The following is a 44,089-nucleotide window of genomic DNA, read 5'->3' on the forward strand; positions in this document are numbered from 1 at the left end:
AGCGCGAGCAGGGCCGCGATGCGAAGTACGAGGAACGGGGCGTGGGGCGTGCTGTTGAGATCACCGACCCGAGCAAACGCACGCCGGCCAGCGGTGGCGAAGGCAGTCTGAAAGAGGCGCGCGCCAAGACTGATGGCAAGCCGGGCGATGCCGCCGGAAGCAAGGCTTCCGCCGAAGGGCCGGCCGTCACGCCCGTAAGCCCGGATCGCGGAGCGGCAACGAAAGAGGCTCCCGGACGCAGCACGGGCGAGGGTGGTGCAGGCGATGCGCCCACGACCGCGGACCGCCTGCAACGGCTGAACGAGGGCATGGAGCGCGTGCGCGAAATGCACAAGCGCCTGGTCGACGACTCGACCAGCAGGGCCGATCCGTCCAACCCGTCCAGCGAACCGCGAAAGGAGCAGGACGCCCCGGTGGAGAAACCGGTGGACGATGACAAGACCAGCACCGACTGATCCCCGCTTCACCACCGCATCGAAGGCCCGGGCAACCGGGCCTTTGTTTTGGCTGGACCGGCTCGCCAGCAAGCAGGCGTCAGCGGTGTCCCGATGCCTTCGTTTTTTCGCGCACGCCAGCGGTATGCGAGCACCAACATCGAACCGTAAGTCGTGACCCGATAAAAACCCAGAAACGCCCTGAAAACAGGGCGTTTTTTTGTCGTACACGCTTGACAGCGGCATCGCCTGGAGCAACAACTAAAGCGTTGGTGCCAACGCTCACGCCGCAGCCCACTCGCTCTTTAACAACTTGCCCGAGGCCCCTCATGAACGACTTCCACCGTCGCACCGCCGACATGTCCGAAGCAGACCTTCAGCGCGCTTACCGCGCTTCATCGTTCACCGCATACATCGCCGGTTTTGCGTTCCTGTTAAACCTCACCTTTGCGGTCCTGTCTGCTGCCCACGGACATGCAAGCCTCGCGCTGGTGCTGGCTCGTATCGGTGCAGCAGCGTACACCGGCGCCACGTGGTTCAGCGGCGCGTTCCGCGCGTTCTTGCTTCGTCACCGCACGTTTGACGCGCGCGCGCTCGACCTGTTCCGTTCACCCCTGGAGTGGTTCCCGTCGCCGCTGGCGAACATCGCCACGATCAACGGTTCAGGCAATGACGTGCAACTGCTGCCGGCCGACGACCGGTCCGGCAAGTGAACGGGAGCCCACACCATGTACTCCCTCGCACTCAACATCGAGCACGCAGCCGACTCGGCTCAAGAACTCCCGGTCACGCTGCCGTGGCTGTCCGCAAAGATCATTCGTCGCGCAACAAAAACGGAAGCACAGCAAGCCCGTGCCCTCGTCCTGAAACGCGCCCGCGCACGCGCACGCGCTGAACGTCGCACGGCACGTATCGCGCAGCAGGCGCAGGCCGCGGCCAGTGCGGCGGCTTTGCGTCAAATGCTCGCCGCATGGGACGCATTCCAGGCAGAGGCAACGGCCCAGTTCGAAGAGCGGGCACGCGCGCGACGCTTGGCCCGCCTGCTGCCCGACGTGCAAATCCCCACGTCGCTCGCGTGGCAATCGGCCATCGACGGCATCACGTCCACACCTACCGCCGCGGTGAACGCATGAAAATCCCGAACCTGTTCAACGCTCTTCGCTACGTCCGTCCGGTGCTTTTCGTTGCGCTGGTGACCGTCAGCGCCTGGCAAGCCCTTGCGCTCGTGCGCGAGCCGGCCGACGCCGCACCGGCCCACGGCGTTTTTGCAACCGTGTCGCTGGTGATCGCCGTCCGCTTGTACGTCGCAAAACGTTCAGGCCTCAACCGCGTGCTGGGCACGCTCAACGAGCGGAGCAAATCATGAAAAAAGCCCTCCCCATCGCCGCCATGCTGCTGGCCCTGGCGTCGAACGTCCGCGCCGAAAGCGAGGACGCAAAAAAGGCCGAGACGGCCGAGGTCGTGGCCCTGTCGCTGCTCTTGCAGCAGGCCCAAGCCGCGTTGGCCCCGGCCATCGCGCTGGACGCGTTGCGCAAAGACACGGCCGTCTCGATCGCCGCCATTGAAGCGTTGATGAAGCACAGCCCCGCCATCGCGGACCCCACGCTGTACTGGCCTGTCGTGCAGAACCTCGACCGGCCCGGCCTGCTTGCGATTGCCCACGCTTACCAGGCCGCCACCGTCGCAGCGGCCACCGGGACACTGGGCACCGATGTATGGCTCACGGCGGCGATGTGGGGCGCCAACGGCCTCGTTTCACGGCTCGGAGGGTGAGGCCATGAACAACATCGCCAAACACGGCCTGCTGCTTGCCGTTCTCCTCGTGTTCACGGGCCTGCTGTTCACCGTGCTCAACCACGCGCAATCGAACTCCAACGCTTTCAACCTGGGTTGCATCGTGGCCGCGGCGGCTCTTACGTTCTGCGTTCACATGCTTCTGAAAGACGAACCCAGCCGGGGCGAGGGGAAGTGATCATGCGGACACTCGCCATCGCCATGCTGCTCGCTGTCCCCGCGTTCTGCACCGCGGCCCCGTTGCCGACGGCGGACGAACTGCGGTCGTTGTTCGTGGTGGAGAACCCACCGCTCGACAGCCATCTGTTCGGTGCGCTGCTGATCCGCAACCAACTCGACGTTCGACCGTCGCTCGCGTGCGATCTGCGCAAGGCCCATCCGACCGTGTTGATCCTGAGCGACCAGGAGGGCGGCGTTGTGCGAAACCTGAAAAATCAGGAGGCACCGCCGCCCGCCTGGGACGCCGCAGCGATGACGCCCGCCGCGTTCGGCGCGCAAGTCGAACGGGCCGGCAAGGTGCTGGTCAACGCGTGCATCGACGTTGACAACGCCCCGGTGGCCGAAGTGTTCGACAAAGACCGCAGTTATTCGAACGACCCGCGACAGGCCGCAGCGATCGCGGCCCGCTTTGCCAACGCGATGCAGTCCGCGGGCGTCGCCCCGGTGTTGAAGCATTACCCGGGGAAAACGGCCGTCTGCCGGCCCGTCACTTCGTTGCCGGGTTTCGAGTTGCGAAAGGGCAGCCATGAAGTCGAGCGATGCGATGGTTCAGCCGCCGCCGTGTGGGCCATGGCCGACGCCTTCCCGCTGAACGCGGCCCCGATCGTCATGCTGTCGAACCGCGTCTACCCGAGCGTGTCGCTGCTGCCCGCCGTGCTCGACCCGGTGTACGTCCAGCACTTGCGCGCTGCGGGCTTTCGCGGCCTGGTGATGTCCGACGCGCTGTGGGAGGTGTCGAACCGGCCCGAGGCGGTCGTGCAAGCGCTCAAAAGCGTCGACGTGGTGGTCGTCTCGACTCCGCGCCGTGTCGACGAGGCCATCCCGCTCATCATCGGCGCGTTGCAGAACGGCGCGCTGGACCCCAACGACATGCGCGCCAGGATCGACCGTGTGGCCGCGTTCAAGACCGCGGCGATCGCCCGGCGCAAGACCTCGCCCATCGACTTTTCCTCGTCGTTGGGTCTCATTCACCCCGACCGACACTGACCTGGAGACCACCATGCGCAACCTCATCACCACCATCTCCGCCGCGCTGATCGCGCTCACGGCCCTGCTCACCGCCCCAGCGCACGCGCAAGTCATCAGCTCGCAGGGCTACTACCAGACGGCCACGTCCGGCGGTTGCACCGCGGTGTTTTTCTCGCTCACGACGTACGACGCGCGCATTGCGTCGGCGTCTGGCAGTTTCACGGACTGGACGAAGATCACCGACACGTGCGGGCTGGCCCCCAGCAGCCAGGCCGACTTTGCGGGCATGGGCTACTGCACCGCCGGTCCGGTGTCGGACTCCGCGTGGTGCTCTGTGAGCGGCGCCGTCATCCGGTCGTGGACCGTTTTCCCGAACTGCTCGCGTCAACTCGTCAGCGTGACCGACGGCGCGGTGTACAGCGGCAACCCGGCCGCCGCGTGCGTTGGTGCTGTGAACACCAACTGACTAGGAGACCGTCATGAGCACCACGCATTTGCACACGCAAAACGCCTCGGTCGGCAGCGGCGACGAGCGCGACGATGCCACCCGTGAGGCGGTGGCGAAGGCCGAGGAACGTGCAAGGCAATACAGCGATCGAGGCATCACGTACCGGTTGATTGCCGTTCTTTCGTATGTCCTGGCGGCCATTGCCTTCCTTTGCCTGTTCATCTGCCTCCGCAACCACCCGTGGGCCGCGGGGGTGATCGGCTTTGGCATTATCGGCGCTACCGCCGTGGCCGTCCGGGTCGCGACCAGCAGATGGAAGGCTTGCCGCGCGGTGGTTGAAGAGGAGCGTGACGAAGCGGCCCGGCTGGTGGGCGACATTGTGCTGGGCGGCGATGAGGCCGCGGACGACGACCGGCCCACGAACCAGCACGACGACGACGATGAGGACGACGACGATGAGGACGACGACGAGGACCACGCAATCGACTCGGACATCGCGCTCGACCGTTTCACCGACCGGGCGATGCGCCACGGCCGCCGCGCGGCGACGTGGCTGCTGATCGGCGCGCTGGCCGAGGTCGGGGTGCTCACCGGGGACTGCTACGCCATAGCGCCGGTGCACTCGTTCTGGTTGATTGTGCTCACCACGATGATGACGAGCGCCGCCATGTTCACGATCGCCGGGCTGATCAAAATCCGCTGGGACCGGCATCGCGAGCGCATGGAGAGCGTGCTGCAGGACGCGATGGTGTGGCGCAGTGACGTGCAACAGAAAGAACGGGACAAGGCCGACGCGCTGGCGCAGCATTACCGCGATCGCGCGGACGAAGATCAACGCGAAGCGCTGGCCGCCGAACTGACCTGGAACGTCGGCCCGGCACCGGTGTACATCGACGCCGAGGGCCAACGCCACCCGACGGCCGAGCAGATCGCACTCGAGAAGCACGCGCGGCGCGAGTTCGGCGACCTCTTCGACTCGCTGGACGGGCCGGACGAGCAGCACGACGACGTGGAGTCGGACGACGTCCCCGTGGTGCCTGCGGTGCGTGCCTGGATGCAGCACTGGGCCGACATGAAGCCGGTTCGGCAACCGCGACCAGCACGGCTCGTGAAACGGCACAGCGACGCCGAGGGTCGGCGGCTTGAACGCGAACTGTGCCGGGCCATCAATAAGCACTGGACGGGCGCGTTTCACAAGTTGCTCGACGAGGGCGCGGACCCCAACGGATTCAACGGCAGCGGCAAGCCGTTGCGCATCGCTCTGCTGCGCGGACGGACGGAGTACATCAGTTGGCTTCTGGCGTTGGGCGCGGACCCCAACGGGCAGTGCTACGGCCGCACCATGCTCACGATCTTGACGAGGCAAATCGAAGATTATATCGACGAGGGCGCTGGTGAAGGCGACGACTTTGAATGGCCGGAGCGCATTGAAATGCTCTCGCGATGGGGCGCGAACCCGCACGTCGAAAACCAGTGGTACGACGAGGACGACGAAAGCGAAGGACCGACCGCCTGGCCGTTCATCCTGAAGCGCCCGGTGATTTATGAGGCGTACATGAAAGGTCGCAACGCCTGGCTGCAGGCCGACCGCGACGCGTTGACGTTGCTCGACGAAGCACGGGAGCGCGCGGAACTCGAGGCGTTCGCCGACGAAGCCGCTGCCCTGCTGAACCAGGCGCGCGGCATGGGACCGGCCTGACGCCGTGGCGATCGGCGCGTAAGCGAGTGAACAGGGCGGCGCAAGCCGCCCATTTTTTTGCCCGTTCGACCAGGCCAGCCCCCGATTTTCAGGGGTTTTTGGCCGCACACCGTTGACATCGAGGCCGGCTGGAGCGACAACTAAAGCGTTGGTGCAAACGCTCCAGTGCCCGCAGGCAATGCGGGTTCGTGCGTACCAGACCGCCGGTCTGCTCTACGCTCGGAGCCTTTGCATGCAACGCATCAACCCCTCGTTCAACCTTCGCCGTTCCGCCGTCAGCCTGGCCGTCCTCACGGCCGTCGCGCTCACCGTCCCGGCCCACGCGCAAGTTTCCGTCACCGCTTCGCAGCCGACGCTTGACCTCAACGGCGGAAACGGCGTCACGATCGGACCCGACAGCACCACGGTCATCGGCACCGTGACCAATAGCGGCATCGACGACGGCGGCAGTGACGCCGACGGTGTGGACACCAGCGCGGCCATCCGCACGTTCGACAACCCAACCGGCTCGACGATCAAGGGCAACCTGTACGGCGTGAACAACACTGGCCCGATCACGACGATGACAAACGAAGGCACGGTAGAAGCGATCCCGACGCAGCCCGGCGTGTTCAACGGAGCCACCGGTTCCATCAACACGCTCACGAACGGCGCGACCGGCACGATCGTCCAGTTCGAAAACCAGGGCAGCATCGACGCGATGAACAACGACGGCCTGGTCACCGCACCCGGCCCCTACGCCGCGGTGCAGAACGACGCGGGCGCAACCACCACGGCGTTCACGAACGGCCCGACGGGCGAAGTGACCAGCACGAACGCGGACGCCTTGGCGAACGACGGCACCATGCCGATCGTGACGAACAACGGCAAAATCCTGTCGACCCACGGCGACGGTGTGAACTCAAGCCAGCCCACCAGTTTCGTCGACACGCTCACGAACAACAACCTGATTTCCGGTTCCACCGGCGTCGACGCGGGCGGCACGTTCAACAACTTGAACAACACCGCCACCGGCGCGATCAACGGCACGGGCACAGCCGCCGTCGTGATCGAACCCGGCACCAGCACAAACGTGAACGACGCGGGCGTCATCGCGGGCACCGACGGCAGCGCCGACGGCCTTGATGTCAACGGTTCCGGGAACGTCAGCGTCACCGGCAGCGGGTCCATCGCGTCGACCGGGGGCGTGGGCATGAGCATCGGCGCGGGCGCGAACGCACGCCTGGCGATGCAAGACACTTCCAGCGTTTCCGGTTCGAGCGCTGGCGTGCAGGACAGCGGCGACCTGTTTCTCACCATGAGCGATACGAGCACGTTGTCGAGCACCAACGGCTCGGCGCTGAACGTGCTGGCCGGCGCGAGCGCGACCGTGAGCACCGACCGCGGCACGACCATCACCGCCGCAGGCGTGGCCCCGACGATCGACGTGGCCGGCAACGCGGCGCTGACGCTGCGCGGCACGTTGAGCAACACCGGCACCGGCGCAGCGCTGCAACTCGAGTCGACGGCCCAAGCCGCGATCGAGTTGGACGGCCAGGTGCAAGGTGCGATCAACAACCTGTCGCCGAACGCGCTCGTGTTGACCGGCTCGTCGGACTACACGAACGGCAACACGGCAGGCGGTGAGCAAGGCCTGCTCACCGGCGTCAACGGCGAGCAGTCGGTCATCAACAGCGTCGGGCAAGACCTGATGCTGAACCGCAACGTCGTGCTCGACGACACGGTGAACCTGGGTTCGAACACCCTGAGCGTCGGCGCGGGCGGCAACCTGGTGGCGTTCCGCCAGGTGGACGTGAACGGAAACGTCGACGTTCAGGCCGGGGCCACGTTCACGTCGCAGGTACAGAGCGCCGACGCGTATGGCCGCCTGATGGTCAGCGGCAACGCAACCACCGAAGCCGGTTCCACCGTCGCGCTCAAACCGCTCACGGCGTACAACCCGACCGCGGGCCAGCGGTTCGACCTCATCAGCGCCGCGGGCACCGGCTCGTACAACACCGGTGCGATCACGGCCAGCGTGGATGGCTTCAACGGCACCGTCACGCCGTCGACCGTCACGCACGACGGCCGCACGGACCTCGTGGTCACGTTGAGCAACACGTCGACGATCAGCACCGGAACCGGCACGTCGACCACCACCACGCCCAGCAACACGACGACCACCGAACCGTCGGCGCCGGACTCCACCACGACCACGACCAGCCCGACCACGACCACGGGCACCACGACCACCACCACGCCAGCCGTGGCCGATGTGGCGACCTCGCCCGTCGCACGGGCCGCGCTCAACGGTGTGCTCGCTTACACCGGCTGGACGCCGGGCCTGCTGAACACGTACAACGCGGCCGTTGCAGCAGCGGCGACGAGCCCGGCGCAAGCAAACGCGGCCGGCGCACAACTCGCGCCGACCTCGCGCGCCGTGGGCGCTGGCCTCGTGCGCAGCATGGCCGACGGCCTGGCGTCGACCATCGGCGCTCGTGCCGACTCGACCCGGAACGACGTGAGCCAGCAGTGGACCGTGTGGGGCCAAGGCGTGGGCGGGGCAGCGCAACAGAACGGCAGCGCGGGCGTCGACGGTTACACCATGGGCTACGGCGGCATCGTCGTCGGTGCCGACCGCGCCGTGGGCGATCGGGCGCGTGTCGGTGCGATGCTCTCGTACGTGAACGGATCGGCGAACGCCACGGGCGACGCCGGTCAGCACGTCGGTGTGAACGCGCTGGGCCTGACCGCCTACGGTTCGTACGGCAAGACGTGGTACGTGAACGGCAGCGTGGGCGTGTCCGAAAACGAGTTCAGCGAAAGCCGCAGCGTCGCATTTCCGGGCGTGAACGCAGGGGCGTCGGCGCACTTTCACGGTGAGGCCGTGACCGCCAACCTGGAGACCGGCCTGCCGATCGCGCTGGCGCACGGCGTGACCGTCACGCCCTACGCCGGCCTCTCGGCGATGTACGTCAACCAGCACGCGTACACCGAGGGCGACGGCGGTGCCGGCGTGGCCCTGAACGTCAGCGGTGCGAGCACGACCGACGTGCGCAGCACGCTGGGCGTAAAGGTCGAGCAGGCGTTCGACACGAAAGCCGGCACGATCGAGCCCGAACTGCGCCTCGCCTACGTGCATGACTTCAACGGTTCGACGCCCAGCACGACGGCCAACTTCGTGGGCGCGGGCGAAACCTCGTTCACGACCGTGGGCCTGTCCCAGCCGGCCAACCTCGCCGACCTCGGCCTGGGCGTGACCGTCTACCGTGCGCGCGGCTTGTCGTTGAGCGCACGGGCCGACGTGCAGATCGGGGCCGGCTACAAAGCGGAGAGCGTCATGGTTCAGGCGCGCAAGGCGTTCTAACCCAGCGAAGCGAAACGCTCCGGTGCCAGCCCGAAAGGGCTGGTTTTCCGGTACCGGGCCACCGGCCCGCTCACCGGAGCGTTTCCATGCCTCGCACCACCACCACATTCGCGCGGCTGTTCCTGGCCGCCGCTCTTGCCGTCGGCACGCAGGCCGCCATGGCCCAGTCCACCGGTTCCATCGCCACGGCGTTCAGCAACGCGTCCACGTCCTGGGTTGCGCTCATCAACCTGACGGTTGGGGCGTCGTTCCTGGCCGGCATCGTCATCTCGTGCATCGGCCTCATCAAACTCAAGGACGTGGGCGATGGGCGCATGGCACTCAAAACGCCGCTCTGGATGGCCGTCATCGGCGCGGCGCTGATCGCCATGCCGGCGTGGATCGACACGATGACGCAGACCATGAGTCTGGGCACGAACACCGGCACACAACTGCTGTCGCAAGCCGGCTCGTCCAGCATCCCCGGCGTGGGCGACGCGATGAACGGCATCCTGCTGTTCGTGAAACTGCTGGGCCACCTGGCGTTCTTCCGCGGCCTGCTGATCCTGAAGGATTACGGCAGCGACAAGCAGGGCGCCGGCTTGGGCCGTGGGTTGACGCACCTGTTCGGCGGTGCGGCGGCGATCAACATCAATGCCACCGCGTCCATGTTGGCGTCCACCTTTTTCACCGGCATCACCCTGCCGGGTGGGCTGGGCAGTTTCTAAACGAGGGAAGCCCGGGAAGCCGGGCCTTTTGCACCATGACCATCGCGTGGCTCACGACCTTCAACAACCTGCGCGACACCGCGTTGCGACGCCTGGACACCATCCGGCGCCTTCGGAAACTGTGCGAACGGCAGGCCAGCAGCGAGAACGAGCACGCCGCGTTTGCGACCGTCGTGCGTCTCGCGCAGGAGGACCACCACGACGCCGTGCGTGCGCTCGCGCAGCACGCGATGGCCGCACCGACGGACGACCTGCAAAGCCTGCCCGACGAGCCACGCCGACGCCTGGCCGGACGCGTGGCCGAAGTGGGCGCGGACGAGGCGGAGGCCACCCTGATCACCGCCGGCCTGGCGTTGGGTGCATCGCCGTACCCATTGCTCGCGCTCCCGTCCGTTGTCGCACGCGACGACCTGCTCGACCTCGTGCTCGCCGGTTGCACCGCGGCCGGCTTGAACGATGAGTCGAATGACCCGGCGATGTGCCGCACGTGGGAAACCGTGGTGTTCCCGTACCGGGGAAGCGTGCAAGACGACGAGGCCGCATGGGTCGAACGTCTGGCGACCTGCGTGCTGCCTCGCCTGGCACGGGCCGGCGCCGACCTCGACCGCCCGACACTGGGCGCGCCGACGACGCGGCCCGAGCGCACCACGTTGAGCGCGCGGGAACAGCGGGCTCACGTGCTCGCGACCGCGCTGGTGCGTTACCAGAGCGAGGTGTTGCACCAGGCGCTGCCTGGGAACGGAAAAGGAGAGCAGCAACGCAGGAGGTTGTGAGAAAAGGCCCTGAAACAGGGCCTTTTCTCTGTACGTCGGTTCGCTACGGATCGGGCCGCAGGCTGGACCAGGCGCGCCAGCGCACCGGGTTGTTCGCGTGAGCGCACGCGCAAAAAACCGGGGCCGGAGGCCCGCCGAGGCTGACGCCCATGGCTGGCGACGAGGCCGACCTGCACACACCTCGAAACCCGTGACTCGCTCACAGGACCGCCTTTTCTTCGACGCGTAGCACCGCCCGGCACCCGGCAAGGGTTCGCTGCGCCACGCCGTCGGCGTGCCCTGGCCTGGCGTCCGTTGATGCGGTGCTGACTCGCGTCAAGGCGGCTCCGTCGAGCGGCCACGAACGAGGAAACGCCATGTGCACGACGACCCGCAGACCCGCACCCGCTGAAGGCGACCGCCGCACCGTGGTGCTCAACGGCTGCCACATTTTCATGCTCTTCACCGGCGGCCGGTGGCTCAACGTCCACGTCGCTTGAACCAACGTCAAAAACAATGGGGCGCTTGCGCGCCTGGTCCCAGCCTGCGGCCCGTTGCCTGCGGCCCCGCTTCGCAGCGCATGATATTTGTATGTAGTCCGTAGCAAAAAGAAACACTTTTTTTCGCGAGTAAAACAAAATACCCGCTTACCGGCGTTGATTTTTTGCGGTGGTACGAGACACTACAGAGACAGGCAGCGCGCGACGCAAAGCCCCTCAAACCCAAGGAGACCATCATGCAAGCAACCATCGCAACCCGCACCGAATACCGTTTCACCGGCCACAACGATGTTGTGTACGGCCACGGCGAAACCCCCATCGAAGCACTCGACGACGCCCGCGCAACGCTGGGCGAGCCCATGATGACGCAGGCCGACATCGACGAAAACGGCTACCTCGTCGAGATCGAGCAGCAACGCGACGCCGACACGGGCGAATGGACCGACGTGAAGTAAGCCGGCCAGCGCAACGCTCCACCAGTGCCAGCCTGACGGCTGGTTTGGCGGTACACAAGGACCATCCCGGTCCTGGACCAAAGGAGCCGACCATGCACAACCTCACCACCGCACACCGCGCCCTGTCGATCGCACAAGGCATTGCCCACGACATCGCCGCGATCCAGCAAACCCCCGTCAAACTCACGAAGCATCAACGCGCCTGGGTCAAAGTTCCGGCCGACCGCCAGGCCGCTGCGCTCAAAGCGCTGGCGGACCACGAAAGCGGTGCGAAGCCCGCCGGTTCGTACGACAACGCCAGCCGCTGGTGGCCCGACGAAGAGTTCGAATGCTGCGCGATGATCCGCAGCCCGTCCCGTGCCTGGCCGTTCTCGAAACTCAAACACTGCTTGTCCCTGGCGCACAAAGAAGCCCTGCACGGCGCGGACCACGACGACGTGCTGGCCCTGCGCCGTGTGCTGAACGAGCGGGCCGAGGCCACGGACGCCGGCCTGCCGCTCGTGAAACGCGAGTCCCAGGCGTGGCTCAACACCCTCGAAGCGGGCCTGCTGCGCGAGGCGGCAGTGGAGAGCGCTGGCGCATCGCTCCCGGCCCGTGAGCACGCACGGCTCTGACGCCTGAAACGTCGACGCTCCCCTTGTGCCCGCCTCACGTGCGGGTCAGGGCGGTACAGACCAACCCGGTCTGTTCACCGAAAAGGAGCCAGTCATGCACATTCTCCGCGCCGCCTCCCGCTTGCTGATCGCAACGTTGGCCCTCGCATCCCTGGCGGCCTGTATGGACAGCACGGTCATGCAGAACAATGATCCCAAGACCGTCCAGTTGTACAGCGGTGGCAAGGTCGTTGGGCAATGGACGACGCAAGGCACGATCGAAATGACGCACAACGGGCAGGGCGCTTACTACTTCCGCGACGCGGCCACCGGGCACTTGATCCAGGTGACCGGCACGGTCGTCATCACCGCCTGGTAAGCATCGCAACATCATGGAGACCGTTATGACCACAGCGGCCGAACACGCCCCGCACAGCAGCGGCCTGACCCTGCGTCAGTTTGCCGAACGCTTCAAGGTTTCGCTTGCCACCGCCCGCAAATGGCTGGACGGCGACGCGCGACTCGACCAGGCGTGGGTCGAGTCGTTCGTGCCGCCACCGGGGCGCCACCGCTCGGTCATCGAGGCCATGGGGCTTCTGGCCTGTTCACAGGCCGCTGCGTTCGTCGGTCGCAGCGTGCCCACGTTGAGCCTCGCCGCACGGACCGGCGAACTGCCGTTTGTGCTGGTCAACGGGGTTCGTGCGTTCGACCGCGCGGACCTGACGGCATGGCTGACGGCGAAGAACACACCGCCCGCTGGCCCGCTGCTGTCGAACGCGGACGCCTGGCGCCTGTTGGGCTACGCAAACCGGGCGAGCATCACGAACCTGATCAAGGCCGGGGCGTTGCCGGTGGTGCTCGACGAGCACGGCAACAAGCGCGTGAACCGCGCCGACGTGCTGGCCCTGGCCAAAAAGCGCGAAGCGAGGAAGGCGAAGCGGGAAGCACGGGCCTGACCGACGGAGCACCATGCGAAAAGGCCCTGAAAACAGAGCCTTTTCTGCGTTCATGATGCTCACTGACTTGCCCACCGCCTCGCGCCCAAGGGCGCGACGTGTGCACAACCGGACTCTTGCGTGCGGCGTGGCCGCGGTCCGGTTGCACACACGCGAGGGCCGTGGACAAGGTGCTTCAACGTCAACGTCAACGTCACAGCGCCAAAACCAACCCAAACCTGGCGCGCGTCGCGCCTGATCCCAGCCTGCGGCCCGTTGCCTGCGGTCCCCGCTTCGCAGCGCATGATATTTGTATGTAGTCCGTAGCAAAAAGAAACACTTTTTTTCGCGAGTAAAACAAAATACCCGCTTACCGGCGTTGATTTTTCGCGATGGTGCGAGACACTGACTGTAGGCAGCGCGCAACGCAAAGCCCCTCAAACAGTGCCCGCCTGACGTGCGGGTCAGGGCGGTACCAGACCAACCCGGTCTGTTCACCGAAAAGGAGCCTTCCATGACCGCCGCCACCCTGAAGACCATCGAAACCGCGATCCGGCACAGCGTCCATTGCGTTGCGTTGACCCTGGGCAAGACAACAAGCGAAACCATGCGAATGACGTTCGACGCCACCGCGTTCGTCAGCGTGACCGTCGGCGGCGTGGGCCACGTGGTCCGGGTGAACCGTCAGGCGATGAACGGTTGCACCGCGATCGAAGAGTACGAGAAAAGCGGTTACGAGACGTTGTACCGCGCGCTCGACAAGGCGCTGGGCAGCGAGGTCAGATTTTACGAGATCGAACGCACAATCCTCAAAGCGGCGGAAAACGCTTTCGAGGACGATGACGCCGCACGGGTCGCGAAAGTGACGAACCTCATGACCGTGGTACGGGCCGCCGACGCCTCTGGCGATGCGGCGCTGCGCAGCATGGTGACCGAACTGCTGGTGCGCGCTCTGCTCGAACGGTACCCGGACGTGCTCCATGCCACGCGCGTCGCCCGCGTCGTCGCACACCTGTTCGACATCGGCCACACGCCGGTCGACGCCCTCAACGAGATGCGGGACGACTTCGCAGACGCTTATAAGCGCATCGAGGCCTCCACCGGCGTGAAACTCGAAGCACTCCGCAAAGCCGCGATGGCGCCCGTCGCCGAGGTCGGCGACACCATCGACGGACTGTTCACCGACGTGGTGTTTCCGAAGGTCGCTTAACAATGCAAAAAGGCCCTGTTTCCAGGGCCTTTTATGCGTTCATGATGCTCACTGACTTGCCCACCGCCTCGCGCTGCGCGCGACCCGTGGAAAAACGGACTCTTGCGTGCGGCAAGGCCGCGGTCCGTTTTCCCACCGGCACGGGCCGTGGACAAGTCTGTGTTTCAGATGTCCCAGGCGACGAGCCGCCACACTAGAATGCCCGCGTTGAGCACGCCCAGCACCACCGCGAACACGGCGACGCCGTGCTCCTGCAGCCACGGCGAGAGATTCAGGAGCGCGGCCATCGCGAGCCAGGCGCAGCCGGCGACACCGATCAACGCAAGGGTGCCGATGCCGTTGCCGAGGTTTCTCGCGGCTTGGCCCGCGTACGCACGGGCACCGCTGCTTTTCGGCCATCGCAACCGGTTCGTTAAACGGAACGCGCCGACGTTGCAAGCGCCGATGATGAGGGCGAGTAGGAGGAGTGCTATCGCGGACACGATGGTTTGCATGGTGATCCTTTTTCTTATTGGTGGTTTTTTTGTGTCGTGAAAAACGGCCCCCGAAGGGGCCGTTGGCAACATCACCGGCAGGTCATTGCAGGAAACTGTTCAGGCGTTGGTAGAGCGTTTGTTCCAGGCTGTTCCCGCTCGGATCGTCGGCGGTGTGCAGGTAGAGCGGTGACCCGTTCGAGTCTTTGAAGGTCGCGCTGAACGCCTGGTCGAACGCCGTCTCCAGGCGCGTGTCGATGGTGCCCGGAGCCTGCGACGCGCACACGTTGTACTTACCGGCGGGCAGCATTCCAGCGGTCTGCGAAGCCGGCGGGATCAGGCCCGCCGGGATCGGCTGGACGCAGAGCGCGGTGGCGGCGGCCTTGTACGTCGCGAGGAACGTTTTCAGGCCGGTGAGCCCGAAGCCCAAGCCGCCCGGCGCGGTGCTGGTCAGGTATTGAACCGTCGCTTCGTAACCGCCGTACGCATTCAGGTCCGCGTTCGAGTTGTTGGCGGTCAACAGGTCCGACGCCTGCACGGTCGCGAGCACGCTGGCCTTCGTCCCGATGCTCTGCCCAGCGACCGTCGTGGCGGTGCCCTCCTGGAACCAGACTTCGGTTCCACCGAACGGTTCGGTCATGGAGTACAGCGCGGCGTGCGTGGACTCGTGGATGAACAACGGTGCCATGGCGTCGAGCGACGTGGCACCCGCGAAGCGTGCATCAAAGTTCGGGCTATCGGCCGACATGACTTGCATGACCGGGCCGGGTGCGCCAAGGCCGGTTTGGCCTGTCACGGCCGTGCCGGTTTCGCCGAGGCTCGTGCCGAGCGCCGTGTCGACGCACAACTGAACCTTGTTCGTGCCGTCGAACGCCACGCCCGTGGCCGGCAGGCCCAGCGCCGCGCGAACCGTGGGGACCGCCTTGTTCTCAAACAGGTCAGCGGCCAGTTCCTGGGCCTTGACGCTGGCGCCGTTCGCAGCAAACACCACCACGTCCGGCGCGTCGACCACCGTGGTGCTCACGAGCGCAGCGCTCGAACAGGACGAGACGATGCCGCTGCTGCCGACGTTGTACGCCGGGCCGGTGTAGTTCGTCACCACGTCCCCGGCGATGTCGGCGGGCGGGTTGTAAGCGGCGAGAAGCGCAGCCCCGTTCGTGCTGGTCGTCGTGCCGGTGCCGGTTCCAGTGCTACCGCCCGACGAACCACCGCCACCACCACCGCCACCGCAAGCGGCGAGGGCCAAGGACACGGCCGCAGCCGCGGCCAACGTTTTGAGACTGTTTTGCAGCGTGTTCATAAAACCCCCGAAGGTGATGGTGATGGTGCTGATGGTTGGTACGTGTTGACGCGGTCGCATCGTAACTCCAGTAGGCCAAAATGGCCTAAAGTTTTCGTGCGTCAGGGCGGTCGTGCGTTTAACATGTCGTTATGCCCTCATTTGAAAAAATCCGAACCCAGCGTGTACTCGCGACGGCGACACACTTGCGATCGCTTCGCGAGGACGCTGGGCTGAACCAGACCGACCTCGCTCTGGCGCTGGGCATCGACCAATCGACGGTCTCAAAGTTCGAAAAAGGAGCCCGGTCGTGCGACCTGCTGTTCTACCTCGACTGGTGCCGGGCCTGCGGCGTGCAGCCGGTGAAGGCCCTTGCGGCGCTCGCGAAGGCCGGAGCGTAAAAGGGTCAACGGTCCCGGCCCTCCACCAGCCGCTGCTCGGCGGCCAGCCGTCGCGCCAGGCCGTACTCGAGGATCGCCAGGCGGTCCTCGCGCGAGTAGACGTTGTTGCCGTCATCGTCCACGCCGACCGGCTCGCAAGGGCGACGCCGCGGCGACGCCTCCCGTTTTGCGCTGGGCCGTGACCACCGGCGCAGCGCTTCGACGACGTGACGCCACACCCTCATGTTTTTTCGCGTGCTCATGATCGCCTCCACAAATCAGCGTAAGCCTGGCGCGCTTCCACGCGCTGCTCGCCCCTGTACGACAGGCCCAGCCACCGGTCGAAATGCTCGTCGTCGGCCCGGTCCAGCCCGGCGGTCAGCATCGCCACGGCGCCCAACAGGAGCGGGAAGGCGGCCAGCGCGAACGGCGGCGGCAGCAGGCCGCGCAGCGTGAACAGCAGCACCACCACGCCCGCAGCGGCCACAGCGCCCGACGTGAGCACGGCTACAGCGACGCCCGGCACCGACACGCCGCGCGCACGCGCCGGGCTTTCCACCGGCACGGCCACGGGCTCTACGTCGTCGGCGGTGTTGAACCAGGGGTCATGTTCGTTCAGTTCGTTCATGGCGCGCTCCAGAAGTCTTTGTCGAAAAATACGAGGTGCGCGAACATCGCCAGTTCGAGCAGGACGGCCGTGCTCCACGTCGTCAGCACCACAGGCCGTGGCGCGTCGAGGGCAATCATGGTGATGCCGACCGCGATCAGCAGAAACGCCAGGCAACCCGGCAGGACGTAGTTGTAAAACATCGAGGTTTGTGTCGTCATACGACCTCCTTTATGGACGCGCGCAACTCGTAAAGCCGCAACCAGGCGCGCGCATAGCCCCGGTTCGCTTGTTCAAGTTTTTCGACAGCACAGCCCGTACGTTGACGCAGCACGACGGCAGCGACGACGGAAGCCGCGACGATCGCAAGACCGCACACGCCGACGGTCCAGAAGCCAACGGCTTGCCGCGCGGGCGTGCTCGGCTTGAGCGGCGTGAACGGCAACACCACGTCGAGCAGCACGGCCAGGCCAGCGAACGCGGCGTACCCCGCCATCCGTTGCGCGTCGCGCAGGCGACGAAGCGTCCGACGGGCCGCACTGCGCTCGTACTTGTACTTGTAGCGACGTGCGACGTAGCGCCGCTCGCGGTCGGACATGCTCATGACGTTGACCCAACGTTTTTCAAGGGGGTGCCGTGCAGAGCGGCGTAACGGTCGATGAACGCCCGGCGTTCGGCCGGTGTGAGGCTTTCCATCGCGAGCAGGGCGGCGCCGATGTAGTTGGTTCGGGTCACCGACTGGCGTTCACGGTCGACGTTTGCCCCGACACTGCGCACGAGCGCGAGGGACGCACGCCAGCGGTCGGCCGCGTGCTGTTCTTTCCAGCGATACCACCGCGTTGTCGATTTTGCTGATGCCATTCGAAACTCCAGGAAAAGCGTTGGTGCCAACACCTCTAGTACTACCAGGTACGTTCGGAGAGTCCAGCGCCAACGAGCGCTTTTGCTGGGAACGGACGAAAAAAATGGAGGCCGGAGGCCTCCTCGATCCGCTCACGCGGCCGATCGCCTGCGGCGGTCGATCGGGTAACATCGACGGCACAACAAGACCGAGGCTGGGGCGATGAAGAAGCACGAACCGATCTACAACGTGTACGCCTTTTTTGAGGCCGACGAACTTCGAACGGTGGGGATCAAGCAGTATTACCGGCAGGGAAATGACGCGAAGAAGATGGATTTTTTGCGGTCACGTGCAGAGGTCGATTTCGCGACGGTCGATCGGTTCCGGGTCGTCAACACGATGACGGCGATACAGTTCCAGGTGCGGCAACGGCTCGGGCAAGTGACCGAACTGTTTGAGCCGTTGTTCGCGGCCATCGGGGCCGGACCCATGCCGCTGTTTTGCATGACGTCGATCGTCGACGGCGTGCCGAAAACTGATGTCAGCGTGCCATTGGCGCCTCTCGACATGTCGAAACTGCCGGACGGTGTGGGGGAGCCAGGACGAATGGACGACTACCTGTTCAAGTATCGCAACGAAGAGCAGGGCACGTTCGACATGACTGGTCTGATCCATGACGACTATTTCAAGGCGATCCGGCTGCTGTACAACAACGGCCACTACATCTCGTGCTTGAAACTGCTGATGTCGTTTCTCGACACGGTGGCTTACGTCGAGTTCGGCGAGCGCGGCCGCGGTGAAACGTCCGTCTTCATCGACTGGCTGCGCACGTTCGCCGACCCGACCCCGGCCGGAGCTACGCCCGATGAGTTGTGGGAGTTGCGAAACAGCCTGCTCCACATGTCGAACCTGGAGTCTCGCAAGGTCGCCGCCGGGAAGGTCGCACGGCTCACCCCGTACGTCGGCGCCCAGCAATACCCGCCGAGCGACAACCCCATGATGAAGTACGTCAATACGTTCGGCCTGATCGAGGCGGTGGCCGCGGCGATCGCGCGGTGGATCACCTCGTACAATGATCACCCGGAGAAGATGCGCACGTTCGTTGAACGGTATGACCGGGTGGTGTCGGACGATCGCCAGGCATGCATCCCCATCCCACCGGCAGCCGGCGGCGCAGCGACCGCGGGCTGAACGCGTTTGTCGCTACAATCAGCAACAGACCCGCCAACACACAGACCACAAATGGCAACTCTGTCGTCGATCGAAAAACGAAAACTGGAACGCCTCCTCGGAATGGGCAGCGGTTACGTGCTCAACTTTTCCGATCGCACGTTTTCCATGTTCTTCGAAGAACACACGGGCCTCGACATCGACGATGCGAAGTACAGGATCAACCTGAGTTCCGGATCGAAGGCGAACCGGATGCGAGGTTTCTGGACCGTCGAGCCTGACCACCTCGTCGCCAAGGTGCTCGTCGCATTGATCGAGCACGCGAACGAATACGAGTGCCTTCCGGCGGATGCGGATACCGCGTTGCTCGACGACGTGGACAAGATCATCGGCCGGCTTCACCAAAACCCGTCGAGCCCGGTTCCCGAGATCGACGCGTTCACCGCCAGCGTCAACGACCTTGATTTCGAAGCCGCGGCGAAGCACATCCGCACCGCGATCGAGCAGAACGAGCCGGCGACGGCGCTGGATCGGCTGCATGTGTTCGCCATGAAGTTTTTGCGGACGCACTGCGAACACCGCGGCATCGAGGTCAACCGGGACAAACCGTTGCACAGCCTAATGGGCGAGTATGTCAAAGCAATACGAGCCGCTGGCCTGATCGAGTCGGACATGACCGACCGCATCCTGCGCAGCAGCATCAGCGTCCTGGAAGCGTTCAACGACGTGCGCAACAACAAGAGTCTTGCGCACGACAACCCCATCCTGAATCATTCGGAGGCGTTGCTCATCTTCAGCCACATCGGCGCTTCGATCCGGTTCATCCGTGCGCTCGAAGGACGGGCAAAAGCCCATTCACCTTGATCAGGTGGCAAAGCGCGAGCGTGGCTGGGGCAAGGACCGTTACAATGTCGCAAACGTCGCAGGCGACGCCGCCCGGTTACGGGCAAGACGCCGGAAAGGGGATCGGGGTCGGTGGACATCGGAAAACAAAAAGAGCAGTTCAACAAGGCGTACGTGCGAGCAATCGCCGCACAAGCGGGCTTCAATCCGTCGGAACTCGACGTGGACGACGACAGTGTTGACCTGGAACTTACGGGGCGGGGCTTTAAAGGCCCGGTTCGCAACCCCAAGGTCCAGTTCCAACTCAAATGCACGTCACGTGACCTCGTGACCGGCGAGGTGATCCGCTTTCCGTTGTCGCGCAAGAACTACGACGACTTGCGCGGCAACGATGTCATCTGTCCACGTTACCTGGCCGTACTGCTTGTGTCCGACGAGCCAGCGCACTGGGTCCAACATCATCAAGACCACATAAGCATGCATAACGCATGCTTCTACGTGTCACTGCGCGATCTGCCGGACACTGCAAACAGCACGACGGTGACGATTGACGTTCCGTTGAACCAACGCCTGACCACCGAGGCATTGACGCACCTGATGACCCTGGCGAGCAATCGAGGGAGCGCGCTATGAGCCGCGACGACTTGCTCAAACGTCTGGCCGACATCACGCCCGATCAACTGGCCGCTTACCTCGATCTGCGTGGCTGGCGAAAAGACGCGGACCTCGGGGCGATGGCGTCGGTGTGGCACCGACCGGAACCCCAACAGGAAGACGCCGAAGTTTTGCTGCCGTCGCTGCAACAGCGGGCGAAGGATTTTGGTCGGCGGCTGGTCGACGCCGTAACGGCGATCGCCGACTTCGAGGGGCGGCCGGTCCTCGACATCGTTCGCGACGTTGCTGGATATTTTTCGGATCGCATCCGCGTTCGGGTGTTCCACTTCGACGTTGAAGGCGGCACGATCCCGCTCGACGATGGCGTGTTGCTGAACCAGCGGGCGCGCGACCTCATGGAAGCCGCCGCACTTGCGTCCACGTCGAAACGGCGTCAGTTCACGGGGCGCAAGTCCGACGAGATGAACGAATACCTACGTTCGCTGCGCTTGGGTCAGACGGAAATCGGTAGTTACGTCGTCAACATCATCGCGCCGGTACCGGTCCAGCAAACGTCGCAACTGGGTTTGCCATCCGTGCCGACGACGCACCTGGTGACCGCCACCCTATCATCGGGGCTGCGTGCGCTCGACAATGCGATCGGTACGATCGCGAGCGGCGGAAACACCATCGTGCTCGACGAAGCCGTAAACAATGGAGCAAGCGCAAACCTGTGCGATGCACTCGTGGGTTTGAGCGGCGCAGACCAGAAACGCGGCTTCGAGGTGACGATCACACCAGCCAGCAGCGGCCTGGAGCCGAGTTCGCCGATCAACTTCGTGTTCGACAGGGACAAGGTGGAACGCGTCGCGGAGGCCGCGGCCTACTACAAACGCGAAGACTATACGTTGTACGACCGGACAATCACCGGTTCCGTCGAAAAACTGGACAGGCCGCTGGCCGATGAGAGCGGAACGATCACGATCGCGGTGACGTTGAACGGTCAGCCGAAAAACGTTTCTGTTGAACTCGACAAAGACGAGTACCAACAAGCCGTCTTCGCGCACGGCGAAAAAACGTTGGTCCAATGCCATGGCGATGTCCGCGTCATGTCGCGGGGAGCGCGTCTGGTCAACCCGCGCAACTTCAAGGTCATCAAAAACGGCGACCTTCTGTAAGGGCGGACGCTCCGACCGCCCCAGGTGCGTTGGCCGTGACTACGCCTCTGCTTTCTCCTTCCGCGTGCGCTTCGGCTTTGCTGATGGAAGCAGGCTTGTCAACTTACCGTAAAGAACAAACAGAAACGCAACACGACCTGCATCGGATTTGTCGCCTTTGAATCCGTATGCGGCATCGACCGCCCGGTCATTGGCAACATGCGCTTTCCGAAGTTCCGGCGGCATGGTCCGCGGATCATAGAGATCGGCCAGTGACGAACCGGGGAAAAGCGAACGCGCGTCGAGAATAGCTTGGGCGGTGGACTCCAGCGCTTTTCGTTGCGCTTCCGTCGGTTCCGGCCACGGATAGTTGTTGAATACGATCTTAATGGAATATTGAAAGTCGCTCTTCAGTCGTCCCGTTACGGTGCGCACCCAAGCCATATGCATGGTCGAATGCAACACTGCAAAATGATAGGGCGTCGCGTCGGGCATCAGCCGCACCTTGTTGCTCGCCAACGTCGGCGGTTGCAAGTACCCCAGCGGAATGAAATCGCGGCGATACGACGAGACTTCAGGGATCACCAAAAACGGCTTTTCGGGCATGAACTCGACGTGAAAGCGGGTCGGCGTCTCGGCTAACTTCTGCGTCGGAGCGCTATCGCTCGCGAGGCGGCTCTTGCGCACGGCCTCGACGCGCTTCATACATTCCGGCAGCGCGCGCAGTTCGTTTGGCTTTAGATTGCCCAGCCACAGGCACCAACGGCTCAGATCGTTGATGAACTCGACCGAACCATACCACCGGCGAAACAGAGGAGCAGCACTCGGTTCAAGTTGGATGAACGCAGCCTTTTCGTCGTCGGTGAACAGGTAATGCCCACCGTCGATTGGCTTGTTCCCGATGCCGATTTCTGGCACAGGGCAGATCGGCGTGCGCCGATTGGGCAACAAGTAGTCGGGCGCGTCGACCAGGTAAGGGTTGATGCGTTTGGCAGCAATGACGTGCGCGTTCTCAGCCTTGATGTCGCCGGTGTAGTCGTAAATCGTGCAGTGGTCCGGGACCCTGAGACCAAAGCCGATGATGACGCAATGGACCGCGGCGATCCCCTTACCTTCGTTGCTCCATTGAAACGTTCGGTGCGCGAAGCGGATCTGGACACCGCCTTGCAGCAACGGCCCCCACAGCACCGACACTTGCTCGCCCTGCGTGATCGAGTTGGTCGACACGAACGCCACGTCGATCGACGGGTTTTGCTGGATGTATGCCAATGCCTTCACGTACCAGGCGGCCACGTAGTCAAGCAAACCGCCGTTCTTGATCTTTGCAAAAACCACACGGGCATCTTCCCGTTGAGCATCGTTGAGGTATTTCGCGCCGATGAACGGGGGGTTGCCCATCACGTAAGAGCATTGCGCAGGCGGTAGGATCGACGCCCAATCGAAGCGGAGGGCGTTTTCCTGGTGGACGTGCGGTGTGTCAACCAAAGGAACCGTTGGACGCGTGTTGCCAAAGCGTTCCGCTGATTCTAGGTTCATTTGGTGGTCGGTGATCCACAACGCGACGCGAGCGATGTGTGCCGCTGCATCGTCGATTTCCAAACCGTAGAACTGACTGACGCGCACCCGGCAGAGCGTGGACACGTCCAGCAAACCGGGGCCTTGCCCAAAATCAACGAACAACGCCGCGATGACATCGTTTTCCAAGCGTCGCAGTTCCCGGTACGCGATTACCAGGAAGTTGCCACAGCCGCATGCTGGATCGAAGAAGGTGAGGCTCGACAACTTGTCGTACAGCGCTTGCAATCGCGGCTTGCTCTTTCGTGCCTTCTCGAACTCGGCACGTAGATCGTCCATGAACAACGGGTTGATGACCCGCAAGATATTACGTTCCGAGGTGTAGTGGGCGCCAAGTTCCCTGCGACTGGCCTGGCGCGTCTCGTCCGGTGTGTGCACCTCGAGTACACCTTGAAACATTGCTCCAAAGATCGCCGGGCTGATCCCACTCCAGTCCAGTTCCGCGCACTTCACCAGCAGGGTTCGCATGTCCGCATCAAACGAAGGGATGCGTGTGCGCTCGGAAAACAACGACCCGTTGATGTAGGCGAACGCGGCCAGACGTTCGTCCAGGTTCGACGACCGATCGCTGTCCGACGTGTCGAGTACGTCGAACAGGCTTGCCAGGCTTTGCCCGGTGTCACGTCCGTCGGGCCTAGTGGTTTCGACGTACCGTCGAAAGAGCCCGTCTAGTCCGAAGATCCCGGTGTCGTCTGCGAAGAGGCAGAATAGGAGTCGCGTGAGAAACACTTCCAGATCGCGCCCGCGGAAGTTCGCCTGCAACAGCGCCTCGTGCAACTTCGAGACGGCGTACGCCGCCTTCCGGTTGATCGGCGACTCCTCCAGGATCTCCGGCGACGCATCCTTCTCGACCAGGAACCGGAACCAGCCGGCGTGTTTTGGAAGGTCCGCGAGTTTGCATTCGACTTGGGTGTCAGTTTTCAGGTCGTACAACCTGAACCGGGCAAAATCCGACACGATGATGTATCGCGGGCGTTCGCCTTCCGACAGGGCCGTGAAATAGTCGGACGCCTGGGTGAACGCCGAGTTTAGATCCTTGCCTTTGCTCTTGTGCTCGACGATCAACAACCCGGGGATGAACGAGTCGATGAAGCCCCGCGTGCCATCGAGTTTGTCCACCGCCTTTTCGTAGATCGTCGCCGACTCCGGGCGGATGCCGAAGCACTCGTAAAACCGTGCCCAAAACAACTTTGCGTCGGCGTTCTCGCGTTCCGCCTGTTTCCATTGCTTTGCGAAGGCCTGCAAATGGGCACGGATTTCCGGGAACGAGATGGTTGTCATGGCGCTGGCATCGTATGAAGGAACGGGGCGATTGTATCCGGGAAGGCCATCCGAAGGCTCGATCAGGGTGGTTGCCCCGATCGATTGCCCGCAAACGGTTAATGGCATCGCCCTGCGCCAAGCCGGCGTCGACCGTCATGTCCGCGCTCGACGCCGGGTTCGATCACACCGAGTCGAACAGATCGCCGAAATCGGGTTCGCCGTAACGTAGCGCCGGGTCGCTATGCTTTGGCGACGGCACATGACGCAGCACAGTCCAGCGCCGCACGCGGTGCGGTTGAACCGGCCCGTGCTCGAACGCGAAGAACCGGCGACGATACACCGGCTCGCGGGCGTTGTTGGGCAGCACGACGTGGACGTGCGGATGCTCCGGCTCCGGCGTGCGCGGCACCAACGAGGCCAACGGTGCGTTCCACATCGCGTCGATTTCAGCCCGGAAGTCATCGACGGCCTGCTCGACGCTCGGCGCAACGGTCGTTGCGGCCGTTGCGTTCGCGTGCAGCGTTTCGTCGACGATCGAACGGATGGAGTCCGGCAGGAGGGCCTTGATGGCGTCATCGCCCGCATCGCGGGCCACGTTGAACAGCACGCGGCAATCGAACGCGATCCGACTTGCCAGGGCACGTGCCTGCGTCCGTTTCTTCGTTCGCAGCGAACGCAAGACGGCCGCAGGCATTCCCGGCTCCCGGAGGTCGGCCGGGATGGCGATGTTGAACGCGAAAACGCCGGAGGCGGTTGTGGTGAGGTAGGTGGGTCGTTTGGTGCGGATGACGATCACGATGAGGCTCCAAAAAAAGTCCGTGGGGTCACGGGCTCGAACGTTGAACAACAGGAAGAGTCAGGCAGGGGCGCGCGCTGCGCGCATGTACGTCTTCAGGAACACCAGGCGTTCACGGTCGGGCAGATCGAGCCAGGCCAGCAACGCAGCGCCCAGGTGGTCGCTCACGAGCGCCGTGGCCGTCGCGCGCTCGGGGCCGGTGAGGCCCGCGCTTTGCGCGACCCATGCGGCGTGCGCCGGCACCAGAGCCTGCACGTTTTCATACACCGCGCGCACCAGCGACGTACCGACCAGCCGTCGGGTGGCCTGCCGGCGAGCGCGCGATGCGCGCGAGCGGACGGTGCTCGGGTTCGTCATGGCGTGACCTCATCGACGTTCGACAACTCGGACAAACTGTTGAAGTCGAAATCAGGTGCGCCGGCCGCGTCGACGCCAGGCGACGCGGGCGGCAACGTGAAGCCGTCCGGTACCGTTGCGGCGTTGGTCGACGCTGCAGCACGTCGCGCGTTTTCCGCGTTCATGTAAGCCTCGACATGGGCCGCCTGTTCGTCGGCATCGCGTTCACCGAACGCGATGATCGACGCGGCCACCCAGTCGGTGAACGTCGAGCGACCAACGGGCGCATCACCGAACCGCTTGCGATGGTCTTGCCACGCCGATTTGGCGCGGTCGTACATGCCGACTTCAAAACTGAACCCCGTGAAGCGCCGGGTCTCGCGCCACTTCGCCCGGTTTGTCCGGCGTCGCGCGGTGTCAGCGCTGGGGTTTTTGTGGGCAGGTCGGACCATAACGTTGTTTCTCCAAAAAACAAAAGCCCGTCGAACAGCACGGGCTTGAACGTGGAGGCGCATGCGACGACCGGCGCCTGGGTGTACGTACGATTAACTCCAGCGTCGGACAAACACAAGGGGAGGCCACCGTTTTTCTTCGACCGTGCGTTGACGGCAAAACACTGCACGGTTCACCGGCCCCCGTTGGGGTCCGGTCTACCGTTTGCGTTTTGCCTCTTGTCGACGCATCGGCCGTCGTGGGAACCGCTTGGCTCTTCCCATCGGCGAAACGGCTGACGGTTTTGCGGCGGACCATGCAGCGGTGCGACGAATCCAGGCCATTCTCCCCATCGTCCCGCCAAGGTCTCGCCCGTTCGCCCCACCATCGACCGATTTGCTGCTTGCAACGGGACAGCAGTTTGTCCGCGATGCATGGTCGAAAACAGCCCCAACATCGACGGACCTGGGGCACGACGAAGGCAGGACAAACAGCGGGGAAAAAGCAGGGTTTGGCAATGGACAAACAGCGGGGCAATGCGAAGGACAAACAGCGGACAAACAGCGGGGCTCAACGTCGGACAAACAGCAGGGCACGAAGCAGGACAAACAGCAATACGAGAAGCAGGACAAACAGCACACCATCGACCACCAACAACCCAGCAGCACAACGAGACAAACAGTGAAGCGGTGAGGCAGGACAAACAGTAAAAGCAACACCAACACCCACGTCAACAGCAAGACAAACACCAACGTCAACAGCAGCACCCTCAACGTCAACAGCAAGACAAACAGCAACGTCAAAAGCGGGACAAACAGCGTGGTGGGCGTTTTTCAAACGGTATCTGTGTGGGTTGCGTTCCCCTCTCTTCTCTCGGGGGACGACCACAACACACGCATTGCATCTTCGATGCGTCCTCCCCTGGCCGCTTCGCGGCCCTTTCGCCTTGCTGCGCAAGGCTCTTACCGTAGCCGCTACGCGGCCACCGTTGGGAAGGCCGCAGCCTTGCCCAGTAAGCGTTGGACCGTAGCCGCGCTTTGACGGAAAAACGGTCGCCGCGCGCACCGCTGGACAAACGCCAGGTACCTGGTAGTACTTAAGGAGCCCGTCATCGCCCACCATCGCAGGAGTTCCACCATGGCAATGCCTTCGCTTCACGTTCGACTGAAACCCACGACCGACCGCCGCTTGAAAGACGCTGCCGAGGCGCAAAACACGACCCAGGGTGAACTCGCCCGGCGCGCGATCGACGCTTACCTGAACGGCGCGGACATCGCCGCCCTGATCGCCGAGCAACGACTGGCGACGGACGCGCAGATCGACGCGATGGAAGCCCGTCTGGTCGAGCGGTTCGAGGACCATCTGAAGGCGCTCGCGAACGCGTTCACGGCCATCCACCTGACCGTCGACCAGGCCGGTAACCCGATCGCCGGGCACATCGACGACCTGCCGCCGGACGCGGCATTGCAGGCCGCGTAAAACGGCCAAAAACGGCGACAGCAAAAACCGACGACTCCGCGCGAGTCGTGCCCGACGCCGAGACGACTATCCGGGCGTTGAGTTTTCCAGCAGCAGCGGCCACACCAGCAGCACCGCCCCGTTCCATCGAGCCGCCCGCAGCAATGCGGGCTTCCGGGTACAAGGAGCCACGGTGGCTCCGACTTCATCGGAGGCCGTCATGGCTCAACGCGACGACGACGGTAACAACACGCTCCGGCTGTTCATGCAGAAGCAGCCGGCCAACACCAGCGCATCGCAAAAAGTTTCCTACGTCGGCCGAGGCATCGCCGAAGGAACGGCGGTGTTCATCATCTCGTTCATCCTGCTGTTCACGTTCGTCCTGCTGTTCGCGCCCATCGGTGCCGAGCGCGTGGGTAACGTTGATTTCTGGAGCAGCGCGATCGGCAGCGTCGCGCACAAGGTTTTGCCCAGCCATCCGTTCGCCGAGGCAGCGGACCGGTTCAGCAGCCTGTTTGAGTACAGCCTGCTCGACATGGCCTGGCGTCTCGCGCTGGCCCTCCTGCCGTCCGCGGCCTTGGGTTGGTTCGTGTATCGCGACACGGCGACGCCGCGCGACAGCCAGGTGCACGTGGAAGGCGGGCGGTTCTACACCGGCAAGGAAGCGTTGCAACAACTGACGAGCGACACCGCGGCACCACCTCCCGCGAAAGGCAAGAAGGCAGCAACGGGTCTGATGAAGATTCACCCGGACGTTCCGCCGCTGCTGCGCGACGTGTGGGTGCGGCACCAGTTGATCGTCGGCGCGTCGGGCGCGGGCAAGACCATGATCTTGCTGCACTGGCTGTTCCAGATGTACAAAGCGCAGGTTACGTTGCCCGACGGCACCACCGGGCCGTACGGTCATAAGTTCGCCGCGGTCGACCAGAAGGGCGATTTTTCTCGGCTGTTCTGCAAGTTCGAGGACGGTGTGAGCGTCGGTGCCGCGCTGATCGACCCGTGGTCGGCGTTGTCGGACGTGTGGGACATCGCGCGGGAGTTGGCCCGCGAAGATGCCGTGGATGTGTTTTGCGCCACCATGTGGCCGACCAACCCGAACTCCTCGCAGCCGTTTTTCACCGATGCGGCCCAGATGATCGGCTACGCCGTCGTCGAGACGCTGCGCGTCGAGCGGCGGCAACGCAAGATCGGACGTTGGGGCTGGACGGAACTCTCCGAGCGCACCGGCCTGCCGCAGCCCGGCCTCGTCGCCCTGTTCAAGCCCTACGCGGCCAACGAGGACGGCAGCCCGAACCCGAACTACAACGCGGCCATCAACAAGGCGTACAACATCGTCATCGACCCGAACCCCGGCACGATGTCGGTGCTGTCGACGCTGATGAACGGCGCAAAACTGATCGACAACCTGGCGAAGGCCTGGCCGACGACGATCCCCAACGACAAGCGCCGCAAGATCGCGTTGTGCGACTGGGTGAAGGACGACTACACCGGGCCGCGGCAGATGGTCATTCGAGGCAAGCCGGACATGCCGCTGACGGAAAAGTACATCGCCGCCATGTTCAACGTGCTGGCCCCGCTGCTGCTCGACCTGCGTGAGAACCGCCACCGGCTCATCGGCGTGATCGTGGACGAACTGGCCGCGGTGAACCGGCTGAACATCATGGGCTTGCTCGACAAGGGGCGGTCCAAAGGCATCATGTTCACCGCCTGCTACCAGGACATCAACCAGATCAAGTTGAAATACTCGCCCGAGGAGGCCAGCACGATGTGGTCGCTCGTGGGCACCCGGATCGTCACGCGCACCTCGTCCGGGGACACTGCGAACAAACTGTCGGAATGGTTCGGCAAACGCGTGGTCAACAAAATGAACACGTCCGTCACCGCCAACGGGCAGGGCGCGGGCCAGCCGAACGTGACGAACTCGTACCACGAAGAAGCCACCTTGCTCGTTCGGCCAAGCCAGATCAGCGACGACAAGCGGATGGGCGCGCGCAGCGACAACACCGAGTACGGGTTTTCGGTCTCCGGTCTGCTGACGTTTGGCGGTTCCGTCTACAAACTCTGGTGGCCCGGGTTCAACGTGGACTCGCTGGTGCAATGCGAAACCGACGTGCCGGCCGATTGGACCAAGCCGATGGACGAGCCCGAGGAGCAGACCAAACTGGAGACCCAGACGACGGCACCGGCCGCCGACGCCGAGGCGAAACAGGGCGGCCACGAGGTGCAGGCAGCGGATGAGCCGGACATCGACGTCGAAGACCCGATGCCGCCGGACGAGGAGCCGACCGCGCCCACCGTCGTCGCGCTGGTCGACGAACCGGGCGAGCCCGAGGCACCCGCCGAGCCGGAACCCGCCGTGAAGCCGGCCAAGGATAAAGCCAAAGCAGTCCAGCCAGGCGAGTCCGGCGACATCGACGAGGACGTGCTGGACGACATGATCAAAGAGATCGGCGAAGAAGAGGCGGCCGACCACATCGCCGACGCGCTCGACGTTCCAGGGGCCGGTGCGTTGCTGGCTGCCGTGAAGGTCGTGGACATGTACCACGACTCGAAAAAGCCAACGACGAAGAACGGAAAGGCCGGCGCCACGGCGGCCAAGCCGACCGTTCCGCTGTTCCACTGATCCCCATCACGGGCGTACCTCTATAGAGGTACGCCCGTTTGACATCGGCCAGCCGTACGAGACACTGGTTCGAGGCGTTAGTGCCAACGCCAACCCATCCCACCCGCGAGGCCATCATGGTCAAAAGCACCCCTCTCAACTCCAAAGGCTACGGCAAGAAGGGCGCCAACATCCTTCAGTACCTGAAAAACACCGAGTATTACCAGAACAAGAACGGTGACATGGAAGCCCCCACGCGTTGGATCGGCGGCGGCCCCGAAGCGCTGGGCCTGGCGGGCGTGGTCGACCACAACGCGCTCGACCTGATGGCCGCCGGGCGCGGCCCGAACGGCGAGGCGCTGGTGCAGAACCCGGGCGCGGACCGGAACATCGGCTACGACGTGACGTTCAGCCCAGGCAAAACGTTTTCGGTCGCATGGGCGCGGGCCAACCCCGACGAGCGCGACCGCCTGCTGGCCGCCCACCGTTCCGCGGTGGACCTGTCGCTGCAATATTTGAAGGAGAACCTCGACGTGCGCGCGGGCGCCGGTGGCACCGAGCGCATCGGGTGCTCCGAACTGTTCGCGGCCGGGTTCACGCACTTCACGAACCGCAACCTCGACCCACAGGTTCATGAGCACGTGCTGCTGTTCAACCTGGTGCGCGGTGAGGACGGCAAGACCCGTGCGCTGAACACCCGCGACCTTCAGCAGCACGTGTACGTCATGGACCAGATCCACAAAGCGGCGCTGGCCCATTCCCTGACGGAGATGGGCTACGCGGTGAACCGCGAGGTCGAACTGCACGAGCACACCGGGCGCGAAACCGGACACGTCCGGTACGAAATCGACGGCATCAGCCGCGAGGTGGTGCTGGCCGAGTCGAGCCGTCGCGTCGAACTGGTGAAGTACGCCGAGGAGCACGGCGTGTCCAAAGACCAGGCCACCCTGGCGACCCGCAAATCGAAAGATGAGCCCACGTTCGCAGAACTCGACCCCATGTGGTCTCGATCCTTCGCCCCGTTCGTCGAGAGCGGCGCCCTGCCCAGCAACGAACAGTTGAAGCAGCGCCCGCAGCAAAACCTGGCGATGCGCGACGACAAGGTCTTGCTCGAAAAACTTCACAAGACCGAGGCGAACGTCACCCGGCGTGATGTCGTCGCATTGATCGCGGCCGAGGCCGGCCCGGCGTTCGGTCACGACCTGCAAAAACTCGACCGCCTGGTTGACGACTTCATGCAGCGCAACGACTTCGTGCAGAAGCCCGAGAACAGCCGCGGTCAGATCATGTACACCAGCCGGTGGGCCATCGAGACGGAGCGCAGTCTGGTCGCCAGCGACCAGGCGTTGCGCGCGAACACCGCGCACAACCTGTCGCCCGAACTGGTGCAGCGGGCGGCCGACGCGTTCGAGAAGCGCAAGACCGAGGAACGTTTGCAGAAGGCGCTCGACGACCTCGCCGCCGCCAAGGTCGCAGCGGCCGAAGCCAGCCCCGACCAGCAGGCGAAGGCCGCGGCCAAGGTCGCGAAGGCCGAGGCCAAGGTGGACGACGCGCGCACTGCACCGCCCGTGAAACTGACGGACGAGCAGCGGCGCAACATCGACTACGCCGCGATGCAGACCGGCGGCGTTGCCAACCTGGTGGGCCGGGCCGGCACCGGCAAGACGTTCACCGCGCAGGTGTTCGTCGACGCGTACCGCGCGGCCGGCTACGACGTGCTGGGCGTGTCCGGCGGCTGGAAGGCCACCAACAAACTGGCGGCCGAGGTCGAGGGCCTGGAAGCCCAAGCCTTGGCGCCGATGCTCGCACGCCTGGACGCTGGGTCGCTGAAACTGACGAGCAAAACACTGGTCGTGCTGGACGAGGCCGGCATGGTCGGTGTGTCCGATCGCGCGAAACTCGAACGGTACGTCGCCGAGGCCGGCGGGAAGATCGTCGCGGCCGGCGACGGGCGCCAGTTGAAGTCGCCCACGGCGGGTGACTCGTTCCGCGTGTCGATCGACGTGGTGGGCTGTTCGGAAATGACGGACGTGCGCCGGCAGCGCAGCGCCGAGCACCGCCAGACCGTGGCGATGCTGTACGCCGCGGACAACGGCCGCGAACTGTTCAGCCGGATGCAGGACCACGGCCACATCGTCGAGGTCGAGGTGCCGGAGGCGATGAAGGACACGGGCGAGGACCGCCAGGCCATCTACGAGCGCATCGCCCGCGACTGGGGCGAGAGCACCGAGCCCGAGCGCAACCGCATGGTCATCGCCACGCGCAACGAGGACGTGCGCGGTCTGAACGACGCCATCCGGGCCGTGAAGCGCGAAAAGGGCCTGCTCACCGGCCCGGACGTGCCCATGCACATCGTCCCGAAAGCCAGCGAGACCGGCGCCACGGTACAGAAGGGGTTCGCCGTCGGCGATCGCATTCAGTTTCTGGACAAGCACGACGACGAGACCAAGGCGCAGAAGGCGCTCAAGGCCTTGCGCGGCAACATCATCCGCGCGAAGCAGGGCCACGAGGTGGTCGACCGCATGAGCGGCCAGCCCGTCACGCTCGCCGATTTGCAGGCCCGTTTGCCCGAGGCCGAGCGCAAAGCACGCACCGCCCACCTGGGCGTGGTGAACGGCACGAACGCGATCATCGACCGCATCGAAGACCTGGGCAACGGCCACAACCGCATCCACGCCACGATCCTCGACGACGTGCAGAAAGACGCGAAGGGCCGCCAGCAGGACGGCCGGCGCGTGTCGTGGAGCACGGCGGACCTGAACGCGTTCGACCACGCCAGCGCGATCACGAACCACGGCGGGCAGGGGCAGGGCGAGGAGGACGTGTTCGTGATGACGAGCACGACCGACGAGAACGACGCCATCCTCGTGCAGTTCACCCGTGAAAAAAAGATGGTGAGGTTTTACGGGACCGACGACGATTTCAAGCACTTCCCTGAAGCCCTGGAAGCGTTGACCGTGAAGGGCAACGCCACCGACGACCTGCCCGCGCACATGCGCACCGAGCACGAGCAGGCCATGTTCGAGCGGGCCGCGGCCAAGGCCGCCGAAGGGCGTCAGGTGCTGGCCGAGTCCGCCCGCGACCAGTTCAAGAGCATGGGCCTGGATGCGGCGACGACCGCGCACGATCGCCGCGCCGATGCGGTGGCCGCCATGGCGGTCGAGCACGTCACCCACCTGCGTGAACACCCGGACCGCCCGCCGGTCACGGCGGCGGTGAACCCGCGGGACGTGCCCGCGCTCAACGAGGCGATCCGGGCGCAACTGCGCGCCGACGGTCTTCTGACGGGCGACGACGTGACCTTGACCGTGGCCCGGGGCGGCGATTTCAACCCGACCGGCTTCCGGCCCGAGCCGGACGCTCGCCCGGTGAAAAACGACGACGGCGACCGGTATTACCGCGGCACGCTCGTCGAAACCGGGACGGCCCTTGTCGATCCCGCGGACCCGACCAGCAAATCGCCGTACGCGCTCATCCGCTCCCGCGACGGCCACAAACACCTTGTGTTCGGCGTTGACGTGCCGCGGGCGATCGAGCGCGACGGCCTCACCCCTGGTGACACCATCGAACTGAAAAAAGGCGGTCAGCAGGACGTGGAAATCCAGGATCGCAAAACGGGCGAGACTAAGATCGTCCAGCGCAACGGCTGGGAAGCGGTGCGGCACGACTTCACGGCGCACGAGCAGCAACAGCGCGAGGCGCACACCGAGGCGGTGCAGCGACAACGCGACGAGGCCGAGAAGCCGACCAGCACGGTCGACATGAAACTGGCCGTGGGCGACGTGGTGACGTTTGGCAGCCGGGGCGCCGCGATGTACCACGGCATCACGGACCCGTCCGCCCGTCTGACGATCACCGCCGTGGACGGCACCGACCCGGCCAACCCGAAGGCTACGGCGCGGTGGAACGGGCAGGACTTCACGTTGACGAACGGCGACCAGATCGAACACGCCCACGCCGTGCCGGTGTGGAAAGCCGCCCGCGACGCGAAAACGCAGGACGGCCCGGTGCCGTTCGTACAGATCATGGCAAGCGAGTCCGACCGGATCGACCCGCAGGCGTTGCGCGACGTGCAGGCGGGTGCTGAAACGCTGCACGTGCACGGCACCGGCAAATCGTTCAAGGCCACCGCCCACGCGCACACGGAGCACCAGGCCCAGCGCGCTCAAACCGTCGAGCGCACCGGCGAGGCCGTGCGTTCGATCAACGCGAACGCCACCGCCACCATCGCCGAAAAGCCGGAGGCCGCCGTGAAAGAACTGGCCCAGGCATGGGTCGCCAGCGACACGCCCGAGCGTGAGCGCCGGGCCGTGGGCGCCACGCCGCACGACGTGAGCCGCCTGACCGACGCGATCCGCACCTCGAAGCGCGAGGCCGGCCAGTTGCACGGCGAAGACCACGCGATCCGCGTGCGGGCCGGCACCACCAGCGTCGAGATGCAGGTGGCCGCGGGCGACCGCATGGTGCTGCGCACCGACAAAAACCTGTCGCTCGCATTGCCGGTGAAACTTGAGGAGCCGATGGCGGCCACGTTGCGCCTGAACACGGTGGGCGTTGGCGCGGACGGCGTGCTGCGCGCGACGGCCACGGTCGAAAGCAACAACGAGCGCGACCGCCGGCACACCGTGACGCTGGACGAGGACCACCTGAAACGGTTCCGGCACGGCTACGCGACGACGCACAAAAACGCCGTGGCCGATCCCCGGCCGCACGTGTTCGCCCTATTGGGCGAGCGCGACGCACCGGCCCGGGTGATCGGAGCGCTGGAACCCGCCGGCCAGGCCCAGGTGTTCACCACGCCGAAGGCCGCCGACCGGCTGGCCGGGCACGTTCAGACGAGCGCCCGTGAGGCCGAGCGCGCGGTGCAAAACGCCGCACAGACCGCCGAGCGCGCGGCGGCCGGGCGTGAAGCGATCCGGGCGGCGATGGAGAAACGGCAGGCGGCCGAGGCCGCGAAGGCCGAAGCCCAGCGCAAGGCCGAGGAGCAGGCCCGGCAGCAACGGGAAGCGGAGGCGAAACGGCAGCGGGAGTCCGACGAGAAGAAAAAGGCGTTGGAGCGGGAGGCGGCCAAACGCCTGGTGCCGCAGCAGGGCCGCGGGCGCGGGGCGATCACCATGTAAAACGACAACGGGGCCGCAAGGCCCCGTGTCTGTGTCGTTGTAGCAACGTGTTCACGGCGAATGCCGGCGGCCCGGCGACCGGGGCAACGGATTGTCGTCGACCTTCACAGAGTCCGCAGCGGCGAGCAGTTCCGCGCGCTCCGCAGCAACCTTGGCCTGACGGCCCGCGGCCAGGCGCTGGGTCAGGTACCCGTCGAGCGTGAGCACCACCGCACGATCGTCGTCGGTCAGGGCATCGCCCAGCGTCAACGACTTGAAGAAATCCACCGGCACGCCCTCGCGCAGCAGGAACGGCCACGTGTCGTCGAGCGTGCCACGGTCCAGGAAATCGCTGAACGTCAGCAGCGCGGACGAGCCCAGCGCGATGCGCATTTCCAGCATGTTGCTGAACTCGGGCGTGTTGATCATGAAATCCCGTACGGCGCCCAGCCGGTAACGCACCGCACCACGTTCGCCGAACGGCTTGGACCACTTCGGGCCTGTGCCGGCTTTGCGGTCGTCTTCGAGTTGTTCGACCGACCGACCGCCCAGCAGCAACCCGACCTGCTGGGGCGTGATCCACAACGCATCGGGCAGCGATGCCCGGTCTTCAATCCGCTCCAGGATGAGCAGGTCCATCGGGCTCAATGCGTTCGTTTTTGCCACGGTCCAGCCCGTTCGTTTTCAATGATCGTATGGTAACGCAGGAGGGAGCCAAGGGAGCCACGGCGGGGAATCGCGGGGAAATACGGGGAGCAGCAGGGAGCCAAGGGGGAGCCAAGACCGAAATCTCCCCGGTCCAGGCGTTGCAACCGGCGTGCCCGGCATCGGATCAAAACCGTCGTGAAACGATGGGGCGGACCCGGCGCAAAGCCTTGCTGGGCAAGGCGGAGCCGGAAATGCAAAAGGCCCGGAGAACCGGGCCTTTTTGGAAAATCTTTTGGTGGGGCGTGACAGATTCGAACTGTCGACCTACGGATTAAGAGTCCGCTGCTCTACCAACTGAGCTAACGCCCCCAACAGAGGAAAGATTATGCCTGGGTAATTCGGGTCTTGCAAGCCCTTTCTGCAAATTTCCCAAAATATTTCGTCACGACTACGGCAGCTGTCGGCCCGATAACGAGCGATCGCAGTTTCCGCGCTCCCGGTATGATGACGCCACCGTGTTGCGCGGCGGTCGCGCAACGCTTTCTGGGCTTTCGAAGATGGACGAAAACGCAGTCCGCGAATTGCTGGATCGCCTGCTGGCCCCCTGGGTCCGCTCGCTTGGTCTGGTCCCCGTGTCGATCGGCGACGACAGCGTCACGCTGCGCCTGCCGTTTTCCGGCGAATTCCGCCATTCGGGCGGTGTGATCTGCGGCCAGGTGTTTACGGCAGCCGCCGACACCGCGATGGTGGTCGCGATCTCGGCCGCGCTCGGCGAGTTCCGGCCGATGACGACCGTGTCGTTGAACACGAACTTCATGCGTCCCGTGCGCAAGGGTGACGTGCTCGTCACCGCGCGCGTGCTGCGGATGGGCCGCAATCTCGTATTCGGCGAAGTCGAGCTGTTCGACGAGGACGGCAAGATGGCGGTCCACGCGACGTCGACCTACGCGCTCGTCAGCTGAGCGGCGCGATGTTCGACCAGATCGTCTTCGCGGGCGGCGGCAATCGCTGCTGGTGGCAGGCCGGCTTCTGGGACGTCGCCCAGCCGGCGCTCGGCTTGCGCCCGCGCGTGATCACCGGCATCTCGGCCGGCGCGGCGACCGCGTGCATGTTGTATACGCGCGATGCCGCATGGGTGATGCGCTATTACGAAGAGGCGCTGCGCCACAACCGGAAGAACGCGTACTGGGGCAACCTGTTCGGGCGCGAGCCCGTGTTTCCGCATTACCGGATTTACCGTCAGGCGCTGCTCGACATCTACGGCGAGCCGTTCGCGAAGCTTGCCGCGGCGCCGGAGATCCGCATCGGCGTGTCGCACGTGCCGCGCTGGCTCGGCGCGCGCAGCGCAGTCGCCGCCGGCCTCGTCGCGTACAACATCGAGAAGTACGTGCGCAAGACGCTGCACCCGACACTCGGGCGCACGCTCGGCTTTCGGCCGGAATTCGTGCGCGCGCAGGCCTGCACGCGAGTCGACGAACTCGCCGACCTGATCCTGCAGTCGTCCTGCACACCGCCGTTCACGCCGGTGCTGCGCCGCGGCGGCCGGCCCGTGCTCGATGGCGGGATGGTCGACAACGTGCCGGTCGACGCGCTCGACCCGACGCCGGGCGACGTGCTGGTGCTCGTCACGCGGTTGTATCCGCGCCCGCAGATGTTCACGGTCGCGCATGGCGAGCAGCGGCGGCTGTACGTCCAGCCGTCGAGCAAGGTGCCGATTTCGAGTTGGGATTACACGAGCCCGTCGCAGATGCGGCATGCGTACGACCTCGGGCGGCGCGACGGCGAGCATTTCCTCACGCGCGTCGACGCGATGACGGGCGGCCGCGTGGCCGCCTGATGGCGGGAATCGTAGAAGCGGGCCGCGCGGCGTGCGCAACCCGTGCGGTCAGCGCTTGCGGATCGGCGTCAGCGCTTCCGGGTTCGCGACGCTCGACATGTCGCCGTCGTCGAACGCGAGGATGTTCCGGAACGCAGCACTGAAATACAGCTCGTAGCTTTCGCGCTCGACATAGCCGATGTGCGGCGTGCAGATCACGTTTTCCATGCGCAGCAGGCTGTAGCCTTGCAGGATCGGCTCGCTCTCGAACACGTCGATCGCGACCATCCCCGGGCGGTTGTGCGACAGCGCGTTGACCAGCGCATTTTCCTCGAGCAGTTCGGCGCGGCTCGTGTTGACGAGCAGCGACGTCGGCTTCATCCGCATCAGGTCTTCCTGCTTCACGATCCCGCGCGTGTCGTCATGCATGCGCAGGTGCAGCGACAGCACGTCGCTCTGCTCGAACAGCGCTTCGCGGCTTTCGGCGGCCGTATAGCCGTCGGCGCGCGCGGCCTCGAGCGAATGCTCGCGGCCCCAGATCAGCACGTTCATCCCGAACGCCTTGCCGTAGCCGGCGACGAGCCGGCCGATCTTGCCGTAGCCCCAGATGCCGAGCGTCTGGCCGCGCAGCACCTGGCCGAGGCCGAAGTTCGGCGGCATCGCCGACGTCTTCAGGCCCGACTGCTGCCACGCACCCTGCTTCAGGTTCGCGACGTACTGCGGAATGCGGCGCTGGGCGGCCATCACGAGCGCCCACGTCAGTTCGGCGGGGGCAACCGGCGAGCCCGTGCCTTCGAGCACCGCGATGCCGCGGTCGGTACAGGCTTCGAGATCGATGTGGCTCGACACGCGGCCGGTCTGGCTGATCATGCGCAGGTTCGGCAGCTTGGCGAGCAGTTGCGACGAAATCGGGGTCCGTTCGCGAATCAGCACGAGCGCCTCGACTTCCGCCAGACGGCTGGCGAGCTGTCCCAATCCGCGCACCGTATTGTTGAAGACCTTCACGTCGTGGTCGGCAAGCATCTCGAAGCAGTTCAGCTTGCGGACGGCGTCCTGGTAGTCGTCGAGGATGGCAATTTTCATGGTGAGCGGGTGTCGCGCGTTGAAAGCGGCGGCGGCGGCGGCGCACGTCGCGCACCCGTCCCGCCCGGCCGGGGCCGACATGATGCTACGTCGGCCGCCTCCATGGTGTCTTTTTAACAGGTTGTTACGCTCCGCCGCAATTGGCGGCAGCCTGACCCGGCGCCGCTTGCGAGACGGGTGGAAGGGTGCGCTGTTGTGTCGCATCAAATACGTCCTTCCTGATTCGGCCACTTACTCGACGAGGTTCACCCAATTGTTGCTCCAATCAGAATAATTGGATCAACTATCCGCAGAAGGCGAGGATTTTTGACTATTTTTATCGTCAACCGGGGCCTTGTTGAGCAACTCTGCATCATTTCCGCTGTCGTAGGAGAATTACGCATTTGCTTCATCTTTTTGAAGTTGTAACAGCGGCAGGAGTCGTTTATGGATCATTTGCAGTCGATGCGCGTGTTCGTCAAGGTTGCAGATCTCGGCAGTTTTGCGCGGGCCGCGAGTGCAATGGATATCTCCAACGCGGTCGCGACGCGTCACGTCGCCGATCTGGAAGGCCGGCTCGGCACGCGTTTGCTGAACCGCACCACGCGCAGCCTTTCCCTGACGGAGTCAGGCCAGGTCTATCTGGAGCGTGCCCGGCAGATCCTCGATGAGCTCGAGGACGTCGAGCAGATGGTCGTCGCGCGCAATCACGAGCCGGTCGGCACGCTGCGCATCGTCGCGCCGGTCGTGTTCGGCCTGCATAACCTCGCGCCCGTGTTGCAGTCGTACACGGAGAATTTCCCGAAAGTGGTGCCGGATCTCACGCTGGTCGACCGGCAGGTCGATCTCGTCGAGGAAGGCTTCGACGTCGGCATCGTCGTCACGCGCCAGATGCGCAGCGCGAGCATCGTCACGCGGCGCCTGACCACCGGCTGCATGACCGTGTGCGCGACGCCGAGCTATCTGGAGAAGCACGGCGTGCCGACCCATCCGGAGCATCTCGCCGAGCACCCGAGCCTGAGCCTGCCGACCGAATACTGGGGCGACGAGCGCGTGTTCACGGGGCCGGACGGCGAAGTGCGCGTGCGCCCGACCAACGTGATCGTCGCGAACAACACCGCAATGCTGCGCCAGTTCGCGCTGCTCGGGATGGGTGTCGCGATCCTGCCGAGCTACCTGATCGGCAGCGACATCGCGCGCGGCGCGCTCGTGCGGCTGCTGCCGGAGTTCCGGCTGCCGCAGGTCGAAATCAACATCGCTTACCCGAGCCGGCGCCATCTGCCCGCGAAGGTACGCACGTTCATCGACCACCTCGTCGAGCATTTCAGCCACTCGACCGACGCGATGATGGGCGAGCAGTGGGCCGCGCAGAGCTCTGCGCTCGCGCCGATCGGTGTCGAGACGCGTGCCGAGCAGCCGGAATCGGCCGACCCGAACCTGTCGCCGCGCCTGCCGCGTTCGTCGCGCACGCGCGTCGCGGTGCCGTCGCCGCTGTAATGGCGCGACGGCCTGGCGGCGGTTGCCGCCGGCACAAAGAAAAAACGCGGATCGAGTGATCGATCCGCGTTTTTTTATGGCTGCCTGCCGGAGCCGGATGCGCCGGGGGAAGCCCCGGCGGCCCGGTCGTTACGAGCCGGTCTTGCGCGCCGTCGTTTTGCGGGCGGCCGTCTTGGTCGCGGTCTTGGCGGCGGTCTTGCGAGCCGGTGCCGGTTTCTCTTCGGCGCCTTCCGTCACGGTTTCGGCATCCTTCGTCGCCGATTTTGCCGTCTTCTTCGCGGCGGCGGCCTTCGGCTCCTTCTTCTCGAACTCGAAGCCGATCTTGCCGTCCGGCTGCTTCACGAGGAATGCCTTGAAGTTGCGGCCCGTGCGCGACGACTTGAAGTTCGGCAGCAGATCCGTGCGGCCGTCGGCCAGCAGCTTGCCCATCTGCTCGCGCGTGATCTCCTGCTGCAGGATCACCTTGCCCGAGCGGAAGTCGCAAGTCTTCGGGTTGGCCACCGAGTGCTCGCACACGTAGCTCATCCCGTGCTCGAACACGCGGCCCTTGCACTTCGGGCACGCGCCGACCGGCTCCTGCGCGGAGAAGTCGGGCGCTTCGCCTTCCTCGCCACCCGTGTCCTGGCCGAAATCGAACTCGAGCTTGTAGTTCTTCGTCTCGTCGTCGAAGGACAGCTTGAGGATCGCCGAGAACGGGCGGCCCATCTTGCTACGGAAGCCGGACAGCGGGCCGATCGTCTTCTCGCGCAGCAGTTCCTCGACTTCCGGGATCTCGAACTGCCGGCTGCCCGGGATCTTCGAGATCGAGAACTCGCACTTCGTGCACGCGAAACGGCGATAGTTTTCCTTCACCTGGCCGCCGCAGTTCGGGCAAGGCGTCTCGAGCGTCGCGTAATCGCCGGGGATCGTGTCGGAATCGTATTCCTTCGCGCGCTTGACGATCTGCTGCGTCATGCGGGCGATTTCCTGCATGAACGCTTCGCGCCCGAGGTTGCCGCGCTCCATCTGCGACAGCTTGTATTCCCATTCGCCGGTGAGCTCGGGTGCGGTGAGTTCCTTCACGCCGAGCCCGCGCAGCAGCGTCATCAGCTGGAATGCCTTCGCGGTCGGGATCAGCTCGCGGCCTTCGCGCACGAGGTATTTCTCGCCGAGCAGGCCTTCGATGATCGCCGCGCGCGTGGCCGGCGTGCCGAGGCCCTTCGCGGCCATCGCCTCGCGCAGTTCGTCGTCCTCGACGAGCTTGCCCGCGCCTTCCATCGCTGACAGCAGCGTTGCTTCCGAGTAGCGTGCGGGCGGCTTCGTGACGAGCGCGACGGCGGCGATTTCGTCCGTCTTCACCTTCTCGTCCTTCTGCACCGGCACGAGGTTCGCATCCGCGCCTTCGGCGTCGCGGCCGTACACCTGCAGCCAGCCCGGCTCGACCAGCACCTTGCCTTCGGTCTTGAAGTGATGGCCGGCGACTTCGGTGATCCGCGTCGTGACGCGGAATTCGGCGGCCGGGAAGAACACGGCGAGGAAGCGTTTCACGACCATGTCGTACAGCTTCTGCTCCGGCTCGGACAGCGACTTCGGCGCCTGCAGCGTCGGGATGATTGCAAAGTGGTCGCTGATCTTCGAGTTGTCGAAGATCCGCTTGTTCGGCTTCACCCAGCCCTTGTCGAGCACCTGCTTCGCGTGCGGCAGGTAGTTGTTGCTCTCCTTGAGCATCTCGAGCGTGGACTCGACCGTCGACAGGTAGTCTTCCGGCAGCGCGCGCGCGTCGGTACGCGGGTAGGTCAGTACCTTGTGTTTTTCATACAGCGCCTGCGCGAGGCCGAGCGTGTTCTTCGCGGAGAAGCCGAAGCGGCTGTTCGCTTCGCGCTGCAGGCTCGTCAGGTCGAACAGCAGCGGCGACAGTTGCGTCGACGGCTTCGATTCCTCCGAGACCGTGCCGACGTGGTCGCGGCACGCGGCGACGATCGTTTCGGCAGCCGGCAGGCTCCACAGACGGGAGTCGCGCCTTTCCGGATCGAATTCGTCGCGCTTGAATTTCGGGTCGTACCACTTGGCTTCGTAGAAGCCGCCCGCGCACGCGAATTCGGCCTTCACTTCCCAGTAGTCGCGCGGGATGAAGCGGCGGATTTTCTCTTCGCGTTCGACGACGATCGACAACGTTGGCGTCTGAACGCGGCCGACTGTCGTCAGGAAGAAGCCGCCACCCTTGCTGTTGAACGCGGTCATCGCGCGGGTGCCGTTGATCCCGACGAGCCAGTCGGCTTCCGAGCGGCAGCGTGCGGCGTCGGCGAGCGGCAGCATGTCCGCGTCGCTGCGCAGGTTCGCGAAGCCGTCGCGGATCGCCTGCGGGGTCATCGATTGCAGCCACAGGCGCTGGACCGGCTGCTTCGCCTTCGCGTGCTGCGCGATCAGGCGGAAAATCAGCTCGCCCTCGCGCCCCGCGTCGCATGCGTTGATCAGGCGGTCGACGTCCTTGCGCTTCAACAGCTTGGTGAGCACCTTGAGGCGCGACTCGCTTTTTGCGATCGGGTTCAGGTCGAAATGCGGGGGGATGACGGGCAGATGCGCGAAGCTCCATTTCCCGCGCTTGACCTCGTACTCTTCCGGGGCGGCGATTTCCAGCAGGTGGCCGACAGCGGACGAAAGGACGAAATCGTCGCTTTCGTAATACTCGTCATGCTTGGTAAAGCCGCCCAAAGCGCGTGCGATGTCGTTCGCGACAGAAGGCTTTTCCGCAATGATCAGTGCTTTGGACATGACAGGTGTGTGTTGGTAGACCGGGTTCGCCGGTTGTGGGTCCCTTTTACGACCGCTTTATAGCACACGCCGCAGCGATGGCGGCTCAGCGTGCAAAAAGCGGCTCATCATAGAGGGGGGCCGCAACGGCGGCAAGCGCCCGGCGCGGCGGGGCGCGCAAATGCGCGCAAAACCACCGGGCCGGCTCGCGAATTCAGGCTTCGACGGTCAGGACGTTGCGCAATTTCGGTGCGTGCGGCGCACCGGGTACCGCGCTCAGGTCGGACAGCATTCGCTCGACGATCGCCGCATGCGGCAGCACCGTGCCGAAGAAGCGGGCGGTGTGGGTATCTTCGATCAGGATCGTCGGGAAGTTCTCGACGTCGAGATCGTCGAGCTGGTCGGCATGCGTTTCGATGTCGATCCAGGCGAAGCAGGCTTCCGGATGCGCGTCGGCGAGCTGGTCGAAGGCCGTCCGGTAGTCGCGGCACGTGCCGCACCACTCGGCGCACAGGCAGGCGACGAGCAACGTGCCGGGATCGGCGAGGCGCTCGGCGATCCGATCCGCATCGGTGTCGAGATTCAGCGCGGGCATGGGTTTCCTTGGGTATCGTTGGCGGCCTGGCCGCCCCTATGCGGGGGAATGTAGCACGCCGTGCACGGGCGGGGTGCGCGCGGCGTCAAGCCGCGCGAAGCGTCCGCCGGGGAGGCTGGCGACGCGGCCGGACAGTTCCAGCGCAAGCAGCGCGCGATGCAGGACGTCGTCGGGCAGGCCGCTGTGCTCGGCGAGCCATTCGTAGGTGACGGGGCCGTATCCCAATGCGGCAAGCACGGCCTGTTCGGATGGGGTACCGGGCAGCGGTGGTGCTGGCGACGGGGCTTCGTCCCGGGCTGGTGCGGTGGCCGGAGCGGCGGCGTCAGTTTGTGTGGCGCGGGCGGCAGCGCTTTGAATGGCGGCTTCGGTTTCGCGAATATCGCCGGTGCCTGCGCCCGGATGCCCGGAGCACGCCGCACCGCCTGCCACGCCAGCTTTCGATTCGCCCAGCCCGTATTCCTCGAGCACGTCGAGCGGCGCCGCCGTCAGCTTCGCGCCGTCGCGGATCAGTGCGTGGCAGCCCTGCGCGAGCGGCGCATGGATCGAGCCCGGTATCGCGAACACATCGCGCCCCAGTTCGTTCGCGAGCCGCGCGGTGATCAGCGAGCCGGAGCGCGGGGCGGCCTCGACGACGAGCGCGCCGATCGCGAGCGCGGCGATCAGCCGGTTGCGCTGCGGGAAGTGTGCAGCGCGGGCGGGTGTGCCGAGCGGCCATTCCGACACGATCGCGCCGCGTGCGGCGATCTCGTGGGCGAGCGCGCGGTGCCGCGCCGGA

46 protein-coding genes and 1 tRNA gene are annotated in these 44,089 nt (G+C 64.9%); 30 read left to right on the top strand and 17 right to left on the bottom strand.

Features of this window, described 5'->3' with window-relative positions; translation table 11 throughout:
- From JYJ84_RS03685 to JYJ84_RS03765, 18 genes are all read left to right on the top strand, one after another.
- On the top strand, nucleotides 1–455 hold a 455-nt coding region (locus JYJ84_RS03685), incomplete at its 5' end, for a hypothetical protein (protein ID WP_205189118.1).
- Between the two features lie 308 nt (nucleotides 456–763).
- Complete coding sequence (locus JYJ84_RS03690; protein WP_205182908.1) at nucleotides 764–1,147, top strand: hypothetical protein; 384 nt, start codon at nucleotides 764–766, stop codon at nucleotides 1,145–1,147.
- A gap of 15 nt (nucleotides 1,148–1,162) precedes the next feature.
- The gene (locus tag JYJ84_RS03695) at nucleotides 1,163–1,567 is read left to right on the top strand and encodes a hypothetical protein (protein ID WP_205182909.1); all 405 of its coding nucleotides are present in this window, start codon (nucleotides 1,163–1,165) and stop codon (nucleotides 1,565–1,567) included.
- On the top strand, nucleotides 1,564–1,800 hold the full coding sequence (locus tag JYJ84_RS03700) for a hypothetical protein (protein ID WP_205182910.1): 237 nt from the start codon (nucleotides 1,564–1,566) through the stop codon (nucleotides 1,798–1,800). The genes JYJ84_RS03695 and JYJ84_RS03700 overlap by 4 nt, the downstream gene beginning before the upstream one ends.
- Nucleotides 1,797–2,207: a hypothetical protein gene (locus JYJ84_RS03705; RefSeq protein ID WP_205182911.1), complete on the top strand. Its 411-nt coding sequence runs from the start codon at nucleotides 1,797–1,799 to the stop codon at nucleotides 2,205–2,207. The genes JYJ84_RS03700 and JYJ84_RS03705 overlap by 4 nt, the downstream gene beginning before the upstream one ends.
- Before the next feature lie 4 nt (nucleotides 2,208–2,211).
- Nucleotides 2,212–2,406 (top strand): hypothetical protein, encoded by a 195-nt coding sequence (locus JYJ84_RS03710; RefSeq protein ID WP_205182912.1) that lies wholly within the window; start codon nucleotides 2,212–2,214, stop codon nucleotides 2,404–2,406.
- A 2-nt stretch (nucleotides 2,407–2,408) separates the two neighbouring features.
- Nucleotides 2,409–3,434, top strand: coding sequence for a glycoside hydrolase family 3 N-terminal domain-containing protein (locus JYJ84_RS03715; RefSeq protein ID WP_205182913.1), 1,026 nt, complete (start codon nucleotides 2,409–2,411; stop codon nucleotides 3,432–3,434).
- A gap of 13 nt (nucleotides 3,435–3,447) precedes the next feature.
- Entirely contained in the window at nucleotides 3,448–3,882 is a 435-nt protein-coding gene (locus JYJ84_RS03720; protein ID WP_205182914.1) for a hypothetical protein, read from the top strand.
- Nucleotides 3,883–3,895: 13 nt separating this feature from the next.
- Nucleotides 3,896–5,563 (top strand): ankyrin repeat domain-containing protein, encoded by a 1,668-nt coding sequence (locus JYJ84_RS03725; protein ID WP_205182915.1) that lies wholly within the window; start codon nucleotides 3,896–3,898, stop codon nucleotides 5,561–5,563.
- A 232-nt stretch (nucleotides 5,564–5,795) separates the two neighbouring features.
- Nucleotides 5,796–8,909 (top strand): autotransporter domain-containing protein, encoded by a 3,114-nt coding sequence (locus JYJ84_RS03730; RefSeq protein WP_205182922.1) that lies wholly within the window; start codon nucleotides 5,796–5,798, stop codon nucleotides 8,907–8,909.
- Between the two features lie 86 nt (nucleotides 8,910–8,995).
- The gene (locus tag JYJ84_RS03735) at nucleotides 8,996–9,616 is read left to right on the top strand and encodes a hypothetical protein (RefSeq protein WP_205182924.1); all 621 of its coding nucleotides are present in this window, start codon (nucleotides 8,996–8,998) and stop codon (nucleotides 9,614–9,616) included.
- Between the two features lie 35 nt (nucleotides 9,617–9,651).
- Nucleotides 9,652–10,389: a hypothetical protein gene (locus tag JYJ84_RS03740; protein ID WP_205182926.1), complete on the top strand. Its 738-nt coding sequence runs from the start codon at nucleotides 9,652–9,654 to the stop codon at nucleotides 10,387–10,389.
- Nucleotides 10,390–10,745: 356 nt separating this feature from the next.
- Nucleotides 10,746–10,868, top strand: coding sequence for a hypothetical protein (locus JYJ84_RS38215; RefSeq protein ID WP_275890702.1), 123 nt, complete (start codon nucleotides 10,746–10,748; stop codon nucleotides 10,866–10,868).
- A 236-nt stretch (nucleotides 10,869–11,104) separates the two neighbouring features.
- Nucleotides 11,105–11,323, top strand: a complete 219-nt coding sequence (locus JYJ84_RS03745) for a hypothetical protein (protein ID WP_205182928.1) — start codon at nucleotides 11,105–11,107, stop codon at nucleotides 11,321–11,323.
- 92 nt (nucleotides 11,324–11,415) lie between these two features.
- A complete protein-coding gene (locus JYJ84_RS03750; protein WP_205182930.1) occupies nucleotides 11,416–11,937 on the top strand; it encodes a hypothetical protein in 522 nt (173 codons plus the stop codon).
- 94 nt (nucleotides 11,938–12,031) lie between these two features.
- A complete protein-coding gene (locus tag JYJ84_RS03755) occupies nucleotides 12,032–12,295 on the top strand; it encodes a hypothetical protein (RefSeq protein WP_205182933.1) in 264 nt (87 codons plus the stop codon).
- Nucleotides 12,296–12,320: 25 nt separating this feature from the next.
- The gene (locus JYJ84_RS03760; RefSeq protein ID WP_205182936.1) at nucleotides 12,321–12,872 is read left to right on the top strand and encodes a helix-turn-helix domain-containing protein; all 552 of its coding nucleotides are present in this window, start codon (nucleotides 12,321–12,323) and stop codon (nucleotides 12,870–12,872) included.
- A 493-nt stretch (nucleotides 12,873–13,365) separates the two neighbouring features.
- Nucleotides 13,366–14,061 carry a hypothetical protein gene (locus JYJ84_RS03765; protein WP_205182939.1) on the top strand — a complete coding sequence of 232 codons (696 nt, stop codon included), beginning with the start codon at nucleotides 13,366–13,368 and terminating at the stop codon, nucleotides 14,059–14,061.
- 164 nt (nucleotides 14,062–14,225) lie between these two features.
- Here JYJ84_RS03765 and JYJ84_RS03770 read toward each other — a convergent pair whose 3' ends face one another.
- Nucleotides 14,226–14,555 carry a hypothetical protein gene (locus JYJ84_RS03770; RefSeq protein WP_205182942.1) on the bottom strand — a complete coding sequence of 110 codons (330 nt, stop codon included), beginning with the start codon at nucleotides 14,553–14,555 and terminating at the stop codon, nucleotides 14,226–14,228.
- Nucleotides 14,556–14,637: 82 nt separating this feature from the next.
- Nucleotides 14,638–15,834 (bottom strand): hypothetical protein, encoded by a 1,197-nt coding sequence (locus JYJ84_RS03775; RefSeq protein WP_240201827.1) that lies wholly within the window; start codon nucleotides 15,832–15,834, stop codon nucleotides 14,638–14,640.
- A gap of 185 nt (nucleotides 15,835–16,019) precedes the next feature.
- Here JYJ84_RS03775 and JYJ84_RS03780 point away from each other — a divergent pair, with 185 nt between their 5' ends.
- Nucleotides 16,020–16,214 carry a helix-turn-helix domain-containing protein gene (locus tag JYJ84_RS03780; protein WP_374102084.1) on the top strand — a complete coding sequence of 65 codons (195 nt, stop codon included), beginning with the start codon at nucleotides 16,020–16,022 and terminating at the stop codon, nucleotides 16,212–16,214.
- Between the two features lie 5 nt (nucleotides 16,215–16,219).
- On the opposite strand, the gene JYJ84_RS03785 is transcribed toward JYJ84_RS03780, so the two are convergent.
- The 5 genes from JYJ84_RS03785 to JYJ84_RS03805 are packed head-to-tail and all read right to left on the bottom strand — an operon-like array spanning nucleotide 16,220 to nucleotide 17,661.
- Entirely contained in the window at nucleotides 16,220–16,456 is a 237-nt protein-coding gene (locus JYJ84_RS03785) for a hypothetical protein (protein WP_205182947.1), read from the bottom strand.
- Nucleotides 16,453–16,821 carry a hypothetical protein gene (locus JYJ84_RS03790; protein ID WP_205182958.1) on the bottom strand — a complete coding sequence of 123 codons (369 nt, stop codon included), beginning with the start codon at nucleotides 16,819–16,821 and terminating at the stop codon, nucleotides 16,453–16,455. Before JYJ84_RS03790 ends, JYJ84_RS03785 begins: the two co-directional genes overlap by 4 nt.
- On the bottom strand, nucleotides 16,818–17,021 hold the full coding sequence (locus tag JYJ84_RS03795; protein WP_205182961.1) for a hypothetical protein: 204 nt from the start codon (nucleotides 17,019–17,021) through the stop codon (nucleotides 16,818–16,820). The genes JYJ84_RS03790 and JYJ84_RS03795 overlap by 4 nt, the downstream gene beginning before the upstream one ends.
- Nucleotides 17,018–17,398, bottom strand: a complete 381-nt coding sequence (locus JYJ84_RS03800) for a hypothetical protein (protein ID WP_205182964.1) — start codon at nucleotides 17,396–17,398, stop codon at nucleotides 17,018–17,020. Before JYJ84_RS03800 ends, JYJ84_RS03795 begins: the two co-directional genes overlap by 4 nt.
- A 2-nt stretch (nucleotides 17,399–17,400) precedes the next feature.
- Nucleotides 17,401–17,661: a hypothetical protein gene (locus tag JYJ84_RS03805; protein WP_205182967.1), complete on the bottom strand. Its 261-nt coding sequence runs from the start codon at nucleotides 17,659–17,661 to the stop codon at nucleotides 17,401–17,403.
- 202 nt (nucleotides 17,662–17,863) lie between these two features.
- Here JYJ84_RS03805 and JYJ84_RS03810 point away from each other — a divergent pair, with 202 nt between their 5' ends.
- The 4 genes from JYJ84_RS03810 (at nucleotide 17,864) to JYJ84_RS03825 (ending at nucleotide 21,426) form a co-directional block, all read left to right on the top strand.
- Nucleotides 17,864–18,832 carry a hypothetical protein gene (locus tag JYJ84_RS03810; RefSeq protein ID WP_205182970.1) on the top strand — a complete coding sequence of 323 codons (969 nt, stop codon included), beginning with the start codon at nucleotides 17,864–17,866 and terminating at the stop codon, nucleotides 18,830–18,832.
- A 51-nt stretch (nucleotides 18,833–18,883) separates the two neighbouring features.
- On the top strand, nucleotides 18,884–19,675 hold the full coding sequence (locus JYJ84_RS03815) for an abortive infection family protein (protein WP_205182973.1): 792 nt from the start codon (nucleotides 18,884–18,886) through the stop codon (nucleotides 19,673–19,675).
- 111 nt (nucleotides 19,676–19,786) lie between these two features.
- Nucleotides 19,787–20,287 (top strand): DUF4365 domain-containing protein, encoded by a 501-nt coding sequence (locus tag JYJ84_RS03820; RefSeq protein ID WP_205182976.1) that lies wholly within the window; start codon nucleotides 19,787–19,789, stop codon nucleotides 20,285–20,287.
- Complete coding sequence (locus JYJ84_RS03825) at nucleotides 20,284–21,426, top strand: hypothetical protein (RefSeq protein WP_205182979.1); 1,143 nt, start codon at nucleotides 20,284–20,286, stop codon at nucleotides 21,424–21,426. The genes JYJ84_RS03820 and JYJ84_RS03825 overlap by 4 nt, the downstream gene beginning before the upstream one ends.
- Before the next feature lie 39 nt (nucleotides 21,427–21,465).
- Here the strand turns inward: JYJ84_RS03825 and JYJ84_RS03830 are convergent, their stop codons facing one another.
- The 4 genes from JYJ84_RS03830 to JYJ84_RS03845 all read right to left on the bottom strand — a co-directional run bounded on the left by JYJ84_RS03830 (nucleotide 21,466) and on the right by JYJ84_RS03845 (nucleotide 25,890).
- Complete coding sequence (locus JYJ84_RS03830; RefSeq protein WP_205182982.1) at nucleotides 21,466–24,261, bottom strand: DNA methyltransferase; 2,796 nt, start codon at nucleotides 24,259–24,261, stop codon at nucleotides 21,466–21,468.
- A 163-nt stretch (nucleotides 24,262–24,424) separates the two neighbouring features.
- Nucleotides 24,425–25,039, bottom strand: a complete 615-nt coding sequence (locus JYJ84_RS03835) for a DUF6538 domain-containing protein (protein ID WP_205182985.1) — start codon at nucleotides 25,037–25,039, stop codon at nucleotides 24,425–24,427.
- A gap of 60 nt (nucleotides 25,040–25,099) precedes the next feature.
- Nucleotides 25,100–25,396, bottom strand: a complete 297-nt coding sequence (locus JYJ84_RS03840; protein ID WP_205182988.1) for a hypothetical protein — start codon at nucleotides 25,394–25,396, stop codon at nucleotides 25,100–25,102.
- Complete coding sequence (locus JYJ84_RS03845; RefSeq protein WP_205182991.1) at nucleotides 25,393–25,890, bottom strand: hypothetical protein; 498 nt, start codon at nucleotides 25,888–25,890, stop codon at nucleotides 25,393–25,395. Before JYJ84_RS03845 ends, JYJ84_RS03840 begins: the two co-directional genes overlap by 4 nt.
- 187 nt (nucleotides 25,891–26,077) lie before the next feature.
- On the opposite strand from JYJ84_RS03845, the gene JYJ84_RS03850 reads away from it, so the two are divergent.
- From JYJ84_RS03850 to mobF, 4 genes are all read left to right on the top strand, one after another.
- A complete protein-coding gene (locus tag JYJ84_RS03850) occupies nucleotides 26,078–26,500 on the top strand; it encodes a hypothetical protein (protein ID WP_205182993.1) in 423 nt (140 codons plus the stop codon).
- A 444-nt stretch (nucleotides 26,501–26,944) separates the two neighbouring features.
- The gene (locus JYJ84_RS03855; RefSeq protein ID WP_205182996.1) at nucleotides 26,945–27,286 is read left to right on the top strand and encodes a hypothetical protein; all 342 of its coding nucleotides are present in this window, start codon (nucleotides 26,945–26,947) and stop codon (nucleotides 27,284–27,286) included.
- Between the two features lie 199 nt (nucleotides 27,287–27,485).
- Complete coding sequence (locus JYJ84_RS03860; protein ID WP_205183015.1) at nucleotides 27,486–29,888, top strand: type IV secretion system DNA-binding domain-containing protein; 2,403 nt, start codon at nucleotides 27,486–27,488, stop codon at nucleotides 29,886–29,888.
- 116 nt (nucleotides 29,889–30,004) lie between these two features.
- On the top strand, nucleotides 30,005–34,987 hold the full coding sequence (gene mobF, locus JYJ84_RS03865) for a MobF family relaxase (RefSeq protein ID WP_205183032.1): 4,983 nt from the start codon (nucleotides 30,005–30,007) through the stop codon (nucleotides 34,985–34,987).
- A gap of 51 nt (nucleotides 34,988–35,038) precedes the next feature.
- Here the strand turns inward: mobF and JYJ84_RS03870 are convergent, their stop codons facing one another.
- Together JYJ84_RS03870 and JYJ84_RS03875 are read right to left on the bottom strand one after the other, a co-directional pair.
- Complete coding sequence (locus tag JYJ84_RS03870; RefSeq protein WP_205183035.1) at nucleotides 35,039–35,605, bottom strand: hypothetical protein; 567 nt, start codon at nucleotides 35,603–35,605, stop codon at nucleotides 35,039–35,041.
- A gap of 302 nt (nucleotides 35,606–35,907) precedes the next feature.
- Nucleotides 35,908–35,983, bottom strand: a tRNA-Lys gene (locus tag JYJ84_RS03875).
- Nucleotides 35,984–36,171: 188 nt separating this feature from the next.
- On the opposite strand from JYJ84_RS03875, the gene JYJ84_RS03880 reads away from it, so the two are divergent.
- Together JYJ84_RS03880 and JYJ84_RS03885 are read left to right on the top strand one after the other, a co-directional pair.
- Nucleotides 36,172–36,576: a PaaI family thioesterase gene (locus tag JYJ84_RS03880; RefSeq protein ID WP_027785770.1), complete on the top strand. Its 405-nt coding sequence runs from the start codon at nucleotides 36,172–36,174 to the stop codon at nucleotides 36,574–36,576.
- A gap of 8 nt (nucleotides 36,577–36,584) precedes the next feature.
- Complete coding sequence (locus tag JYJ84_RS03885) at nucleotides 36,585–37,451, top strand: patatin-like phospholipase family protein (RefSeq protein ID WP_122946543.1); 867 nt, start codon at nucleotides 36,585–36,587, stop codon at nucleotides 37,449–37,451.
- Between the two features lie 48 nt (nucleotides 37,452–37,499).
- On the opposite strand, the gene JYJ84_RS03890 is transcribed toward JYJ84_RS03885, so the two are convergent.
- The gene (locus JYJ84_RS03890) at nucleotides 37,500–38,513 is read right to left on the bottom strand and encodes a D-2-hydroxyacid dehydrogenase family protein (protein WP_043184746.1); all 1,014 of its coding nucleotides are present in this window, start codon (nucleotides 38,511–38,513) and stop codon (nucleotides 37,500–37,502) included.
- A 426-nt stretch (nucleotides 38,514–38,939) separates the two neighbouring features.
- Here JYJ84_RS03890 and JYJ84_RS03895 point away from each other — a divergent pair, with 426 nt between their 5' ends.
- Nucleotides 38,940–39,989 carry a LysR family transcriptional regulator gene (locus JYJ84_RS03895; protein ID WP_122946542.1) on the top strand — a complete coding sequence of 350 codons (1,050 nt, stop codon included), beginning with the start codon at nucleotides 38,940–38,942 and terminating at the stop codon, nucleotides 39,987–39,989.
- 129 nt (nucleotides 39,990–40,118) lie between these two features.
- Here JYJ84_RS03895 and JYJ84_RS03900 read toward each other — a convergent pair whose 3' ends face one another.
- The 3 genes from JYJ84_RS03900 to JYJ84_RS03910 all read right to left on the bottom strand — a co-directional run.
- On the bottom strand, nucleotides 40,119–42,740 hold the full coding sequence (locus JYJ84_RS03900; RefSeq protein WP_175222402.1) for a DNA topoisomerase III: 2,622 nt from the start codon (nucleotides 42,738–42,740) through the stop codon (nucleotides 40,119–40,121).
- Nucleotides 42,741–42,933: 193 nt separating this feature from the next.
- On the bottom strand, nucleotides 42,934–43,314 hold the full coding sequence (locus JYJ84_RS03905; RefSeq protein ID WP_122946540.1) for a thioredoxin family protein: 381 nt from the start codon (nucleotides 43,312–43,314) through the stop codon (nucleotides 42,934–42,936).
- Between the two features lie 36 nt (nucleotides 43,315–43,350).
- Nucleotides 43,351–44,089 (bottom strand): DNA-processing protein DprA (locus JYJ84_RS03910; RefSeq protein WP_205189119.1); only part of this gene is annotated, 739 nt, incomplete at its 5' end.

It is taken from the genome of Burkholderia sp. LMG 13014 (assembly GCF_905232215.1).
Lineage (GTDB): Bacteria > Pseudomonadota > Gammaproteobacteria > Burkholderiales > Burkholderiaceae > Burkholderia.

Bases quoted from the DNA above. Each gene is read 5' to 3' on its own strand.
- mobF (WP_205183032.1), top strand. From the start codon at position 30,005: ATGGTCAAAAGCACCCCTCTCAACTCCAAAGGCTACGGCAAGAAGGGC.
- JYJ84_RS03810 (WP_205182970.1), top strand. From the start codon at position 17,864: ATGAAGAAGCACGAACCGATCTACAACGTGTACGCCTTTTTTGAGGCC.
- JYJ84_RS03730 (WP_205182922.1), top strand. From the start codon at position 5,796: ATGCAACGCATCAACCCCTCGTTCAACCTTCGCCGTTCCGCCGTCAGC.
- JYJ84_RS03715 (WP_205182913.1), top strand. From the start codon at position 2,409: ATGCGGACACTCGCCATCGCCATGCTGCTCGCTGTCCCCGCGTTCTGC.
- JYJ84_RS03725 (WP_205182915.1), top strand. From the start codon at position 3,896: ATGAGCACCACGCATTTGCACACGCAAAACGCCTCGGTCGGCAGCGGC.
- JYJ84_RS03770 (WP_205182942.1), bottom strand. From the start codon at position 14,555: ATGCAAACCATCGTGTCCGCGATAGCACTCCTCCTACTCGCCCTCATC.
- JYJ84_RS03775 (WP_240201827.1), bottom strand. From the start codon at position 15,834: ATGAACACGCTGCAAAACAGTCTCAAAACGTTGGCCGCGGCTGCGGCC.
- JYJ84_RS03830 (WP_205182982.1), bottom strand. From the start codon at position 24,261: ATGACAACCATCTCGTTCCCGGAAATCCGTGCCCATTTGCAGGCCTTC.
- JYJ84_RS03855 (WP_205182996.1), top strand. From the start codon at position 26,945: ATGGCAATGCCTTCGCTTCACGTTCGACTGAAACCCACGACCGACCGC.
- JYJ84_RS03690 (WP_205182908.1), top strand. From the start codon at position 764: ATGAACGACTTCCACCGTCGCACCGCCGACATGTCCGAAGCAGACCTT.
- JYJ84_RS03785 (WP_205182947.1), bottom strand. From the start codon at position 16,456: ATGAGCACGCGAAAAAACATGAGGGTGTGGCGTCACGTCGTCGAAGCG.
- JYJ84_RS03800 (WP_205182964.1), bottom strand. From the start codon at position 17,398: ATGTCCGACCGCGAGCGGCGCTACGTCGCACGTCGCTACAAGTACAAG.
- JYJ84_RS03790 (WP_205182958.1), bottom strand. From the start codon at position 16,821: ATGAACGAACTGAACGAACATGACCCCTGGTTCAACACCGCCGACGAC.
- JYJ84_RS03860 (WP_205183015.1), top strand. From the start codon at position 27,486: ATGGCTCAACGCGACGACGACGGTAACAACACGCTCCGGCTGTTCATG.
- JYJ84_RS03870 (WP_205183035.1), bottom strand. From the start codon at position 35,605: ATGGACCTGCTCATCCTGGAGCGGATTGAAGACCGGGCATCGCTGCCC.
- JYJ84_RS03890 (WP_043184746.1), bottom strand. From the start codon at position 38,513: ATGAAAATTGCCATCCTCGACGACTACCAGGACGCCGTCCGCAAGCTG.
- JYJ84_RS03795 (WP_205182961.1), bottom strand. From the start codon at position 17,021: ATGACGACACAAACCTCGATGTTTTACAACTACGTCCTGCCGGGTTGC.
- JYJ84_RS03705 (WP_205182911.1), top strand. From the start codon at position 1,797: ATGAAAAAAGCCCTCCCCATCGCCGCCATGCTGCTGGCCCTGGCGTCG.
- JYJ84_RS03740 (WP_205182926.1), top strand. From the start codon at position 9,652: ATGACCATCGCGTGGCTCACGACCTTCAACAACCTGCGCGACACCGCG.
- JYJ84_RS03900 (WP_175222402.1), bottom strand. From the start codon at position 42,740: ATGTCCAAAGCACTGATCATTGCGGAAAAGCCTTCTGTCGCGAACGAC.
- JYJ84_RS03805 (WP_205182967.1), bottom strand. From the start codon at position 17,661: ATGGCATCAGCAAAATCGACAACGCGGTGGTATCGCTGGAAAGAACAG.
- JYJ84_RS03845 (WP_205182991.1), bottom strand. From the start codon at position 25,890: ATGCGCCTCCACGTTCAAGCCCGTGCTGTTCGACGGGCTTTTGTTTTT.
- JYJ84_RS03840 (WP_205182988.1), bottom strand. From the start codon at position 25,396: ATGACGAACCCGAGCACCGTCCGCTCGCGCGCATCGCGCGCTCGCCGG.
- JYJ84_RS03905 (WP_122946540.1), bottom strand. From the start codon at position 43,314: ATGCCCGCGCTGAATCTCGACACCGATGCGGATCGGATCGCCGAGCGC.
- JYJ84_RS03755 (WP_205182933.1), top strand. From the start codon at position 12,032: ATGCACATTCTCCGCGCCGCCTCCCGCTTGCTGATCGCAACGTTGGCC.
- JYJ84_RS03700 (WP_205182910.1), top strand. From the start codon at position 1,564: ATGAAAATCCCGAACCTGTTCAACGCTCTTCGCTACGTCCGTCCGGTG.
- JYJ84_RS03750 (WP_205182930.1), top strand. From the start codon at position 11,416: ATGCACAACCTCACCACCGCACACCGCGCCCTGTCGATCGCACAAGGC.
- JYJ84_RS03885 (WP_122946543.1), top strand. From the start codon at position 36,585: ATGTTCGACCAGATCGTCTTCGCGGGCGGCGGCAATCGCTGCTGGTGG.
- JYJ84_RS03720 (WP_205182914.1), top strand. From the start codon at position 3,448: ATGCGCAACCTCATCACCACCATCTCCGCCGCGCTGATCGCGCTCACG.
- JYJ84_RS03760 (WP_205182936.1), top strand. From the start codon at position 12,321: ATGACCACAGCGGCCGAACACGCCCCGCACAGCAGCGGCCTGACCCTG.
- JYJ84_RS03710 (WP_205182912.1), top strand. From the start codon at position 2,212: ATGAACAACATCGCCAAACACGGCCTGCTGCTTGCCGTTCTCCTCGTG.
- JYJ84_RS03695 (WP_205182909.1), top strand. From the start codon at position 1,163: ATGTACTCCCTCGCACTCAACATCGAGCACGCAGCCGACTCGGCTCAA.
- JYJ84_RS03815 (WP_205182973.1), top strand. From the start codon at position 18,884: ATGGCAACTCTGTCGTCGATCGAAAAACGAAAACTGGAACGCCTCCTC.
- JYJ84_RS03825 (WP_205182979.1), top strand. From the start codon at position 20,284: ATGAGCCGCGACGACTTGCTCAAACGTCTGGCCGACATCACGCCCGAT.
- JYJ84_RS38215 (WP_275890702.1), top strand. From the start codon at position 10,746: ATGTGCACGACGACCCGCAGACCCGCACCCGCTGAAGGCGACCGCCGC.
- JYJ84_RS03735 (WP_205182924.1), top strand. From the start codon at position 8,996: ATGCCTCGCACCACCACCACATTCGCGCGGCTGTTCCTGGCCGCCGCT.
- JYJ84_RS03895 (WP_122946542.1), top strand. From the start codon at position 38,940: ATGGATCATTTGCAGTCGATGCGCGTGTTCGTCAAGGTTGCAGATCTC.
- JYJ84_RS03745 (WP_205182928.1), top strand. From the start codon at position 11,105: ATGCAAGCAACCATCGCAACCCGCACCGAATACCGTTTCACCGGCCAC.
- JYJ84_RS03880 (WP_027785770.1), top strand. From the start codon at position 36,172: ATGGACGAAAACGCAGTCCGCGAATTGCTGGATCGCCTGCTGGCCCCC.
- JYJ84_RS03765 (WP_205182939.1), top strand. From the start codon at position 13,366: ATGACCGCCGCCACCCTGAAGACCATCGAAACCGCGATCCGGCACAGC.